This window comes from Arthrobacter sp. KNU-44 (assembly GCF_051843155.1).
Classification (GTDB): Bacteria; Actinomycetota; Actinomycetes; order Actinomycetales; family Micrococcaceae; genus Arthrobacter.
Map to the genome: position 1 here is coordinate 4543722 of NZ_JBPXNG010000002.1, position 54094 is coordinate 4597815.

Genomic DNA, 54094 nt, shown 5'->3' on the forward strand with positions numbered 1-54094 from the left:
GAGCACCGCGGAATGGACAGGCGTGCCGCTGACGGAAGTGCTGGATCTGGCTGGTCTGAAGCCAAGTGCGCGGGAGGTCCTGTTCCGCGGCGCCGACAGCGGAGCCGTGGCAGGCCACATTGGTCCCGTCCGCTTCGAGCGCAGCCTCCGGCTCGATCAATGCCGCGGCGCCGAGCTTTTGCTGGCCTATGCGATGAACGGCGAACCCCTGCCGGTGCAGCACGGATATCCCCTGCGGCTGGTCGTTCCCGACTGGTATGCCGTGGCGTCGGTCAAATGGCTGACAGGCATCGAGCTCCTTGACGGGCCGTTCCGTGGCCATTACCAATACGACAAGTACTGGTATGAATGGGACCGCGACGGCGAACCTGTCCGTGAGCCCGTGACGCTCCAACGGGTAAGGGCACTGATCACCGAGCCCGCGCCCGCCCACCAGACACCGCGGGGTGACGTTGCCATCCGCGGCGTGGCCTGGTCCGGATCCTCTCCGATAGACCAGGTCGAAGTCAGCGTGGGCGGCGGAGACTGGCAGGAGGCCAACCTTCTCGGCGAACGCAGGCGGCACGGCTGGCAGCCGTGGGAGCTGATCATCAGAGTCCCGGAGCCCGGAACACTAGCTGCGCGGGCCCGCGCCACCGACCTTACCGGCCAAACTCAGCCGGAACGGGCCGAGTGGAACCGCCTGGGCTACGGCAACAACGCGATACACCAAGTGGATATCAGCATTGTCTAAACGAACCGACTCAGTACCGCGTCAGCATCCAGCACGACTACCGGCGCGGCTCTGGCAACGGCGTCCCGGCCGTCCCTATCAGGCCCGGGTCTTCCGCCCAAGGTGAGCCTCAAGAGCAGGTTCTCAGGAAGCCCGTGGCACCAGCACGTTCGTGGAAGGTCACCGTGTGGCCGCTGTCGTCATGGAAGACAGCTCTCTGTCCCTCGACAGTCATGATGCCGGGCTGGTAGGGGTTGCCCCAGCCCGTCGGAGGATTGCCGTGGCCGTCGTCCAGCGGTTCGTCCGCAACAAAGAAGGAGCCCTGCACCTGTGCCTCGTAGATGCCACAGTGCGTGAATAGAGCAAAAGGGACGCCCGAAGCAGCGGATGTCGTCGAACTTGCCGGGACGTTGCTTTGCGGCGCTGCCGGCAGCGCACATCCGGTCAGCACTGCCAGCGCCGCTCCAGCGGCGATGCCTCGGCCGCATCGAGTTGCCATAGGCCAAGCCTCCCTGGCGACAACTGCGCGGTCAAGAACCTGGGATCAGGACGTGGACCTTCGCGAAGCTCTCGTAGGAACTGCTGATTCTGGCGCAGTCTTTCAGATGTAGCTGCAGATCCGGGCGGCGTCGCACGCCTCCGGGTCCGCAGCAGCCGCGACGGCGTGGAAATCGGCGACGGTGGCGCGCAGCGCGACGAGTTCGGCGATTTGTGCGTCGAGGTCGGCCAACTGACCGGCTAGGAGGTCGCGCACATCGGTGCAAGGGGCGCGGCCCGCATCCCGGAGAAGCAGGATTTCGCGGATCTGTGCCAAGGCCAGTCCGGCGGCGCGCCCGCGGCGAATGAAGTCGAGCCTGTTGATGGTTTCGCTTGCGTAGTCGCGATACCCGTTGGCGGAGCGTTTCGCAGCCGGCAACAGCCCATGCTCTTCGTAGAACCTCAAGGCCTTACTGGTCATACCCGCCGCTTGGGCGGCTTCACCGATTCGCACCATGCACCCCGTCATCCCCCATTGACCTCCCACTGTAGGGGAAGGCGCCCATGGGGTGAAGCAGGACTAGCGCAAGTATTCAGCGAATTCCATTTCGAAGTACCGCTTCGCCCCGACGCCGATCACGGAGATTCTTCGTTCGCCGTCCTTGAACAGGAACACCGACGGAACAGAGCTAATCCCGAAGGCACCCGCGGTTTCGGGATTCTCATCGACATTGACTTTGACGACGTCGATTTTGTCGGCGTATTCGACCGCGAGCTGTTCCAGGACCGGGGTAAGCCTGGTGCAAGGTCCAGACCAAACCGCCCAGAATTCCACGACGACGGGTTTGGCCGACTTCAGCACTTGGGCGTCGAAGGACGCGTCAGTCACTTCTCTGGTTCTTGCCATGCCTTTCAACTCCTTGAGTTGCCGGATTTGTGGTGCCGGGTTATTCCCCGCCCCATCCCCCTTCGCGGCCGGGCGACTGGCAGCGCGCCACCCTGTGTTCAACCCTCGCACCCTCCCCTAAGGGAAATGTCAAGGGGCAGAATCTTGTGATGGGTACGGTGTCCGGGCTGGCGACTTGCGCGATAAGCCATCAAGCTAGGTAGGGGGGAACGAGGGAAGGAAAAACTCCCTCCGCACAGGAAGGCCCCGCAATTCCTAGCCCGAAACGACCACTCACTCCATGGATCCGCACGTATCTCAAGGGCGGCGACGCAAGCAGCGCGAACGCCAAAGGCTTCGGCCCTCTCAAACCTGTCGAGCCTGCCGCCCGGCGGGAGGGCAAGCCCCTCCTCGGCGAGGATCAGGTCTATGTAATGAAGAACGGCAAGGAGTACCACCCCGCGTGGTGCCACGTTGTGGCCGACAAATGGAGCAGCGCCCCGCGAGGGCTGCTTGTGACCCTCTTGGCCGACGTCGGCACACGGGCCAGGTGCCAGGAATGCGATCGCTCGTTGAAGGCAGCCACGGACCCCTTAACCGGGGAACACGAAAGGCAACCCGGGCCCACCCGGCAGCCTGACACAGTAATCCCTTTGCGAGTCGTGGGGTTCTCGCATGGAGTCCTGTTCCTGGCGGCTGGACCGAAATATCAGCATCTCCTCAAGCAGACCGCGGTCGAGCCGGCGACCCCGCTGCTCGTCGATGGTCTTCGGCACGGAATACTGCTGCGGGTGGACGCCTCCCGCCAAGAGCCACTCCTGGTTATCCAGATGGATCCCCGCGCGAAGTTCCGGAGCGGAGCTTATCAGGTGCGATTGCGTCATCCGCTGCAGCGCTCGGCCACCAAACCCTATGCTGTTGACTGCATTGAGCCGGCGGCGCGGGCCAGGCACGCCGCACTGCACCCGCCGGTCGTTGACGATTCGAGAAGTTGAGCCTGAACCGGTGGCGTCATCTGCGGACAGCTCCGGGAACGCGCTCTGCGAGGAACTCCTCCCAGGTCTTCCGGCCGTCGGCCCTGTCCTCGGACAGGTCCACCGGCTGGAACTGGAAGCTCTTCGGCACTGGAACGACCGGAAGCTTGGCCATGGCCCGCGCGGTCAGCAGCGTCATCGGCTTAGAGCCCGTCTCCGGTGTCGAGGTCACACTGTGCAAATTCGATGCCTTGCTCCGGTGGAGGTGCATGACGGCCCGCCACGCGCACCGCATGGCCCCCGTCCTGCAGGCGCGCGATGCCACGAGCCGCCCAAGGGTACCGGCCCCGCCTGTCACCAAAATCATCGATTTCATGACCGTTTCCCTTCGGATTGATTTATGCCGGGCCGTTGCCCGGCGGACCGCTGAGCACCGTCGGTATGTATTCGAGCAGCTGGAGTCGACCGTCGAAGGTCCTGTTCTCCACCATCTCAAGTGAAACGTCCGGATAGCCGTCGTAGATCCGCTCGCGCCCGGTGCTGCCCGTAATCACCGGGAAAACGACCACCCGGAATCTATCCACGAGTCCAGCGGTCAGCAACGACCGGCACAGGCTTAGACTCCCGAGAGTGCTCAACGGCCCGGTCTTGGTCCGTTTCATCTCCGCCACGGCCTGGACCGCGTCCCCCGTGACCAGCTCCGAGTTCGGCCACGTCAAGGGTGCCTGCAGCGTGGACGAAAAGACGACCTTCGGCGCGGCAGCAAGGCCGGTCAGGGTGGCGCCCTCATCCTCGGAGAATCCCGAGCCTTGGGCCGCCGCCTCCTCCGACATCCTGGACATCAGCCGGTAGGTGTTCGCGCCGAGAAGGAAGGTGTAGCCCTTCTGCCCCTCCTGATCGAGCCACGCCAGGTATTCCGGCCCCTCCAGACCCCACCAGCCGGGCCATCCCACTGCCGAGGCGTACCCGTCCAACGAGATGATCAGGTCGACCATCAGGTCCGCCGAAGTCGCCCCCGCCGCTGTCTCGCCCATGACCGTCTCCTCGAGTTTGATCGACGTCAGTGACTGCCTGGTCTTGGGCCAATGACAGCCGGGTCCCGTGGCGGCAATGCTAGCCCCGGAGCAATCAGCCGTTCAAGGGGCCGCTGCCCGACCTCTGCATCAAGAGCTTCGGTTCCCCGCGCCGCCCTCTCCATGCGGCAGGTACTGAACAAACCAGTCCACGGCGAGAATCGCCGCCGCCTCCAATGTTCCGGGTTCTTCGAACAGGTGGGAGGCCCCCGGGACAAGCTCCAGCCGGTTGGGGCAGCCCATCATGGCTTGTGCCCGGCGGTTGAGTTCGAGCACCCTGTGATCCGCGCTGCCGACAATCAAGAGTGTCGGGGCGCGGACAAAGGCAAGCCTCGCGCCAGCCAGATCCGGACGGCCTCCCCTTGAGACGACTGCGCCGATCTTCTCTCCGAGTTCGGCTGCCGCCCACAACGCGGCGCCGGCGCCTGTACTCGCGCCGAAGTATCCCACGTTGCGTGAGGCCGTATCCGGCCTTCTGCCAAGCCATCCGGTTGCCGCAATCAGCCTGCGCGCAAGCAGTTCGATGTTGAACACATTGGCACGATTGAGCTCCTCCCCTGGGCTGAGCAGGTCAAGGAGCAAGGTCCCGAAGCCCGCCCGCTGAAGCGTTTTCGCGACGAATCTATTTCTCGGGCTATGGCGGCCGCTACCGCTTCCATGAGCAAACACCACCACGCCGGCAGCCGATCCGGGCAAGTGAAGGTGTCCTTGAAGCCACAGCCCGTCAGAGGGGATCCGGACCTCCTCATCGAGGCCGCGGTCTCCTGCCGTTGAAGAGGCGTTTTGCAGGCGCTCGGCGGCAGCGGTGAGCAGCCACACCACCTCGTCGTCGCCCGTCGGTGAGAAGTCACGGTAGTGGTAACCGACGGCCGTAAGCCGCGGAGGCGTAGCAAGGCACACCACCTCGTCCGGTTCAGTCAATCCCGCGAGAACATCCGCCGAGGCGACAGGAACGGCCAGAATCACCTTGGCGGCCCCCAAGTTCCGTGCAATGCGGCATGCCACCCTGGCGGTTGAGCCCGTAGCGATCCCGTCATCGACGACGACGGCGATGCGGCCCCTCAGATCGACGCGTTCCCGGCCAGTACGGAAACGCGCAACCCGGTCCTCGAGGATAGCCCGCTCGCGTGCTTCGACAGACCGCAGTTCTTCCCGTTTGACCCTAGTGGCAGAGAGAACGCCTCGCTCGAGCGCATATGCGCCATCCTCCCCGATGGCTCCCATCGCGAGTTCGGGCTGGGACGGGACTCCCAGCTTCCGCACGACGATCACATCCAGCGGCGCGTCCAAGGCCACTGCAACCTCAAAAGCAACCGGAACGCCGCCCCGTGGCACTCCTAGGATGACTGCCTCTTGGCCACGCAGATGCGCCAGCCGCTGTCCCAACTGCCGCCCTGCGTCAGCCCTGTCGTGAAAAATTCCCATCCCTGCGACGTTCCCATCAAGCTGCCGCGCCACGCAGCAAGAAATGCACGCGGGGCGGCCTCCTGATTCAACTATTCCCCACGAATCCGGACCACGCGAGGCCTTTGCGGGAAGAACCGCTGAATCCACACCCCTTCGGGTTCGGCGGCGGATATCGCCTTTGTCGCTTGACTGGCACCGGGCGACGAACCGGCCCATCCTGATAGCAAAGACCTGCGACGTTGGAGGTGGAGAATGCGGATTGCGCTCCTCGGGGATGTCATGCTCGGTCGGCTGGTTAACGACCAGCTCAAGGTGGCGGCTCCCGAATATCCTTGGGGCGACACCCTCCCGGTCCTCCGGCAGGCCGACATCAGATTCGCAAATTTGGAATGCGTTCTGGCGGACGACGGAACGCCTGCGGCCGGCAATACGTATCACTTCCGCTCGGATGCCAAGAACGTGGAGAGCCTGCGCTCCGCGGCGATTGATGTGGTCTCGCTGGCCAACAACCATGTGCTCGACTACGGAGTCGATGCGCTATTGGAAATGCTGCCGACGCTCGATGAGCACGGGATCCTGCACGCGGGGGCAGGTATAGACCTGGAATCTGCACGTCGACCGGCGGTCCGGCGGCTCAGGTCAACTGCGGTCGGCTTTATCGCTTTCACCGATAATGAACCGGGCTGGGAGGCAACCGCCCGAGCTCCGGGAATCCACTATGTCCCTGTGGACACCGGTGACCGCCGGGTGAAGGAATTGCTGGACTTGGTCCGTTGGACGAAAGACCACAACCAGCTACTAGTCGTTTCGGCACACTGGGGCGCCAATTGGGGGTCCAAGGTCCCGCCCGCGCACCAGAGTTTGGCCCGGGCGTTGATTGACGCGGGGTCCGACGTCGTGTTCGGGCATTCGGCCCACATTTTCCGCGGCATCGAAATCTACCGGGGCCGGCCCATCGTCTACAGCGCCGGCGACTTTATGGATGATTACGCGGTTGACCCGGATGAAAGAAACGATCAGTCGTTCGTCTTCGTCGTGGAAACAGATGGAAACATACCCCGCACTTTGCGCCTGTATCCGACGAACATCACCCACCTGCAAACTCTGCTGGCGAGCGGGAGCGCGGGGAAAATCGCTGAGCGGATGCGACGGTTGAGCAGGCAGTTCGGCACCCGGAGCACGTGGATCGAGGGCGACGGAGTCTTGGAAGTACCGATCGACGTGGTCTCATAACCATGGAAGTCCCGCTGGCACGGGAATCATGCCGGGTTCCCGTCCGTTCTCTCCGTTGATGACCTGCTTTCGTTGGCGGGAACAGACACGACAGAAAGTTTGGGGACTGACCATGACGTTGAACGAAACCATTGCCCGTCTCCGGGCCGGCCACCTTATGGTCCGCGACGCCCAGGAGTGGGACAAGCTGTCCACTGACTTGGGGCGCGCTTACGACAGCAACGACGACGAACTCATTGCACAGCTGCAGCCACAGTTCCTGCAGTCATGGAGGACAGTCACAAGATACGTCCTCCGCGACACTTTCGACGCAGCGGGCATCGCCGTCGCCGAACCCAGCCATCCTTGGGGAATCGCAAGACTCACCGCAAACGGAACAAGTTGCGAACCACTCCTCTGCCAAGCCGACGAAACAGGCGCGGGAAGGGCAGGGGCCTTCACCAAGAGTGGAGTCCAACTTCTCACTTTCGCGGACACCATGACCAGCTACACGGACTGCCTGTCGCGCCTGTTCGATGAGCTGGACTGAGCAACGATTTCCAACTCGAGGGGACAAGCACCACTTAATCCATTGATTTCGTGACTTCCCTACAGGCTCTTGCCTTCCCGTTGCGCTCGCCGAAAAATGGGGCGTGTGGATGTCGATTCCGCGATATCCTGCTCGCCGTCATGAAAGGGAGCGCACCATGGGAATCATCGTGGTCGACTTGCTCAGCACCCTTGACGGTGTCTACCAGGCGCCCGGCGGACCAGACGAAGATCGCGGGGGCGGCTTCGAGTTCGGCGGCTGGCAGGCACCATACTTCGATAAGGAGTCCGGCGAGGCGATCGGCGCGGGCATCGAACGCATCGACGCGCTTCTCCTCGGCCGGAAAACGTACGACATCTTCGCCGGGTTCTGGCCAACCGCACCGGCCGATGACCCGATCGCGGCCCGCTTCAACACCGTGCCGAAATATGTCGCATCACACACACTGACCGGCACGGGCAAGCGGATCTTCCAGGAAGGTACCATTCCAAGCGCCTTCGCCGTCGCCCAGCCGCCTCGGGCCTTCCCGAAGGGTGCGGTCTGGCTTGTCTACGAGCGCGCGGGCGATCCGGTCACGGGCGTCGACATCGAGGCGGAGCGCGCACAGACATGACAACCGGTGGCGTGGGCGGAAACCCGTGGGTGCTGCACGTTGATCTCGACCAGTTCATCGCAGCGGTCGAAGTGCTCCGGCGGCCGGAGCTTGCGGGCAAACCGGTCATTGTCGGGGGCCGGGGCGACCCCACGGAACGGGCCGTGGTGTCGACCGCGTCATACGAAGCCCGGGCGTTCGGTGTGGGTTCGGGAATGCCCTTACGCATTGCCGCGCGGAAAGTGCCCGACGCCGTGATCCTGCCCGTCGATCAGGAGGCCTACCTCGCGGCGTCTGAAGCGGTGATGGCCACCCTGCGCGCGCAGCCCGGCGCCACAGTGCAGCTGCTGGGTTGGGATGAAGCCTTTGTAGGGGTTGAGACAGAGGATCCGGAAGCCTATGCCCACCAGGTGCAGGCCGCCGTCCTGGCGCGAACACAGCTGCATTGCAGCGTGGGCATTGGCGACACCCTCGTCCGGGCCAAGGTCGCCACCGGGTTCGGAAAACCGGCCGGCGTCTTCCGCCTCACCGCGGGGAATTGGCTTGATGTCATGGGCGGCCGGCCCACCAAGGAGCTGTGGGGCGTCGGCGGCAGGGTGTCGGCCCGGCTGGCCAAACTCGGCATCAACACCGTCGCCGAACTCGCCGCTTCCGACCCCCAGGATCTGGTCCCGGAGTTCGGCCCCAGGATGGGTCCGTGGTATGCACAGCTCGGACGGGGCGACGGGACCAGCGTTGTGGACGACACCCCGTGGGTTGCCCGCGGGCATAGCCGCGAGACCACCTTCCAGCAGGACCTGACCGATCCGGCCCAAGTCGAGGACGCCGTGCGGGAGCTGACAGCCCATGTCCTTGAGGATGTTGTGGCCGAAGGACGGCCCGTCATCGGGCTGACCCTGAAGGTCCGCTACGCGCCGTTCTTGACCACCACCCTGGGGAAGAAGGTTCCGGAGACCTTCGACCGGAACGAAATCCTCTCGCGGGCCTTGGACCTCGCAACCGGAATCGAGGCGGGCCGCCCGATCCGGCTCCTGGGCCTGCGTGCCGAAATGGCAATGCCCCACGATGCGCGAAAGGGGCACACGCCCACGCGCGGCGGTTGGTGACGGCGTCGTTCCCCTCCTACGCAGTCCGCGGATGCCAGCCCAGCCCGATCCACTCAAGGCAGGCGGCAGCCGTCCACGCCTGGTTCAGGCTTCCCAGCGGTTCTCCGGTGAAGGGTTCGTAGTATTCGCCGAATTGGAGGTCGGCCAACTGATCGAGAGATGCGGTCTTGAGGGTTTCGTAGATCTCCTCTTGCCCGTCGCGGTGCAATGCCCACCCAAAAAGGAGATTCAGGAAGGGCCAGACGGGGCCGCGCCAATATGTCCGGGGGCGGAAGGCTGCGCTGGACGGGGACGTCGACGGTGGGAGCGAAAACCGCAGCCCGGGATGCCCCATCCAGTCCGGCCCAAGAAGTATTTTCCTCTGTGCCGCGAGCAACTCCCCGTCGCCTCCGGACACCAGCGGGGCAAATCCGGAGACAGCGTCGGTGGAGATCCACTGCTTGGCCAGGATGTCGTAGTCACGGGCAAGACCGCTGACCGGATCAATCGTTGATGCCACACCATCGCGGAAGCGCCGGGCTAGCCCCCGCAGCTCCTCGGCGTCGGAACTGCGCCCGATTTCTTCACCAAGATCGGCCAGGACATCGCTGGAGGCGGCCATGATCGCGGAAAAGAATGCGTCGCGCACCCGGAAGCCGACGACGTTCCGTACCGCAGCGTCGTCGTAATCCACGGAGCCCATCTGTTGGACGAGCCACAGATACTTTGTGTATTCGCTGTCGTCGGGCCGCTCGCTGGAGTCTGCAACGTGCAGCGTGTCACGCCGGGTGAAGGCCGGGACGGTGCCGGGTTGGACACGCGCGTAGGGCCCGTCCCACCGCGGAGAATTATCGAATCCGGACTCCCAACCGTGGTGGATTTCAATCAGCCCTATTGCGTCCGGGTCACGCACGGTGGCAAGCCACCGATGCCACGCCAGCCAGCCGTCGAAGGATTCGGCGAGGAAAGACTCTGCAGCTTCCTTGTCAGCGCCGCCGTTCTCCCTGCCCCGGTCGAGGATGTGCCGCAAGGCGATCGCGTGGACGGGAGGCTGGCAAATGCCGCTGCTCTTGACGACGGACGGTCGGGCTTGTGCGGACCCGGTGCCCCAACGGTCAAAACCGGGAAAGTAGTCGGTACTGTTCTCGCTGAAGACAATGTGCGGGATCATTCCCGTCGACCACTGGGCAGCCAGCAAGGTCCGGAGTTCCGTAATGGCGCGCGGAACATTGGCCCGCGCCAGCCCCATAGCCACGAAGGCTGCGTCCCAGCTCCACATATGGGGATACAGGTTGGGCGCCGCGGTGGTCATGGTGCCCAGATCGTTGAGCCGGAGGACCTCGGCCGCCGCCCTGTGAAGGTCCTGCATGCTGACGCGTGGAGCGGTGTTCATTTGGCCTCCTATGCCAACGACTTCGCGCGAGTCAGCGCCGGCGCGAGCGAGCACGACACCTACCAAGCTACTGCAGCGAGCGTGACCCGGTCAGGCTTTGCTTAGTGTCTAGACCCCGCCCGGCCGTTGCCCTATCGTGGGGGAACCGGGCACAGCCGGCTTGAGTCTCCGCATCGGAGGTACACGGTGGGCATCATCTCTTCTGGATTTCATGGAAGACGGCAGAGCGGCAATCCGGCGTTGCCACCGGGCCAATACGAGACCGGCAGCTTCCCGGTCCTTACCGCCGGCCCCGCTCCACGGATCCCCACTGACGACTGGGAATTCTTCATCACTACTGAGGCAGGGCAGCGCCACGCCTGGTCCTGGGCCGCCTTCATGGCGTTGCCCCAAACAGAAATCCATACGGACATCCACTGCGTGACCAGCTGGTCCAAGCTGGGCCGCTCGTGGCGCGGAGTCTCCCTGGATACTCTGTTTGAGAACGTGGAAACAAGCTTCAGTTTCACGACTGCCCACTCTTACGGCGGATACACGACCAACGTGCCGCTCGAGGACCTCCTTGGCGGCCGGGCGTGGGTGGCTTGGGAGTTCGACGGAGAGCCCCTTGAACGCGCCCACGGCGGACCTGCCCGTCTCCTTGTGCCGCATTTGTACTTCTGGAAGAGCGCAAAGTGGATCAACGGCATCGAGCTGACGCAGGATGACGTTCCTGGCTTCTGGGAGTCCAACGGCTACCACCTCCACGGCGACCCGTGGCGGGAGGAGCGCTACTCATGAGGTACGCCCGATGAGCACACTATGGCGCGTGGCCGACGTCGTCAGCAGCATGCCCGAGACGGAAACCGCCAGAACCATAGGGCTGCGGGTGAACGGCCTGAACGGCAACCTCGCCGGACAGCACATCGACATCCGCCTCACAGCCCACGACGGGTACTCGGCCGTGCGCTCGTACTCCGTGGCGAGGGCAGGCATGGACGAAACCTTGGAGATCACCGTTGACGAATTGGCCAACGGAGAAGTCTCCCCCTATCTGGTCCGGGACCTGGCTGTCGGGGACCAGTTGGAAATCCGGGGACCAGTCGGCGGCTGGTTCGTCTGGAAGCCGACCGACAAGAACCCCGTTCAGCTGATTGCCGGAGGATCCGGCATTGTGCCGCTCATGTCCATGATCCGCGCACACCATGCATCGGAAAATCCTGCGCAGTTCCGGTTGCTCTATTCGCTCAAGTCGCCCGAATCGGGGTTCTATCGGGAAGAACTCCAAAGCTTGGGCCAGGAATCCCGCAAGCTCGTCATCGACTACGTCTACACACGCAAGGCGCCGAAGGATTGGCCGACTGCTCCGCAAAGGCTCACGGCGGAAACCCTGCTTGCCAACATCTTGCCGAACGACCCCGCCCCAGATGTCTTCATCTGTGGCCAGACCGTCTTCGTGGAAACAGTCGCGGAATGGCTCGTGCGAGCGGATTACCCCGCCGCCGCGATCAAGACCGAGCGCTTCGGCGGAACAGGAGGAACCCGGTGAGTGGCAGCAACGGCTCCGATTCTCCCGGTGCCAACGATCAGGGCCTCGAGGATCAGGACATCGCCGGACTCGCAGGCAACGCGATACCCCACCTGGACGGAAACGCGGTGGCAGGACCGCTCTGGGAACTGTTCCGCTTCGATATCGTCGCAGCGATCGGACGGTGCAAGCACTGCGGCGCGGTCCGCGTCTTCGGGGAGACGATGGTGTACGTTGACGCGCCTGGGATCGTCGTGCGCTGCGCTTCATGCGAGGGCGTGCTGCTGCGCCTCGTGGAGACGCCCACACGGTACTGGCTCGATGTGAGCGGACTCAGTTATCTGCAAATCCAGCGAGACGGTTAGGGTTGCGGTCCCCGTGTCCCAGCGTCCGCGTTCGGGATCCGTAAGGATTCGCCGGCGACGGCGAGGGCCGGCGTTGGGATGATGGGGTCATGTCACTGCTCCCCGAGAACCACGCAGCACCCCGTGCACGGATTGCAATAATAGGCGGCACCGGCCTGTACAAGCTGCCCGGGGCCGTCGTGCTCGACACACTGGACGTACCGACGCCGTTCGGGCCACCCTCGAGCGCCGTCACAGTCGCCCGGCTGCCCGCACCGGACGTCCCCGACGCCGAGGGACCCGGCGGCGACGGCGGCCCGGTGGTCGCATTCCTGAGCCGGCACGGCCGCGGGCATAGTGTTGCCCCGCAGCAGATCAATTACCGCGCCAACCTCTGGGCCCTCAAGAGCCTAGGCGTAGAGGCCGTTATCTCCTCCGCGGCGGTGGGCGGGCTGGTTTCCAGCCACGGAACCGGCACTTTCGCGGTACCGGATCAGGTCCTGGACAATACCTGGGGCCGCCCGGACACCTTCTACGACGGCTCGCTGCCCACCGGGGTCCAGCACTTGCCCGCCGCCGAGCCCTACAGCGCCCCCTTGCGGGCGGCACTCATCGCCGCCCTCGAGCGCCGGAGCGAAGACTTCGCCGGGGCGGGAACCGTGGCGGTCATCAATGGTCCGCGTTTCTCCACCAAGGCCGAGTCCGCGGCCCTGGTTCAGTCCGGCGCGCAGCTGATCAGCATGACCCAGTACCCGGAGCCGATGCTCGCGGCGGAGTTGAACATGCACTTCGCCGCACTGGCATTCATTACTGATGCCGACACGGGGCACGACGGTTCCGAACCCGTGACGGCGGAACTGGTTCTGGGCCGGCTGGCGGCCGCGCAGCCGCGGATCCTCTCGGTGTTGTCCGACGCAGTGCGGACAGTGTCCGCGGGGTTGGCCGGCGCTGAGCCAGCGAACGACGGCGGAATGTGGCGGATGGCGCTCATGCCGCCCGCCGCGGTGGCCACCGTGATGGGAGCCGCCGGCCCGGCCAGCCATGGTACGAAACGAACAGGGCCATGAGGATTCTAGTCACCGGCGGAGCCGGTTTCATCGGCAGCCATATCGTCGACGCCGCCGTGGCGCGCGGCTGGGAGGTCCGGATCCTGGACTCCTTGGATCCGGGTGTGCACCCGGATCCACCGCCGGGAATTCGCGGCGTGCCCTTGCAGATAGGCGACGTCGGAGACCCTTCCGCCGTGGCAGAAGCGCTCGCGGGAGTCGACGTCGTGGTGCACCAGAGCGCCAAAGTGGGCCTCGGTGTGGACTTCTCCGATGCTCCGGACTACATCCGCAACAATGACCTGGCCACGGCCGTCCTTCTGGCAGGCATGGCAGCCTCAGGCATCGGCAAACTTGTCATGGCTTCCTCCATGGTGGTCTACGGCGAGGGCGCTTATACCGACTCGGCCGGCAGGCCGGTCCGCCCGGGCCCTCGCCGCGTGGAGGATCTTGAGCACGGAATCTTCGACCCCCGCGACCCTGCCACCGGCGAGCTGTTGCTCCCGGCACTGGTCAGCGAAGACGCGGTCATGGATCCACGGAACGTCTATGCTGCCTCCAAATTGGCCCAGGAGAACCTGGCTTCCGCGTGGGCGCGCTCAACCGGAGGCACCGCCGTCGCACTCCGTTACCACAATGTGTACGGCCCTCGGATGCCCAAAAACACCCCCTACGCGGGCGTGGCCAGCCTGTTCCGCTCTGCACTTGCACGTGGAGAGGCCGTGCGGGTGTTCGAGGATGGCGGGCAGCGGCGCAGTTTCGTCCATGTCCGGGACGTTGCCGAGGCGAATCTGTTGTCCATTGACGCGTTGGCGGGAGGCCGGATTGCTCCTGGCAGCCTGAGGGCGTACAACATCGGCGCCTCGGAGGTCCACACCGTAGGGCAGATGGCCGCAGTATTGAGTTCTATTGCCGGCGGGCCTGATCCGGTGGTCACAGGTGACTTCCGGCTGGGCGACGTCCGGCACATCACCGCCAGCTCGGCACGGGCCCGGGCCGAGCTGGGTTGGATCCCCAAGCAGGGTTTCGAGGACGGAATGCGCGAGTTCGCCACGGCACCGCTGCGCGGCGATCAAAGCTAGGCGTCCGGAGGGCAAACGTCCCCGTTCCGTAAGGATTTCCGCCTGTCGCGCCGGGCTTGGGGATTCTACGGTCAAAGGGTGGAGAAAGAGCAAAGCGGTTCACGCGGTCCGCACGATGGAATCGGCATGGCCGGTATCCCCAACGGACCGGGTGACGACGACGGCGGTCAACCCACAACGCTCGTGGACGTGGTGCTGCCGTGCCTCAACGAGCGTTCGGCCCTTCCCAAGGTGCTCGGGGCTTTGCCGCCCGGATACCGCGCGATCGTCGTGGACAACGGATCAACCGACGGTTCCGGTGCCCTGGCCGCCAGCCTGGGGGCCACCGTCGTCGACGAACCGAGGCGCGGCTTTGGCGCAGCAGCACATGCCGGACTGCTCGCCGCCACGGCGGAGTTCGTCGCTTTCTGCGATTGCGATGGTTCACTGGACCCCGCCCAACTGGCCCCGATGCTGGACCTTGTCCGCACTGGTCGTGCCGACCTGGTGTTGGGTGCGCGGCGACCTGCCCGCGGTGCCTGGCCGATCCACGCCCGCTTGGCCAACATGGCCCTGAGCCGGCAATTGCGTCGGCTAACCGGCATCCCTGTCACGGATCTTGGCCCCCTCCGCCTTGCCCGCCGCAGCGCTCTCCTGGGACTGGACCTCGAGGACCGACGCAGCGGCTACCCGCTGGAGATGTTCCTCAAGGCCCACCGCGACGGATGGCGTGTGGCCGAGATCCCGGTCAACTATGCGCCCCGCTTGGGGAAGTCCAAGGTCACGGGGACACTCCGCGGAACTGTCACGGCCCTCAAAGACATGGCGACCCAATTGGCCGCCGCTTCGAGGCGGACACCCGAGACGAAGGACGGCAGACCGGCGGATCGGCCACCGGCCGATGCCCAAGGAGCGACGCCGTGAACTTCACCATCGCCGTCATTGCCAAAGAATGCGTCCCCGGCAGGGTAAAGACCCGGCTCACTCCCCCGCTCACCCCGGAGCAGGCCGCAGCCCTGGCCCAGACCAGCCTGAGCCAGACGCTGGAAACAGTGCGGTCCCTTCCCGCAGCCAGGCGATTGCTGGTGTTCGCCGGCACTCCGCAGCATGCGGACGCTGCGGGTTTTGAAGTAATCGCCCAAGGCGCCGGAGGCTTGGACGAACGGCTGGCGGCGATCTGCGGCCTCACGGACGGACCGTTGCTGATCCTGGGCATGGACACGCCCCAGCTATGCCGGGACCAGTTGGCCCCAGTGCTGGCCGACTGGGCAACCTCCGCTCCGGCACCGCATCGCGGCGCGTGGTTCGGCCCGGCGTCGGACGGCGGCTTCTGGGCGTTGGGCCTGTGTAGGCCCGACGGCGGCCTGCTCCGCGGAGTGGAAATGTCCACACCGCAGACCGGGGCGCAGCAATTGGACCGGCTGGCCGCCGCTGGCGTGGACGTGGGGCTGTTGCCCGTCTTGACGGATGTGGACTACTTCGCCGACGCCCTGGCTGCCGCGCAACAATGCATCGGGACTCCCTTTGCCCGCGCTGTCGAGCGCCTGGGCATGGGACTGCCGACGGCGGCCATGCCGCTTGTGGTGCCGTCCGGCGTCGTGCCCACGTGGGGTGCCCTGCGATGAGCATCCAGGCAGTCCCCAAGGGATCCGGCACCCGGGCTGACTCTTTTGCTGCGGGCACCGGCCCGCTTGCCCTCTCTGGACAGGCCCTGTTTGGCCAAGCTCTATTTGGACAGGCTCTATTTGGACAGGGAGGACACGAACCGTACGCCCGTAGCCTGCCCCACGGCCTGGGCTGCCTGACGCTGCGTCCGGAACCTGCCTGGAGCGAAACCATCGGGCCGGTCCACTTCAACATGCTCGGTTGGTCTGGCCCGGCCACGGCGGGCGAGCGCGAGCTGCTTCGCACCCTCCGCGGGCCCGTTCTCGATGTGGGCTGCGGCCCTGGCCGGATGCTGGAGGCCGCCCGGGAACTGGGGCTAGCGTCCATGGGCGTCGATTCGAGCCCCGCCGCCGTGCGGCTGGCAACCGACCGTGGGGGCGCGGCCATCCTTGGCTCCATCTTTGACCCCGTCCCGCACGAAGGAAGTTGGGGTTCGGCCCTGTTGCTGGACGGGAACATCGGCATCGGCGGGAACATCCGGTTGCTTCTGGAGCGTGTTGCCTCACTGCTGGCGCCGGGCGGGCAAGTGCTGGCAGAGGCCGAAGCCTCGGATTTTCTCGATGTGGCCTATCCGGCGGTGCTGGAAGATTCAGATGGACGCGCCAGCGCGGCCTTTCCCTGGGCCCGCGCCGGGTCGAAAGCGCTGGCTTCCCATGCGGCCCGGGCGGGGCTGGATGCCGTGGCAACCCGGACGGTTCAGGACCGGTTCTTTCTGACCTTGGAACGGCGGCCGTAGAGCCCGACGGCGGCCACAACCGCAGCCGCGGCCACCACCAGGACCACCCAGAAAACGCCCAAGGCCAGCCCATAGTCCCCCTGCAGGACGGTGCCGTTGGCGCCGCTGCCCGGACCGCTTGGCTGGAGCACCTGCTGGGCGCGGATCACCGGGCCTCCCACCAAGGTCACGAGCGCCCCCACCAGCAGTGCGCCGCGCACTATCCCTTGTTGAACGGTGCCTAGCCCATACGTCAGCCGCGACAATCCGCCGCCAGCCAACGTTGTCAGCGGGACCAGCACGCCGTCGTGCACCAACAACGCCACGGCAAGCCAGGCCGCCACGCCGATCAGCTGGACGAGTGGCACATTGGCCAGGAATCCGAAGAGCGCATAACCGAGGGCCGCAAGGCCCAGGGCGCCCAATGCCGCCCTCACCCACCAGACGGTCCTGCGACCCGCCGGCGCCGGCGGACGCACCAACGGTAGCCGCATCAGATCACCTCCACTTTATGCACCCATTTGGTCTGCAGGACCCCCGGGCGTCCAGGTGCGATGATCCGCGCCGGATAGCCATGGTCGAGGTCCAGGGGTTCGCCGTTCAGCTCTAGTGCCAGCAGTGTCTGCTCGTCCTGGCTGTATGCGGCAGGCATGAAGGAGCGCCCATAGACGCCGCCCTTCTCCATGCTGGAAATCTGCAATTCGGCATCAGGCGGTGCGCCCACCGTTGCCATGAGGTCACGGATCCGGACACCGCGCCATTGTGCCCCTTGGCTCCAGCCCTCCACGCAGGCGATGGGCAATCCGTAACTGTACTGCGGCATGGCTGCCAGCTGTGCCAGCGTGAATTTCTTCTGCACCAATCCCGAAGACACGGTCAGCACCCAGTCAGGGGCCAGCGCAGCATCCGCCACACCGGCCTGGGCCGCGGTCCTGTTGATGGGTACTCCCTGCGGTCCGGTATCCATTCGGCGCGGCGCGAAGAGGTTCAGGCCCGACAGCCAGGCGAAGGACTGGCCCGCCGTCGTCAAGACGACGACGCCGGTCCCGGCGGTCAGCGCCGCCAGGAAACCCCTGCGGCTCCAGCCGTGCCCGGTTCCCGGCCTTACGGCCGGAACCGTTTTACTGTCCGGCACTCCGCCCTCAGTGGTGGCGGCGATGGCGGACGCGTCCGATCGACGGCTCCAATGGGCCAGGATGAGGGGCATCTTCACAGCGATGTGGAGCGCCAAAGATCCGATGATGACCCAGGCCAGCCAATAGTGGACATCCCTGAAGGAAAACGGCCAGGGGTACCACTGGAAAGTGTTGAGCAAGCCGATGGTGACTTCCACCAGTGAAGCGGCCACGAAGAGCGCAATCGATGCCCGTTCGAGTGCATGGAGCAAGGATTTCAGCGGAGGCCAGCGCAAGAGTTCGGGATACACGGACCATAGCTTGGCCGCCAGGAGCGGGATGGACGCTATCCCGGTTGTGACGTGGATGCCCTGCGTAGCCACGTACAGCCACGCGGGACGGGTGAGGAAAAGCATCCAAGGCGGCGGATCCTGCAGAAGGTGGCTGAACAGCCCGGTCAAGAAACACACAGTGAAGGCAAGGCCGAGCCAACGGCCCAGCACCACCGTCAGCCGCCTGCTGCGCAAGGGCGACGAGAACCGTCCGTTCACCGCTTCCATCCGCTGTTGGAGGAAAGTGGTCAATCTGTCCATACCTTGATCACACCACCACGACCCTTCCGTCGTCCCGGTCCAGACCTTACGAAACGCAAACGGTCCCTTGGGTTCATGGCCTACCGGCCCGCGAGTGATGCAGGATCAAAGGGTGAGCGAATCAACACCCCGGCGGGCGTCTGGGACTTCGGCTGCGGTGGCGGCGCTCGCCCTGGTGGCTTTGCTAGCCGTCGTCGTCTGGTGGACCGTCACCACCGATCCGTCAGCGGAATGGGTGTCGCCCCTTGGCACGCTGGCGGCGTGGACCGTCTTCGTCCCGGCGGCACTGGTGGCACGCCGGATCCCGGCGCGCCACGCGGCCGCCGTCGTACTCCTGGGCTCCCTGCTGGTGGGAGCCGCGGCCATCACCGCACCGCCGGCCACCAGCAACGATTCCGCACGCTATGCGTGGGACGGCATCGTCCAGAAAGCCGGAATCTCTCCATATGCCCACGTTCCGGCGGACGAGGCGCTGCGGCCGCTGCGGCCGGCCTGGCTGTTCCAGGACGCCGGACCGGACGGAACATGCCATAGCAATCCCTTCCCCACGGGTACCGAGACCACCACCAACATTCCCGGCGGCAGCACCCTGTGCACGGCCATCAACAGGCCTGCCGTGCCCACCGTCTATCCCGCGGTCGCAGAGTTGTATTTTCTGGCAGTGCGGCTCAGTACTGGTTCCGAGGTGGGGTTCATCGCCTTCCAGCTGGCCGGGCTCCTGCTCAGCCTCGCCATCACGGCGGCGTTGCTGGCGTTCCTCCGCCGCACCGGACGGCCCGCGCATCAAGCCGTGTGGTGGGCTTGGTCTCCGCTGGTCGCCTTTGAAGCCATCAACGGTGCACACGTGGACGCGTTGGGCACCGCGCTGGCCTTGGCGGCGGCGCTGCTTCTGGTGGGCGGGCGCACCCTGGGTTCCGGGGTGGCCTTCGGTGCGGCGGTGGCCACCAAACTCATCCCGGCCATCAGCGCCCCCGCCCTGTTGTACCGGCGGCCAGTGCGTTTCGTCGCCGTGGCCGTGGCCACGTTTGCCGTGGCGTACGTGCCGTATGTCCTCGCCAGCGGCTGGGCAGTACTGGGCTATCTGCCCGAATACCTTCGCTCGGAGGGGTACGACGGGCAGGACAGCCCGCGCTTCACCTTGTTGAAGCTGGTGCTCCCTGCCAGTTGGGCGGGGCCGGCCGCACTCGTGTTGCTGCTTGCTCTCGCCATTTACGTGTGGCGGACCACCGACGTCTCCCGGCCGTGGGACGGGCAGGTCTTGATGGTCGGAGGGATGCTGCTGATCGTTTCGCCCAGCTACCCCTGGTACGCGCTGTTGCTTCTGCCGTTCGTCGTGCTGAGCCGTCGCTACGAGTTCACCGCCATCGCTCCCGTGCTGGCCCTGATGTATTTCAGCGGCGCCGAACCCTACGGCCCGTTGGCGGCGCGACTCGGGCTAGGGGCCGTCGTCGTGCTCGTGGTGTTTGCCACGGTGGTGAGGCGACGGCAGCAGCATGCAATCGCGTAGCCGGGCCCCTCGCCATCCGCTTTGAGTGCAGATCGGCAAGGGGCCCTTTCGAAGCTTAGGTGAGCGTCGGGACGCGGGTCAGACCATGGCCTGGTTGATCTGCAGCGTTCCGCCGCGAGTGACGAACGGGTGGGAAGCGAGCAGTTCGCTCACGGCCTCGGCCGAGTCGGCTTCCAGGATGGAATAGCCGAGGATGTCGGCAACCGCCTCCGGTTCCCCGGTAGATACCTGACCCGCGAAGCCCACCGGCGCACCGGGATCTGCGACCGCCGGACCGGCATTGCCAAGCCACGCCATGAAGTCCTTCCGGGCAGCTTCCATTTCGGCCGGATCCGGATGTCCGGCGCCGTGATAGGTGATCAGAAATTTAGCCAAGATGACTCCTAAAAGAGGGATCTTCCGCTGCAGGGTTTCCCGCAGCACCGCCAGTGTACCGGGCCTCCCTGACCGCAGAACCCCAGGCTGGTCCGCTATCCCTGCTCCGACTGCTTTTTGTTTGTTGGCGTCGACGCGGCCTCCGGCACCTCTTCGCCCCAGCGGGCAGACCCGAGCCGGCGGATAACGGCCACCAGCTTTTCGCGCAGGTCCTCCACGCCCATTTCGACGCCGGGAGCCAGATTCCAGGCAAGCGTCCGAGCCTGGGCAAGGGCCGTTTTGCCCAACTCGGAAACAGCCACCCTTTGCGAGCGCCCGTCCACGCGACTTCGTTCCCGGGTAATGTGCCCGTGCGCCTCGAGCCTCGAAAGTGTCTGTCCCATGGTTTGCGCCTGCACCCGGACTTTGGCTGAAAGCCGGGCCTGCACCATGGACCCTTCCGCATCGAGAACTTCCAGCGCTATGACCCCCGCATGGGTCAGGCCCAGGACGGCAAGCTCCTCATTCCAGGCATGCTCGACCAATCGCGCTGCAGTTGAGAGCAACCGTGGAGTCGTCCAGTCGTTTAAGTCCGGCATACTCCCACCATAGTAAGCCTACTTCCTAATCGCGCGATGCCTCTGTGCAATGGGTGGACCCATGACCATGTGCGGCTCGCACACTATGCTCGGGATATGTCGGCGGATCGCTACCTTACCGAGCTGGCCAGCAGCCTGGACCACCTACGTGTCCTGGCACGCCAGCCCGAGGACATTCTGACTCGTCCTGTGCCGGCCTGTCCGGGCTGGACGCTCGAGGATCTCTTCGGGCATCTTGGGTCAATCGAACGCTGGGCAGCCGAAGTAGTCGTTTCGGGCAAGTTCGTCGAGGAACCCGCACCGCCGGCCACCGGAGCCGCAACATGGTTCCTCGAAGGCTCGGACGCCTTTCTCGGGACAATGTCGGCTCTCGATCCCGAAGAGCCGTGCTGGAACTTTGGCCCACCGCCGCGCAAAGCCGGGTTCTGGCGCCGGCGCCAGGCACATGAACACGCCGTCCACCTCATCGACGCGTGCCAAGCTTCAGGGTTGGCGGTCCCCTCATTCGCAGCAGATTTCACGCTCGACGGAATCGACGAAATCCTGACAATGTTCACCCCGCGCCAACTTCGGCTGGGACGGATGCCGGAGCCGGAAGGGGCAGTGACCTTCCGCGTACCCGGGGCCGGCACCTGGAAACTCGGCCTGGGGGTAGCCGAGGCCTCCATTTCCGCCCCGCTGCACGCGATGTACGTGGGTCTCTGGGGCCGCTCCGATCTCGCAGAAACAGCATTCATCGAAGGCGAGAAAGCCCTTGCGGTCCGCGTTCTGCAAGGCCCGCTCACTCCCTGAACTGTCCCGCCTGCTGCCTCTATGGATTCCGACGCCGGAACGGGCACATCCCATCCGGCACCTCTGTGGCTACGAACCAGTCTCAGAGAGTAGGAGCAAAGGTGACCATGAGTGTTCAGCAGGACAGCGCCGCCGCGCTGCAGCGGCATGTCGTTCCCACGGAGTTGGGTCCCTGCATGGTCCGTGTCCAGCAGGGTACCCGGGGACGGCGTGCCGCTTCCGGCACGCCGGAGGTCTACCTCCACGGCGCCGCGGGATCCTGGACGACCTTCCAGGTACTGCTTTCCGGGATGCCGCTTTCGGGGGCACCGGCCAACGACCGTGTCCTGATTGATCTGCCGGGCTGGGGCGAATCCACAAGAGGTGCCCGGCTGGAACGGTTCAGCATCGAAGCGATGGCACACGCCGTCAACGGGGTACTAAGTGCTCTCGGTTACCGGCGGTGGAACCTGGTGGGCCATTCCATGGGAGGTTTCCTGGCCTTGCACATGGCAGCGGCATGGCCGGAACAGACCGCGAGCGTGGCCGCCATTTCGGCCACCACCTTCAGTGTGTCCGACGCATGCCGCGCCCCACTCCAAGGCCTTTACAGATTCCCGTCATTCGCGGGCATGCTACTGGCTATGCGCTCCATGGCGGCGCTCGGTCCGGCAGGGACGGCACTGGTCCGCACCATCGCCAGCACACGCCTGATGCGACCGTTGATGTCCCCGTTCTTCGAAGACCCCGCAGCCATTCCACCGGCGGTGTTCCGCGGCCTCGGCGAGGATGCCCGGCCGGCCAGTTTCTCCGCTGCAGCCAGGGCCGCGGCGGACTACGATTTCAGCCGGTGGCGCAGCATCCCCTGCCCGGTGCTGGCGATCCGCGGCGGCAGCGATGTGTTCACGCCTCAGTCTGATCTGGACCGGTTGGCAGTTATGGTCCCCCACACCCGGCTGGCGATAATCCCGCACTGCGGCCACTTTGCCCACATCGAGCAGCCCGATCAAGTGCACGAGCTGCTCGACGAACTGTGGTCGCGGTGAAGCGTTGCCCTACTTCAGCAGGTGCACGATCGTCGTTTCGGTGTCGGCTGGATCGGGTGTCGGATCTCCATAGATCTCCCAGGAGTGACCGGCAGACTCCCGATGATTCGCCGCCATCCACTCCTCAATCGCCTTGTATGCCGCGTCCATGCGGTGGTAAGGCCCACGATGGACGGCTATGGCAGCCTGGCCCGCGGGGGTTTCGGTTGCGTAGACCTCGCCCGCCGTTTGAAAGGTGCGCGTGACTTCGACGCCGAAGTCGCACAAAAGGGGCGCGTCGGGCGTGTTCGGGTGGTGGTACACGAAGATGTTGTGGCCGTGCGTCCACAGGCCCGGCTGACTCCGAATGAAGTCCCAGACCTTGCCCACCGCAGGCCCCCATGCCGAGCCGACTTCGTCCGGCGCGACCTCGCGCCGGACGGCGGCCAGCATGCGCGGGCGAACAATCTGTACGTTGACGGGGACCGACATGCCGGGAAGGGCCCTGATCTTGAGCTAGTACTTGTCCGCGGAGTCGACGGATTCCCCGACCGTGACTTCGGGGGCCACGTTCGGGTCGCCGCCGACCGAGCCGATGAACGCCTGGATCTCGGGGTCACCGAAGAATTTCTGGAATGCTTCTGTCGATTCCCATTCATCGACCACGAGGACAAACCCGTCGCCGACCGCGAACTGATGGTGGATCGCGCCCGCCGCCCGGCCGCGCTCGCCCCACTGGCGGTACTCGTCCGCCCGCTCCTCGAGGGACTTGGCGAAAACGCTCGTGTCACCGGAAACCTTGGTGGCAATGATGACTGACATGATTTGACCTCCTATGGCCTGGACTCAGCTCGTGGCAGCCGGCCACACAACCCTGCGCATGAACGGTCCGACACGTGAAAGACCATACTCACTCCGCCCGGCAACCGCCCGAGTGGCCACTACTTGTCATTCGCCGCGATCTGTCCAAGGTTCTCTAGTTACTGAACCCGGGTAGGATCTCCGGGTACCGAGCTTCCGAACGATCCCGAAAGAACCGCACCGCATGCCGCACCTTGACGCCGCCCTCCCGCTCCACACCTTGCCGCAGATGCTCCTCGACGTTGCCGCCGTGGAGCGCAATATCGGCATCAAAGAGGCCTGGACACGGGAGCGCGGCATGGTGCTGGCCCCGCACATCAAGACCACCATGACGGGTGAAATTGTCCGCCGGCAGTTGCCCGGTTCCTGGGGCGTGACCGTGGCGACCACGGCGCAGGCCGCCCAAGCCATCGAGTGGGGCGCCATCCGGATCCTCATCGCGAACGAGGTGCTGTTCCGCGGCCACCTCGAGCAGTTGCGTGCCTGGCTGGCGGCCTCGCCTGAGCTGGAGATCTATTGCCTGGCCGATTCGGCGGCGGGTGTCCGGGCCTTGGCCGAGGTGTTCGAAGACTCGCCCCGCCCGCTGAATGTTCTGCTCGACGTCGGGACCCCCGGCGGCCGCACCGGAATCCGCAGCGAGTCCGAGGCCGGGCCGTTGGCAGCTGAGATTCGTGCCGCCAGCGGCCTGCTCCTGGCCGGCGTCAGCGCCTACGAGGGCGTGGCACCGAACGCCCGGACGGAGGAAAACCTGGCCGGGATCGATTCGCACTGCCGCTTGGCCCGCGATATTTTCGATGAACTGCACCCCGATTTCGAGGTGGAGCTTCCGGTCTTCAGCAACGGCGGCTCGGCGTTCCAGGACCGTGCGGCCGCGTTCCTGCCGCGCAGCTCCTCCGTCAACGTGCTCCGTTCAGGCTGCTACGTGGTGCACGATCACGGCACCTACCAGGGCGTCTCGCCAGTCCCCGGCCTCACCGCGGCCGTCGTGGTTCGGGCGCTGGTCATTTCTGCCCCGGAAGCCGGGCGTGTGGTCCTGAACGCGGGCAAGCGCGAGTTGGCATACGACGCCGGTATGCCCGTGATCGTTTCCCGGTACCGTAATGGAGCCCCCCTGTCTGCCGGCGCCGGTGCCACGCTGACCCGCCTCTTCGACCACCATGCCATTGTGGACTACGCCGAAGGCCTGCAGGTCGGCGACGTCGTGGACCTTGGCATCTCCCACCCCTGCTCGGTGTTCGACCGCTGGCGCGAGGTTGTCGCAGTCAGTGACGACGCCGTCGAGACATGGCGTCCCGTGTTCTAACCGTTTGAACGGCAGAAACCGTTTCGGCCTGCAAACGTCGATTACAACGGGTGTCTGCGCTGTGCACGAAGGAGCAGGAGCCGGGACTGCAGTGTCGCAACTTAGCGTTCATCATCCCGCCAGCGGGCGTTAATTACCGCCAAGTAACTTTGAGAGCTCTTGTAAGGCCCCAACCCTTTGAGAGGCTCCACCATGAGTAAGAACCGCACCCGAAGCATCCTCACGGCCACCGCTGCCGTCATCTTGGCAGCGTCCGCGATCGGCGGCACGGCGGCCGCCCAGGCCGCCGGCAACAATGACCAGCAACAGGGCAACAACGCCGACTCCGGCAGCCACAATGAAGCGAACACGGCCCTGGCCGACGACTTCAACGGTGTTGACCGCAGCACCAACTGGCAGCAGACCTCGAAGCTGAAGCTGAACTTCCCGACCTTCCATACCGAGGGAATCGCCTACAGCCAGGACCACATCTTTCTCTCAGCCGTCCAGATCATCGAGCCGACCAAGAAATTCCCGACTCCGCAGAACGGGTTCGACCGTACCCCTGGAAAGGGCATTGGCCACCTTTTCGTCATGGACAAGGCCGGCAACCTGCAAAAGGACATAGTGCTGGGCGAGGGCGACATGTACCACCCGGGCGGCATCGACTTCGACGGCACCAACGTCTGGGTCCCTGTGGCCCAGTACCGGCCCAGCAGCAGCGCCATCGTCTACCGAGTCGATGCGAACACCCTCGACGTCCACAAGCAGTTCGAGGTCAAAGACCATTTCGGTGGCATCGTGATGGACAAGCAGACGGGCCACTTGGTAGGCAATACATGGGGGTCGCGCCGTTTCGCCGAATGGGATCTCCAAGGCAAGCAGCTCTCGACGTGGCAGAACCCGAACTACTTCATCGACTATCAGGACTGCCAGTACGTGCCCAGCTCCAAGATGCTGTGCGCAGGGATCACCAATCTCCCGCAGACTCCGGGGGCCGGGGGCACCGGAGCCACCTATGAACTTGGCGGCATGGCGATGATTGACCTCAAATCCCGCAGCGTGATCCGCGATGTTCCGTTCCAGCAGTGGTCCACGGCCGGGCACGTGGCCACCCGCAACCCGTTCAAGTTGACCGCCGACGGGAACCACCTCACCATGAAGGTCGCACCCGACAACGGCGACGAAGGCAACGGCACCGAAATCCTCACCTACGAAGCCACCGTCACGCCCGCTAAGTAGCGCAACCAGGCGATAGCCGGACAATGCCGGGGTCTCAGCCGGGCGCCGGCATTGTTCCCTCACCGATCGGCCACCGCCCAGTGCCACGCTCCCTGGTCTCCCAGGGAAAGCCTTCAACACGCTTCGGCGCCTTCTGAATATCCTCTGCATGCGATTCAAGCCTGAGATCCGCAACCATTTCATCGCCTCCCAGGAAGCACCCGTAACGGGGACCCGCAGGCCGGCAATCAAAGGGGGACTGCGAAATGTCAGTGGAGACTTTTCAAACGAGCGTACCTATTCCGTGGACACAAACGATTAAAAGAGTGAGGACAATACCGAGCTAACCCTCGCGAAGGCTGCATGACAACGGTGCGCCGTACAACCCGGGAAAGAACACATCGATGACACTCACTGCCGAGGCCATTCACACGCTGGAAGAGATCGCCGTCCGCTTCAGCCCCGACGGGGCCCCGTTGGCGGTCCGATATGACGGCAGCATCTGGGCCGTGGATCCCGACGCCGGCGCCGCGCACTGGTTCGGGCGCAGAAGCGGGCGGGATGGCAGCGACTCGGCCGCCACCGACAGCGAACACCTCGCATCCGTTGAAAACTGGCGGATACAGGTCCGCCTCAACTCCGACTCCGCATTGCGTACTTTCCATGTACAGCGGAATCTACGCTCGCCGGACTGGTTTCTGGCCGGCATCACCGACGCATCCTAGAAGCCGACGGCTGAACGTCAGCGTCCGCGTCCGCGGCGACCTTGCGCGCCTGTCAGTGCAGTCGCTGCTGCCAGTCAGCCGGGACACGTGAGGCTGGGCCCGGAACAGTTTGGTCGAGCGGGTGGTGCGCCGGGGGCTCAAGTTCCGGACCGGCGAAAAATGCGGAGTCGGGATAGTTGAAGAACCAATCCTCGCCGGGTTCGAAGCTGCGGATGACCGGGTGGCCGCTGTAGTGCGCGTGGGCTGTGGCGTGTTGCCCCGGCGAGTTGTCGCAACAGCCGATGTGGCCGCACTCGGCGCACCGCCGCAGATGCAGCCACCAGCCCCCGTTGGCCTCGCATTCAACGCAACCCGGTCCGCTGGGTGGAATCGAAACGTCGATTCCTTGATTTGCATTCATCGTGGCTTTCCCTCGTATTCGAGTGCCTTTAGACCACCCACTACTTTACGCCCCGGCTTTTTCACGCCGGAGGAATGGTGACCTCATCCTCCGCGCCGCCAACGCGCCGGATCCGCCTCCAGCGCTGCGCGGTCCCACTGTCCCGTCTCCGCGGCCGCCTCATAGGTGGATTGCAGAAACCGAAGGAGCATCTTGTCAGGGTCCGACGCCGTGCGGACGTTTTCATACGGGAGGACGTAGAGCCTGCCGTCTTTGTTGTAGGCGGCCCCGTCTACGTCGTTCACATATTCGGCGTAGCCGGCGGGCCCGGGATAGGAGTAGGCATAGAAGGCCCCTTCGTCCCCTCCCCCGGCCCAAAACCCACAGCTGCTCAGCTCGTGAGAGTAACCCTCCACCATCACCCAGTCGGCGCAGTTCGGGACTCCTCCGGGGTGGGTAGGCGCGTCCCGTCCGGAGAAACGGGAGTACGCCAGGTCCATGCCTCCCCAGAAGAAGTGCACGGGACTCGTCTTCCCCCTGAAACGGGACCTGAATTCGTTCAGGACGCGGTCCGCCTGGACCAATTGCCTCCAGAAAAACTGGATAGCCTCCGGGTCGTAGGAGGCGTGCTGATGGTCCTCGGCGAAGGGTATGGCCGGTTCCACCTCATTCGGAATGCCGCGGATTGACGCCTCGATACCGAGCCGGCCCAAGGCTTCGAATACCTCGGAGTGGAATTCGGCCACCGACTTGGCTCCGAGAACGACGAATGCTGAAGTTCCGTTGCTGGAGCGTATGTGCAGCCGGTGTTCAAGGAAATCGAATTCGATGTCGTAGGCACCGCGGGCATACGGGATCATTGATGTCGTCAGCCCGCGCGGCGTGACGTATAGCGTCACCTGCCACCAGTGATTAAGCATCGGGGCGTGCGCCATGCGGACTTTTCCGATGATCTGGGTCCACATGTGCACGGTCTCCCGCGTCGGGGTCCAATCATCGACGCGAAGCCGGGGCCACTCAAGGTGAGTCATCTGGCCTCCAAAATGGACCATCGCGGGTCGTTCCGTCTCCGTGGCGACAATTCTGCCATCATTGCCGCCGGAACCGGCCTGGTGTCTTCGACCAGTTCGCTCTCACCGCTATCCCCCAGCCGCAGGATCCGAACGCGCCCCTCGTGCGGGTCCGGTCGAAGCTGGCGACCGCTAAGTCCTGAGGTCGACGGCTGGTGGGAAATAGCTAAGGCGTGCCCGGATGGGCTTTGGGTGGAGTTTCCGAAGTCGTGCGATGGAGCAGGGTCCACGCCCGCGCGAGCGATATGTCCACGCGGGCGACGAGGAGCGCTGTCAGCAACGCTGCGGCAACGTGGGTGTCCAGCATCAAATCCGGCGAGTGTCCGGCAAGGGACGGCGTCGCGATCAGCTGCCCAGGCTGCAATCCCCTCGCTCCATGCTGATGTTGAGCGGGCGCGCCAACCGAGAAGGTCCCGGAGAGCCGGTCGAAGGCCAGATGCAGGACCTGTTGGGCGACACCGCAGAGAACAAGCAATAACCAACTCGGTAGGTTTATCCGGGCGAGCAGCGAAGCGCACATACTCAGCAGAGCCGTCAGCGCGATCAGCACCGGTACCCCGGGGGGCACGCCACCCGAGACCAGGTGGGCGACCAGGCCCAGTCCGACCGCCGCCGGTCCGACTTCCCAGCCCGGAAACCTCGGACGTCGACGGGATCTTCGCTCATCCACGCTGCTCTCTCTTCCATCGGTGGACGGGTTCTGCTCTCCTTCATGGTGCCGCCGTTTCGCACCTGAAGGAAGACTTTCGGGCCGTTCCACGCGTGGGCAAGGGGTCAAGAACCCCTACCTGTGGCGCTAGGAGATCAGGAATCCGGGCTTCTTCTGACGAGACGGCGTACGGTTGCCACAAGCGAGCGGCTCAACCAGCGCTCACCGCTGAAATCCGCGGGACCCATCCCGCCGCACGAGGAGGAATTATGAGTGACTTCGAAGGCAAGACCGCGATCGTCACGGGCGGAGGCTCCGGACTTGGGGAAGCGATCAGCAAAGACCTCGCGAAGAACGGTGGCAACGTCGTCGTCGTCGACATCAACCTGGACGCTGCCACGCGTGTGAGCAACGAAATCACCGCCACTGGCGGCACCGCCGTTCCCTTCCAGGGCAACACTGCGGTCGCCGAGGACAGTAAGAAGGCAGTCGACTTCGCGGTCGCGAGCTACGGCGCCCTCAACTATGCCGTCAACAACGCAGGCATCGGGGGCGCCAACGCTCCCGTTGGAGACATCGACGTTGAGGACTGGGACCGGGTCATCGCCATCAACCTGAGCGGAGTCCTCTACGGAATGCGCTACCAGGTCCCGGCCATCCTTGCCGCGGGCGCCTCCGAAGGTGCCATAGTGAACATGGCGTCGATCCACGGCGCCGTCGCCGCTCCCGGCAACGCCGCTTACACCGCGGCCAAGCACGGCGTCGTGGGCCTGACCAAGAATGCTGCGGCTGAATATGGGGCCCAGGGATTGCGCGTCAATGCGATCGGCCCCGGCTATATCGATACGCCGCTGCTGGCCGCCGCGCCGAAAGAAGTCCTCAGTGGGCTCGAGGCGAAGCATCCGCTCGGCCGCCTGGGACAGCCCGAAGAGATCGCGAACGTCACCACGTTCCTACTTTCCGACAAGGCCAGTTTCATGACCGGCTCTTACGTACTCGTCGATGGCGGCTACACCGCCGTCTGAGCCAACGGGTCAAGTGGGCTCCCGGCGCACCGTCCTAACGACATGGTCGTCGAACACGTCAATGAGACCGACGGCTAGTGGACAGTTCATGGGTGATTTTCGACGCCGTGGACAACTACTCCACCTCCGTTGTCGGCCTCACGTACCAACTCGAAGAGGGCCGGGCGCAGCTCGTCTCCACAGCCGGCGCCCTCTAGAGCTGGCGACGAGTCCCCCGGCTGCTCTCCCACCCGGCAAAATGTGACACCATGTGCTCCATGGTTCGTAAAGTTGCATATCAAGGAGAGCCCGGCGCCAACTCCAACATCGCCTGTCTTCAGATGTTCCCCGACATGGAGCCAGTACCGTGCCCCAGCTTCGAAGATGCTTTCGAACTGGTGAAATCCGGCGATGCGGACCTCGCCATGATTCCGATTGAGAACTCCATCGCCGGACGGGTTGCAGATATCCATGTGCTCCTGCCTGAATCCGGATTGCAGATTGTGGGCGAACATTTTCTCAGGATCCGATTCCACTTGCTGGGCATACCCGGAAGCACCCTCGAACAGGCGCGAGAAGTGCACAGCCACGTTCATGCCCTCGGCCAGTGCAGGAAGCTGATCCGGTCAATGGGGCTGAAACCAGTTGTTGCCGGCGACACGGCAGGTTCCGCACGGGAGGTCCGCGACTGGAATGACGCTTCCAAGGTCTCCCTGGCGCCTCCGCTCGCCGCCCAGATGTACGGGCTGGACATCTTGGCAGAAGACGTCGAGGACGACGCCACCAACACGACCCGGTTTGTCGCCCTGTCCAGGGAGCCACGGCACCAGACCCGCGACGAGTTGCCCGGTCCCGTGATCACCAGCTTCGTCTTCCGGGTCAGGAACGTACCCTCGGCGCTGTACAAAGCCCTGGGTGGTTTTGCGACGAACAGTGTGAACATGACGCGCCTGGAAAGCTACATGGTGGGTAACGAGTTTACTGCCACCACCTTCATGGCCGACGTTGAAGGGCACCCATCCGACACACCCGTGCGACTTGCGCTCGAGGAACTGGAGTTTTTCACTGATGAGGTCAGGGTTCTTGGCGTTTATGCTGCTGCTCCATTCCGAAGCCTGGGCTTCACCGATTCCGGCAATCCAGGCACAACGCCTGCTGGCAATCCAAAGCCCACCTTGTCGCTATAGTGGCTATCCCGCGTGCGTGAGCATCGGCAAGACCCACGCGATAATCACCGGAAGTTTGAAAACAGCGATGACGAAACACGCCGCGACGGCAAGCGCCCATACCGCCCGCCGTCGTCGGGCCCCCAAGACTTCCGTCCTGAGGGCGGCAAAACCCCGTTGAAGAGCGACGGCGTCCCCGGGCGCCGCAGGCTGGCGGCGCCAGGTTCCCGGCAACGCAGCAACGGCGACAATGCGGGCGAGCTGCTCCGGAGTGAGGACGGGTTTGCGCCGGTTCAGCCAGCGCAACAGCTGACCGTCTGTCAGCACAGTTATGGTCTCGGGCCGTTCCCGGACCGTGATGCCCTTGGGCTCCACGAACACCAGGACACCGGTAACCTCGACCGCCAGACCTGCTGCTGCAGAGAGGAGCTTGCCGGCTCGGGCCGCTTCGTGCATGGCGTTGGGAAGATAGCGCTGTCTCGTGCCGGCCACCATCAGTGTGCGGCCAGCCACCCAGATTCTCTGGTTTGAATGATTCTTGGTGTTCACTGTGCACACCCCTGCCGGCCCGATCAACACATGATCGATGTCCGACGTGCCATTTCACTCGCCTTGTTGTCCCCGTTGCGACGTCCAGTCATCGTTGCTCGTCAACCGAGCCGACAACGTCGGCACGGCAGGTCACACCAGCCGCGATATTCCCCGCCCTGATCCCGTTCCTCTGGACTGGTGGGGCCCATCGCGCCTAGGCTGGTGGTGTTGCCCCGGACCCCGGCAGCGCGTCATCTGCGCATCCGAGGAGGCAACCAGTTGCCGTTGACCAACCAGCCTTCACCGTCCGTGCCCGCGTTCGCGATGCCGCCCCGACCCGCCTCGCCAAGAACCCGGATCAACAAGGTCACCAGCAGTTATGCGGGCCTGCTGAAAACCGTCCGCGACGCCGGCATGCTCCAGCGGTGCCAAGGCTACTACCTCGTCCTGCTGACGGTCCTGGCCGTGATGGGGACCGGGATCTGGGTGGTGTTCTTCGTCTTGGGCGACTCCTGGCTTCAGCTGGCCGTGGCAGGCGCCTCCGGCGTCGTCTTTACGCAGTTCGCCTTCCTCGGCCACGAAGCAGCCCATCAGCAAGTGTTTGCGTCCCGGTCCGCGAACGATTGGACTGCACGGCTCATTGCCACCCTCGTTGTAGGCATGAGTTACGCGTACTGGACCGAAAAGCACTCACGGCACCACGCCCGACCGAATGTGGTCAATCAAGACCCGGACATCGCACAGGGTGCCGTCATCTTCCACAACGAGATGCCAAGCAGACGCGGAAGACTCGGCCTGGCGCTTGGCAAGCACCAGGGCTACCTGCTCTTCCCTTTGCTCCTGTTCCTCGGATGGACGCTGCATATTGACTCGTTGAAGTACTTGCTCCGGCGTGGGCCGGTGAAGTACCGATGGCTTGAAATGGCACTGCTGGTTCTGCGCTTCGGTGCCTACGCCGGCCTGCTTTTCCTCGTCCTCTCCCCCGCCATCGCCGTCGCATTCATCGTCGTGCAGATCACCGTGTTCGGGCTGTACATGGGCGCTAGTTTCGCGCCGAATCACAAGGGGATGCCGATCTTGCCCGAAAACAGCCGTGTGGACTTCCTGACGCGGCAGGTGGTCACCTCCCGCAACATCGCTGGGGGACGATTCGTCACCGTGCTCATGGGCGGCCTTAACCACCAGATCGAACACCACTTGTTCCCGGATATGCCCCGCCCACACCTGCGAGAAGTCCGCCAGCTGGTCAAGGCCCACTGTGACGCGGAGGGGATTGCCTACACCGAAACGGGGCTGCTGCACTCGTACGCAATAGTGATCCGCTACCTTAACAAGGTCGGACTCAGGGCAGCGGACCCGTTCGCCTGTCCCCTCGCGGGCCAGTACCGGCGGTAACCGGCGCACACACGGACCGGATCACCCTCTGACACGGAGCCGTCAGGAAGACCACGATGATTGCCTCTCGCCGCCGAAGGCGGCGAGACTTACTGTGGAGTTATGGACGCGACAGCAGCCCACGCCTTTGCGACTCCGCCGGTATCACTCGACCGCCCCGCCACTGCCGTTGAAGACATCATCACCCTCGCGGCCGGGGTCTGGCTCCTCACCGGAACCTATGTTGACGGCTGGGCGCACAACAACCTCCGCGACCTCGAAACGTTCTTCACTCCGTGGCACGCGATCCTCTACTCGGGCTTCGCGGCCTGTGCCGTCTGGATCGCCGCCCTGACCTGGCGCCGGCACGCCCCCGGCGCGCGGTGGTCCGCAGCGATCCCCGCCGGATATGGGGCCGCAGCAGCCGGGGTCCTCCTCTTCCTCATCTCCGGAGCGGCCGACTTCGCCTGGCATTCGGTTTTCGGCATTGAGCAGGGCCTCAAGGCGCTATTCAGCCCGTCCCATCTGGGGCTCGCTACCGGCGGTTTCCTCATCCTCAGCGCGCCCTTCTCCTCTGCGTGGCACTCACCCCGGCGGTCATGGCCGCGGCTGATGCCCGCCGTCGTGAGCGCCATGCTCTCCGGCATGGTTGCGGCGTTCATCCTGCAGGAGTTCGCGGTCTTCGCCCGCCATGGACTCATCCAGACATACGGCGGCGCTGCCGGGGCGCAGCCTACTGTGGCGGTTCCGACATCATCGAGCATCATGGTCTCGTTGGCGTCGTTCTTCGTCTCGACTGCCGTGATCTTCGTGCCCGTCCTCTTGCTGTCGCTGCGTTGGCGGCTGCACGCCGCGGTGCCCGCGGCCATGGCGCTGCTCCCCGCCGTTGCCCTGCAGATCATGGTCGCGCTGCGGGACGCCTGGCTCGTGCCGGCGGCCGTTGTCGGTGCCGTCCTCGTCGGAGTGGCGTGGGCGGTGGTGCGACCCAAGCCGGACCGTCACACAAGGCTCATGACCGCGATAGGCCTCTGCCCCGTCGTGTTCTGGGCCCCGTACTTCGCCGGTGTAGCGCTCCACGATGGGGCACTCAGCTTCTCCCCTGAAGTCTGGGGCGGGACGCTCGCATGGACCGGACTCGAAATGCTCGCCCTAACCGCGCTCACCCTCAAAGTGCGAACCACGGCCGGCACCATCCCGGTTTCACCAGCCGGTTGACTTGTCAGCAGCGCCGATCATGGCGCGGGGCTCGTATCCCCTCCATGACGGAGTTCGAGAGCGTCGAGCAATCGCTTCACCGAGCCGCCGAGGTTCCAGTCGGCAGCGAGACGCTCGAGTTCAATGCGTGATTCTCCGACGACGGGATGCAAAAGCGCTCCCGCCTCTTCGAGAGTGGGCAGCGCGAGGTCGCGCACGACGTTCACAACAACGGGCGCAACCGCCAGGTACTCGGCGGCAGCGGCGAGTTTCGACCTCACGGGCGCAGACAGTCCGCTGTCTGGATCGACCGCGGCCGCGAGCAACGCGTCGAGTGTGCCGTACTCAGCGAGCAACGAAGCCGCCGTCTTTTCGCCGATCCCCGCTACCCCCGGCAGCCCGTCGGAGGCATCGCCGCGCAGCGTCGCAAAGTCGGCGTACTGCTCGGGCAGAACACGATACTTGCCGACGACGACGGCGTCGGTCACGATCTCGAGGTTCTTCATGCCTCGCGCCGTGTAGATGACCCGCACCTGGCGGGCGTCGTCGACCACCTGGAACAGATCGCGGTCGCCCGTCACGACGTCGACAGGAAGCTTCGCGTGGCTGGCGTAGCTGCCGATGACGTCGTCGGCTTCATGGGCGGCAGCCCCGACGACGGCGATCCCCGCAAGGCGGAGGACCTGCCGGATCAGGGGAACCTGCACCTGCAGCGCATCCGGCACCACTTCGACGTCGGGAGCACCCTCTACCGTCTCCGCGACCCGCTGCGACTTGTACGACGGGATGAGGTCCACCCGCCATTGCGGACGCCAGTCCTCGTCCCAGCACGCCACGAGATGCGTCGCCCCATAGTCGGTAGTGAGCCGTGCGATCATGTCCAGCAGTCCGCGAACGGCGTTCACCGGAGTGCCGTCGGCGCTGCGGATCGAATCGGGCACGCCGAAGAAGGCGCGAAAGTACAGTGAGGCCGTATCGAGGAGCATCAGGCGGTGAGTCATAACCGATCCTTACATCCACACCCCCACAAAGGGCAGGTGCTTTCCGGTTTTCCGGAGAAGCACCTGCCCCCCTGTGAAGACGCGTTACTTCTTGGCGCGGCGGCGAATGACCGCTGTCGATGCTGCGCTGGCGGCCAGAGCGCCTGCGCCGACAATCGACCACAGGACCAGGTTGGACTCGGCATTCGTGTTGGCGCCGCCGCTTGCGGTGCCGGCGGCGGTGACGCTGGAAACAGCAGCAAGGCCGGAATTGCCCTTGCCATTGCCGCCGCCATGGTTGCCGCCCCCGTTATTGTTGCCTCCGCCGTTGCCGGAATTCACAACCACGGCTGCCCAGCGCTTGTTGCCGGACGTGGCGCCGACGGCGCCGATCATGTAGTTACCACCGTCCATGAAGGTAATGGAGGTGGAGAAAGCGCCGGTGCCGTCAGCAATAACGCTGAAGTTGGACGGAGCGGGCCTCCCACCGTCCGAAGCCTTCTTGCCGCCGGTCCGCTGGAACGTGATGTTGATGGTTCCGTACTCATTGCCCGGCGCCGGGTAGGTGGTGGATGCTACGGCCGGCGCGGTGCCGGCCTCATTCACGGCTGCTTAGGTCGACAACGTGGTGCGGCAGTCGTTCATTTCTTCTCCTTGACCCCCATTTGTGACGTGTCGCGCTGGGTGGCGGCCCAGCTGGCGAGGACTTTCAGGGCGTCCTCGGAGGGGGTCCCGGGATCTGCCGTGTAGACGTTGATGCGCAGTCCCGGATCCGCGGGGAGTTCCAACGCTTCGAAGCTCAGATCCAGGTCGCCGACGATCGGGTGATGAAGGTGTTTGCGGCCCGCGCGGTGGTACTTCACGTCGTGACGGGCCCACCGGGTGCGGAACTCCTCGCTGCGGGTGGAGAGTTCACCGATCAGGTCCGTGAGGTCCTTGTCGTACGGGTTCCTTCCTGCGGTGGAGCGCAGGACTGCGACGATGTCATCCGCTGCGCGTTCCCAGTCGGCGAAGAACTCCCGCGCTTTCGGGTTCAGGAAGGTGAAGCGTGCGCTGTTCGGCGGGGCGGTCACCTCCGCCATCATGTCCAGATAGAGGGCACGGCCTAGTGCGTTGGAGGCGAGGACATCGCCGCGGTCGTTGCGGACCCAGGCCGGTGCGGCCGTGATCGCATCGATGACGCGTTGCACGCTCGGCCGCACGGTCTGCGGGCTGTGCCTGCGCCGGACCCGAGGGGAAGCGGTGGCGGCACGGGCCAGGTCAAAAAGGTGGGCCGTCTCGGCGTCGTCGAGCTTCAACGCACGCCCGAGGGCTTCGAGGACACTGTCAGAGGCGCCGGAGAGGTTTCCGCGCTCAAGGCGTATGTAGTAGTCGATGCTCATCCCGGCGAGCATCGCGACTTCCTCCCGGCGCAGCCCGGTGACGCGCCGGTTACCGCCGTAGACGGGAAGCCCGGCCTCATCCGGCGTGATCCTTGCCCGGCGGGAGGTCAGGAACTTCCGCACGTCCTCGCTGTGTGTCATGGCGTCCACGCTACGCCGGGTCGATGGGACGAGGGAGGCACTGGCGTTACCCTGAACGGCCGTGACTCCCGGCCCGTAAGGAATCACGGTTGCATGGACAGCATGAAACCTGAACCCGCAACAGCTTCCCGCCCGGGAGCGATCCTGGCGATCATCCTCCTCAGCTACTTCATGATCCTGTTGGACAACTCGGTCATCTTCACTGCCCTGCCGAGCCTGCAGGCGGACCTGCGGCTGAGCACCCGTGAGCTCTCCTGGGTCCAGGATGCCTACACGCTGGTCTTCGGCGGCCTGCTGCTCCTCGGAGCCCGGGCAGGAGACCTGCTCGGCCGCCGGCGGGTGTTCGTGTTCGGACTGGTGGTGTTCTCGATCGCGTCCCTGCTGATCGGCGTCGCACCGGCGGGCTGGTGGGCGATCGCCGGCCGCGCTGTCCAGGGTATCGGGGCAGCGATCGTCGCGCCGGCCTCACTCTCCCTGCTCACCGCGAGCTTCCCGGAAGGCCGCGAACGCACCCGGGCAGTTGCCTTGTACGGCGCCACCGCAGGCATCGGCGCCAGCCTGGGGCTGGTCATCGGCGGGGCGCTGGCCCACTGGATCTCCTGGCGGGCAGGGTTCTTCGTCAACGTACCCATCGGCGCCGCGATGATCGCACTCGCGCCGCGTTTCATCCCGGAATCAGGCCGGGCCCGCGGCCGCTTCGACGCATTCGGCGCGCTCAGCGCGACCCTCGGTGTCGGCGCTCTCGTGTTCGGCATCATCAACACCGTCGACGCCGGCTGGAACTCGCCGGTCACGGTCACAGCCGTCAGCGCCGGCGTCGTGCTCCTGGTCGTGTTCGTGCTGATCGAACGCACGGCGGCCCAGCCGATCATGCCGCTGCGGCTGTTCGCGAGCCGCCGCCGAACCGGCGCCTACCTCGCCCGCTTCCTTTACCTGGGCGCGATGATCGGGTTCTTCTTCTTCACCACCCAGTTCCTGCAGGAAGTGCTCGCCTTCGACCCCCTGCAGGCCGGTATTGGATTCCTGCCCATGACCGCAGTGAACTTCGCCGTCGCGATGAGCATCCCCCGGCTGGTCAAGCGGATGCCGGGTTCCATCCCACTCGTGGCCGGCATCCTGATCACACTTGCCGGGATGTTCTGGCTCAGCCGGGCCGGCGTCGACTCCGCATACCTGACCGGAGTGGCCCTGCCGATGGTCCTCATCGGCGCGGGACAGGGTCTCGCGTTTGCGCCCCTGACGTCGTTCGGCATCATCGGGGCTCCGGCGTTCGACGCCGGCGCGGCATCCGGCCTGGTGAACACCTTCCATCAAGTCGGCACCTGCCTCGGGCTTGGCATCGCAGTCGCTGCCGCAGCGACCGTCCCGACCACGGGTTCCGCCGTCGCGCACCTGGCCGCCCAGGTCAGCGCCGCCCTCACGACGGGCAGCATCCTCCTGCTCCTCGCCCTGGCCGTCACAGCGGCCCTCATCCTTCCCGCGGACCTGGCCGCCCGCCGCGCCGGGGCACCCCGGGAAGTTGCGCCGGCCCCGCAGCTCGAAACCGCCCGCTGAATCTCCGGACCACCTATTTCAAAGGGGGTACTGACGTGCACTCCCACATCCCCGCACATCTGAATACCGTGAAAGGCATGAACATGGAACTTACTCTCAACAGCGGCGTCACAATGCCGGCCCTGGGCCTGGGCGTCTTGCAAAGCGCCCCGGAGCAAACGACGGCCGCCGTCGAGGCCGCGCTGGCCACCGGCTACCGGCACATCGACACTGCCGCCGCGTACGGCAACGAGCGGGAAGTCGGCGAAGGCATCCGCCGCTCGGGCCTGGATCGTCCGGAGGTCTTCATCGAGACCAAGGTCTGGGTCAGTGACTATGGCTACGACCAGGCCCTGCATGCCTGGGACAAAGCGACGGGCAAGCTCGGCGTCGACTACCTGGACCTGCTCATCCTGCACCAGCCAGCACCCGACCGGTTCGAGAGAACCATCGCCGCATACAAAGCACTGGAAACCCTGCTCGCCGACGGGAGCGTGCGGGCGATCGGCGTCAGCAACTTCATGCCGCACCACCTGGAGCAGTTGCTCGACTCGACCGACGTCGTCCCGGCCGTAAACCAGATCGAACTTCACCCGTATTTCACCCAGCAGGCCGTCCAAGCCGCCGACGCCGAACACGGCATCCTCACCCAGGCTTGGTCGCCCATCGGAGGGATCACCTTCTACCCAGGATGGGGCGGCCAGGAGCGGCGGAACGTCATGCAAGACCCGGCAATCGCCACCATCGCGCGGACTCACGGCAAGAGTCCGGCCCAGGTCATGCTCCGGTGGCACCTCCAGCAAGGCCGCTCAGCCATCCCGAAATCGACCAACCCGGCACGCATAGCCGAAAACTTCGACGTCTTTGACTTCGAACTCAGTGCCGCCGAACTCGCCGTCATCGACGCGCTCGACACAGGCAACCGCAGCGGTCCGGACCCGGACGAAGCCCGCGAGGAACGCTTCGCCATGGTCATCCCCGAAGCCTAAAACAGAGAGAAGGAACACCATGGAATACCGTCCCCTCGGCCGCACAGGTGTGCAAGTCAGCCCTTTGTGTCTCGGTGCGATGATGTTCGGCCCCTGGGGCAACAACGACACCGCCGATTCAATCCGAATCATCCACCGCGCCCTCGACGCGGGCATCAACTTCATCGACACCGCCGACGTCTACTCGGGCGGGGCATCCGAGGAAATCGTCGGGCAGGCACTGGACGCGCGCCGCGACGAGGTGTTCCTGGCCACGAAGTTCTTCATGCCCATGAGCGAGGACCCCAACCAGCGCGGCGGCTCCCGTCGCTGGATCATCCACGAGGTCGAGAACTCCCTCCGCCGCTTGAACACCGACTACATCGACCTCTACCAGGTCCACCGGCCCAGCCCGGACACCGACGTCGAGGAGACCCTCGGCGCGCTCACCGACCTCGTCCGCCAAGGCAAAGTCCGTTACATCGGCTCCTCGTCGAACTCCGGATCCCAGATCGTCGAAGCCCAGTGGGCATCCCGGGAACGGAACCTGGAACGCTTCGTCACCGAGCAGCCGCCGTATTCGATCCTGGTCCGCGGCATCGAAGAAGACGTTCTTCCGACGGTCCAGCGCCACGGCATGGGCACCCTCACCTACAGCCCGCTCAGCGGCGGCTGGCTTTCAGGGCGCTGGCGCAAAGACTCCGCCTCCACACCCACCTCTTCCGCACGCCCGAACGCCCGATTCGATATGAGCAGTCCGGCGAACCAGCGCAAGCTCGACATCGTCGAAGAACTCGCCCAGCTCGCCGAACAAACCGGACTGACGCTCATCGAGCTGGCCATCGCGTTCGTGATCAACCACCCCGGCGTCACGGCCGCCATCGTCGGACCGCGCACCATGGAACAGCTCGAGTGCTACCTGCCTGCCGCGGACATCACCCTGAGCACCGACGTGCTGAACCGCATCGACAAGCTCGTCGCACCCGGTGTGACAGTCAACCCCGAGGACAACAGCTACGGAGCCCACGAACTGACATCACTGGCACGACGACGGTGACTCGGCCGCTTTCGGCCCGTCGTCAAGACCATGCTGTCGATGACCCAGCACGATCGTAGAAACGGCTGCTTCCGAGGCCGCCGAGAAGGGGCCGAACTGCCCTTCAACGGCCCACCGGGTTTCCTCTTCAATGAGATCGGCGTTGATCCGTGCGCCGGTCATGACGCCCTCGGCCGCCGCGGTGATCACTTGGGCCATCAAATTGGAGACGTTGCCCGCTGCATACACACCCTGGACGGCCGTCGCACCCGCAGCGTCGGTCTCGATAAACCGCCCCACCCCCATGGGGTGCACCTGGTTACTTAGCCCGAGTGATTCCAGAAGCTCGGACCTGGCCTCCATCCGTGTACCGAGAGCCAGGGCCTGTATTTCGAACGAGGAGCCCTGGCGGAGCGTGAGGCCCGTGAGGACGCCGTCGACAGCGTCAACAGAGGCCACGGCGCCGTCGACGACTGCTATCGACCGGGCGCCGAGCTTGTCCCACTCTTCGTCTGTGGGTTCCACGGTGTCATTGAGGAAAAGGGTGATATTCGGGGACCACTGCCTGAACAACAGTGCCTGATGGAAGGACATTGGGCCAGTGCCCAGCACCCCGATCCGTTTCCCGCGGATTTCCCAGCCATGGCAGTAGGGGCAATGCACGACACCCTTTCCCCATTGCTCCCGCAGGCCGTCGATGGAAGGCAGCCCGTCAGTCAAACCAGTGGTGACCAGGAGGCGCCTGCCGGAGAACCGGCGTGCATCACCGAGGATCACCTCGAATCCATCGGTAGTGCGCCGTGCCGAAACGGTTTCGCCGTCAATGACCGTTCCTCCGTAGGAGAGCACTTCGCTGCGTCCGATGGACAGGAGTTCCCAGGGGTTCATCCCGTCCCTCGAAAGAAACCCGTGCACACCCGCCGCGGGTGCGTTGCGTGGCGCTCCGGAATCGATGACCAGGACCGAGCGCAGCGCGCGGCTCAGCGTCGTGGCCGCGCTGAGCCCCGCGGCGCCGCCCCCGATAATCACAACGTCGTACTGTGTGGTGTCCATAATGATTTGCCCTCCATCGTGTCCTGAAAGTCCGCCGCGAGCGTCCCTGCGTGGCAACACCAGCTTTCATCTCATGCACGGAAACTGGCAAACTCTGTTGCTGTTATGGCAAACTACGCGTATGGCAAACGAGCTTGACGACGTTCTCGGGGCTGTCGGGTCCCGGCTTCGGGCACTCCGCACGGAACGGGACCTCACCCTCGGAGAGGTGTCCTCCGCAGCCGGAGTATCGGTGAGCACCCTGTCCCGCCTGGAATCCGGCCAACGCAGACCAAACCTCGAAATTCTGCTGCCCCTGGCGAGGTTGTACGGCGTTCCCCTTGATGACCTGGTCGGCGCCCCGCCCACCGGGGATCCGAGAATTCACCTGCGGCCCATCACCCATGGCGGCATGACGGCTGTTCCCCTCACGCGCCGGCCGGGCGGTTTGCAGGCCTTCAAGATGGTCCTCGCTGGTGATGCCCGTGGGTCAGAGCCCGATCCGCGTGTTCACGAAGGCTACGAATGGCTTTACATCCTCAACGGACGGCTGCGCCTGGTGCTGGGCGACAAAGACTTCGAACTCCGGGCTGGCGAAGCCGCGGAATTCGACACCCGCACACCCCACTGGTTCGCCAGCGCCGACGGAAAAACCGTCGAATTCATCAGCCTGTTTGGACAGCAGGGCGAGCGGATGCACGTACGCGCCCGCCCCAAGCCCGCATAGCGACTTAGCAACGACCCTTCTGAACGCCCGCAATGTAGGTGGCCCTGATGTTCCGGGCCGGTTTGGGGGTGTCTGGTGGACACTGCCACCGGCCGGCGCGGCTGCGTAGCGTGGTGGATGTGGACAGAAGAGACGAAATCCGTGAATTCCTGATCTCGCGTCGGGCGAAGATCAGCCCGGAACAGGCCGGCATCCCCAGCTACAGGGCACTGCGCCGGGTGCCGGGGCTGCGCCGTGAGGAAGTGGCGCATCTCGCCGGGGTGAGCACGGATTACTACACCCGCCTGGAACGCGGCAGTATCCGCGGCGTCTCCGAGGCCGTGCTCGAGGCCGTGTCATCGGCCCTTCAGTTGGACGAGGCCGAGCGGGCGCACCTGATGGATCTGGCAAGGACGGCCAACGCGCCGTCGCCGCGTGCTCCCCGCCGGCCACCGCAGCAGAGAGTCCGTCCCGGCGTGCTCCGTCTGCTGGACGGGATGACCGGAGCGGTCGCCATCGTCCAGAACGGCCGCTCGGACGTGCTGGCCGCGAACCTGCTGGGCCGGGCGCTGTACGGGCCCGTGCTCAGCTCCGCCGCACAGTTGAACTCAGCAGCACAGCTCAGCCCCGCCGGACAGTCGGGACCGGGGACCCCAGCCCGGTTGCCGAACCAGGCCCGCTATCTCTTCCTCGATCCTGGCGCGGGAGACTTCTATCCTGATTGGCGCGCTATCGCGGCCACCACGGTCGCGATGCTGCGCTCCGAATCCGGCCGGAACCCCGACGACCGGGCCCTGAACGAGCTGGTCGGGGAACTGACCACCCGCAGCGGACTGTTCGCGGCCCTGTGGGCCGGGCACGATGTACGGATCCACACCGCGGGCACCAAGCGTTTCCACCACCCGATCGCCGGGGACATATCCCTGCAGTTCGAGACGCTGGACCTTCCCGGAGACGAGGGTCAGACCCTGTTCACCTTCACCGCGGAGCCCGGCTCCGCGTCCGAAAACGCGCTGGCCTTCCTCGCCAGCTGGGCGGCATCGCCTCCCGGAACCACCACCGGCACCCCCGCCGGCGGATCCACCTTCCCCGAGCTGCGCTCCCCCGCGGAACCGGGAACACCCAACCCAGGAAAGACAGAACCATGAATGAGCAGAAGGAAAACATGACCGGGAAAAAAGTCTGGTTCATCACCGGCGCCGGCCGCGGCATGGGCACCGACATCGCGAAGGCGGCCCTGGCCGCCGGCCACGCGGTCGTCGCCACCGGCCGCAACCCCGAAAAAGTCGCCCAGGCCATCGGCGAAAACAAGGACCTGCTCGCCGTGAAACTGGACGTCACCGATCCCGCCGACGCAACAGCGGCCGTGCAGGCCGCCGTCGACCGCTTCGGCCGGATCGACGTTCTCGTCAACAATGCGGGCAACTTCTACGCCGGATTCTTCGAAGAAATCACCCCCGAAGACTTCCGGGCACAAATCGAAACCACGATGTTCGGGCCCATGAACGTCACCCGCGCGGCCCTGCCGATCCTGCGCGCCCAACGCTCGGGCCTGGTCGTCACGATCTCCTCGACCGCCGGCATCGCCGGCGGGGAGTTCCTGAGCGCCTACGCCGCGTCCAAGTTCGGCGTCGAAGGCTGGGCCGAGTCCTTGGCCCCCGAAATCGCACCCTTCGGGATCCGTACCATGCTCGTCGAACCGGGGTTCTTCCGCACCGAACTGCTCACCCCCGAATCCACACGCTACGCCGAATCCATCATCGAGGACTACGCCCAACGCACCGAACAGACCGTCACGTCATGGAAGAGCATGAACGGGCTGCAGGGCGGAGACCCCGCCAAACTCGCCGACGCCCTGATCCAACTCGCCGAACTGGAGCAGCCACCCCTGCGCTTCGCCGCCGGCGCCGACGCCGTCGGGCTATTCGACTCCCGGGCCAAGGAACTCCAGGACCAAGCCAACGCCCACCGCGAACTCTCCAGCAACCTCGCCCACAGCGACGCCTGACATCATCAATCGGCATAAGTCTTACGTCGGCGTTGAACTTGCCGAGGCTCATTCCTCCGGTATTGAACTTCGGACTGGCCGGCGTCCTGCAACGCGATGGGTCCCGCGGCCAGTCTGGCCGCGGGACTCATTACGTGGAGTTTGTAGGCCCTCAGGCTGCGCGCACTTGCCCGGTGGTGATGGGCGACGGCTTGAAGCCCTTGACCGCCATCCACACGCCCAGCGACAACTCCCAGACAAAGATCGGCAAGGTTGCGAGTCCCGACCACACCGAGATCCCCTGGTTGATACCGAACATCGTTGAGATCGTCGACAAAAGCAGCAGCGGGCCGCCGATCAGTCCAAGCAGGGGAATGACGCGCGGCACGAGCCCCGAACGATACATCAGGTATCCGAGCAGCAGCCCGCTCACCCCCGGAACCAGGCTCGGCCCAAGAATGAACGTCCAGTCACGGACTGCCACGAGCGCCTGGCCCACGGGAACCAAGGCCGGGTCCGCTCCGCCCTTCTGGCGCAGAGTGACCACAGCCAGGAGACTGACGACGCCGATCATAATGACCGCGGCTTCAAACATCCGTGCGGTGACGAAGCCGAGCGCGATGCCCTCGTTCTGCCGTTTGACGACAGGAAACAGTGCGACGGCGGTGCCCACGGCGGAAACCGCGTTGACGAGATCGAGGAGGCAGCCGAAGATGACGGTTGAGTCGGCACCGGAGCCCGTGATGTAGTGCGGATCGTTCAGGACGGGGGAAATCAGGAACAGTGCCGGGATCGAACTGACGAAGGTGACCAGGTACAGGATTCCTGCGACCATCGCGGTCTTCCGCAGCGGGTCCATCCGGACACGATCAGTTGTCGGGGTTTGGGTTGTGGTTTTCATGGTGTGGTCCTTCTGGGAGATGAAGATACGGGTGTTCGACGCCGGCTGGCTGGGTTGCGTGGCTCCGGCTTGGTTGACTGCCAAGAGCGGTAGCGCCAAGTCGCGGAGCTTTTGCAGCAGACCGTGGAGCGCGGCTTGGTCGACGTTCCGGGTGCGAATGATGGTGGTTCCGTCGCGTTCGTTGGTGAGGCTCAGTCCTTCGAACCAAGCGGCCCAGCGGGAATCAAGACGGCCTTCGACGCGGACCTCGTACTCGACCGGTGTCTCGTCCCGGCCTACCGATCTCACGTTCATCGTCCCTCCTTCTGCCTTAGTGGATTTCAGCCGCCTTTGCGGATGACTTCCTTTAGCCTTGAAGGTAGAAGGAGATGTGGTGAGCAGGGATCACCACATCTGGTGATTGTTGTGGTGATCTTTTCGGAAGAAGTGCCGGGCGAACCGCCCGTCTGGGTTAGCGCTCGTCGCGGCTTCGCGACAAGAGACCCAGCTCTTCGGCCCGGCGCACGGCCGAGCGGCGGTTGTTCGCGCCGAGCTTGGCATAGATGTTCTTGGTGTGTGTCCGGAGGGTGTTGAGGGAAACGAGCAACTCGCGCGCGATGTCCGGGCCGTCCAGCTCCGAGGAAAGAAGCCGAAGCACTTGAAGTTCGCGTTCACTCAGGGGCTCGACTAAGCGTTGCGGTGCTGGGGTGATCTGGTCCCGGGTTCTGCGCGTCTTTGTCCCGAACGACTCCAAGAGCCGGTTTACGTAGTTCGAGGCGCTCCCCTGCTTCGCGAGCGCTTCCAGCAAGTTCGCCATGGCCTCACCCTCATCGACGAACACTTGAACGTAGCCCTCTGGTTCCGCGAGCGCTACCGCGCGTTGCAGCGCTGCCTGTGCCCCGCCGTCGTCCGCTTCTTTTTGGTGGGCAAGTGCCATAAGAACCAGAAGTTCGACGACGGTCCCCATCCGGCCGCTTTCTTCTGCTGCCCGAAGCAGGCGGTCAAGCAGCGCGATGGCCCGTCCGACATAGTCCTCCGACTGCCCTGCCTCGTGCTGTGCGAAGAGTGCCCTGGCCAAGGTGATGTGCTCGAACTCTTTCAGGTAGGAGAGCTCATCTTCGGCCGAAACGCCGCGCTCACGCGCCCAGCGGAGAGCGTCGGACGTCCTTCCGTGCGAGATCCAAACCCGCGCCCGCACGGCCGCGACCGGATGTACCTCGGGAAAGAAGTCGCCGACGTAGAGGCGCTCCGCTTCCTTGAGTTGCTCAAGCGCGCCGCCCACTTCCCCTTCTGCTTGGAGGACCCGGGCCATCGCGACCCGCGCGCGGTACGGGTTTTGCGGCAACGCGGCATCCTCGCCGAACTTCTGGCTGGCCAGCAGGTGCTGCCTTGCGGCTTCAAGTTCGCCGCGTTCAAGAAGGAGCATGCTCATTCCTACGTGCATGTCGGCCGTTCCACGGAGCGTTTGCGCCGGGTGCCTTCCCGCGACCTCAAGGCCTCGCTCATAGATGGCCATTGCGTCATGGAGCCGGCCTTGGGTAATCCGGATGTCGGCCAGTGCGATGGAGCAACCGAGCATGTCCGAGTTGTGCCCGGCCTTTTCAAGGTTGGAATAGGAATCGGACCACAGTTCGTACGCTACGCCCAGTTCGCCGTTCGTCCAGTGGCCGATCGCCAACAGCCCTGATGCCGCTCCGCGCTCGAGATGATCGTCCTTCCCGACAAGGCCGAGCGCGGTAGTCGCGTGCATTATTGCCCCGGCGGTGTCCCCGCCTGCGAGCGCATGCGCTGCACGGTAGATCGCGATCGAACTGGTGAGGTTCCCGTCGTCGCCGCCTTGCGCCGTCGTACTTACCCACTGCTCTGCCTCCTTGAGGCGGGCGTCGACGCCGGTGAGCTCGCCGCTTGCGAGGAGCGCCCCGGCGTAGGCAACGCCCAGCCCAGGGCGCGCGTGAATCACTTCGCCGGGGAGCGCTTGGAGCCAGCGGCTCAGCGTGGCTTCCTGGCGGTCCTTGCGCATGGCGGGGATGGCGAGCTCGATCAGGTCCGCGGCCCGTTCAAAGTCCCTGCCGGCCATTGAGTGGTGGATAGCTTCCGGGATGTCGCCGTCTTGTTCGTGCCAGAGGCTTGCGCGCCCATGCAGTTCGCTAATGCGGCCCGGCTGCTCGTCCATGAGTCGTGCCCGTAGCACGTCGGCGAAGAGGTGGTGATAGCGGTACCACCAGCGGCGGTCGTCGAGCGGCACCATGAACAGGTTCCCTCGATCGAGCCACTCGAGCGTTGCTTTTCCGGTGTTTTGCCCGGTCACGGCGTCGCAAAGCGGACCGTTGAGCCGGTTCAGGATGGAGGTCTGCAGCAGGAAGTTCCGGACGTCGTCGTTCTGGCGCTGAAGTACCTCTTCCGCGAGGTAATCGACGATGTAGCGGTCATCGCCTGCGAAGCCCGCGATGAAGCCGGCGACGTCCTCCCGTCCCTGCATCGAGAGCGCCGCCAATTGGAGCGCAGCGATCCAACCCTCGGCCCGACCTTCGAGGGCGGCGATATCCTGCGCGGTGAGACTCAGTCCCATCACGCCGTTGAAGTAGACGCCAGCTTCCTCCGGGGTGAAGCGGAGATCGGCGGCACGGATCTCAAGGAGCCTGCCGCGTGCCCTGAGTCGCGGGAGTGGCAAAGCCGGATCGGCACGGCCCGCGATGACCAGCTGCAGCTGCGCGGGCAGGTTCTCGACGAGAAAGGCAAGCCCCTCCTGCACGTCCTGATTCTCGATGACGTGGTAATCGTCGAGCACCAAAATGAATCTGTCCGTGGCGGCCTGTAACTCGTTGATCAGGGTGGTCAAGAAGGCATCAGTGCTCGGTTGCGGGGATCGGAGCGTTGCGAGCGCCTTGGCGCCCAGACCGTTCGATGCCTTGTCCAGCGCAGCTACAAGGTAGGTCCAGAAAAGCGTGGGATCGTTGTCCCGCTGGTCGAGCGAGAGCCAGGAGACCGATCGGCCATGGGCGGTTGCTTTTGCCAACCACTCGGTCAGCACGGTCGTTTTCCCGAAGCCGGCGGGCGCTGAGACGAGGATCAGCGTTTGCTCGTCGGCGTGGCTCAGACGGTCGCTGAGCCTCGGGCGCCTCACGAGACCGCGGCGTGGCCCGGGGGCATGCAGTTTGGTCTCAAGCAACGGACCTGCCATCACGGACCTCCCTCGACAGCCGGTCACCTTGCCTTTGCCCGGGTGATCCCAGTGTAGTGGGGGTGAGGGCCCGGACTTCTGCGCCAAGGTTCTGCTAGGAGGCTGCATTTGCCACGAGGCTCACCACACAAGCGGAGCTTAGCCGATCTGCTCCTACCAGGTGTCAGGTGCCGCACCAAAGGGCACAACGGCCGGCCTGTCGACCGTGCTGTCGACGTCAATGACCCGATGCTCCCGACTCGCGCGGGTGATGGCATCCATGACCTCGAGGATGTGGAACGCCACCCGCCCGGAGGCACGATGGGGGCGGTTTGTCTCGATAGCCCTGGCCATGTCTGCGAGACCGTAGCCTCGCCCGGCATCCTCATAGCCAGCAGAGAATGGCACTTCGCGCCGTTCCGGTTCTTCCCGGGTCACCAGTTCGACAGGGTCGGAGAATCGGTTCGGGTCCGGGACTGTGATGGTGCCATCGGTGCCATAGATCTCGAAGAGCGGTGTCCGGGTAGCCCAGACTTCGAAGCTGACCGTAATCGTGGTTGTCACCCCGTTCGCATGCTCAAGGATGGCGCTGACATGGGTGTCGATCTCCACGGGAATCGGCGTGCCTGCCAGGGGGCCGGGCTCGACGGTTCGCGCACGCTCGGACCTTGTGGCCACTCCCGATACGCGGACGACGGGTCCAAAGAACATGACGAGGCTGGTCAGGTAGTAGGGACCCATATCGAATAGCGGGCCGCCGCCCGGTTGGTAGTAGAAGTGTGGTGACGGGTGCCAGCGTTCGTGTCCGGGCGCGGACCAGTGAACTTGCGCCGCTACTGGAGCGCCGATGGTACCTGCGTTGAGCAACTCCAGTGCAGTTTGGACGCCGGTGCCGAGGACGGTATCGGGGGCGCTCCCGACTCGAAGTCCCAAAGAGTCAGCCAGCTCCAGCATGGGGAGGGCTTCTTCCGGGGACAGCGCAAGGGGCTTCTCGGCAAAGACGTGCTTGAGGCGACATAGTTCGTTGATGCGTTCTTGCGGGCGTCGCTCAGCGACTGGAAAGCGATCCGCCGATTCCGCCGACCGAGAAGTGCTTGTTGAGGAACGCGAACAGGATGATCGGCGGGAGCATCATTACGACGGCGACCGCCATGACGAGGCCCCAGTTCGTGGCGTTCTGCTGGAAGAAGGACTCCAACCCGACCGGAAGGGTGTAATTCGGATCTGACCGGAGGAACACGACGGCGATGAGGTAGTCGTTCCAGGCTAGGAGAAATGAGAAGATCGCGGTTGAGAGGATTCCAGGCAGGGAGTTCCGGAGGACGATGCGGGTGAACGAACCGAAGATCGAGGCACCGTCTATCCAGGCGGCTTCTTCAAGAGCGATGGGGATGGAATCGTAGTAGGCGGCCATCATCCAGATGGCGACCGACATCGTGGCACCTACGTAGATGATAACGACGCCAAAGAGGCTGTCGACCAACCCGAGGTTTGCGAACAAGATGAAGAGCGGGATCGCCGAGGTGACGACAGGCAGGGATTGCACGACGAACAGGATGAGCGAATATCCCGACACGAGCCGGTTGCGGGCCCTGGACAGAACGTAACCGGCCGGAGCCGCAACCGCGACGGCGACAACGACCGTGAAGGCGGTGATGACAAGGCTGTTGCCGAGCCAGGTCAGGACGGCCGTCTGCGTGAAGATGTTCCCGAAGTTCTCGAGGGTGAAGCCTTCTGCGTTCGAGCCGAGTGACGGTGTCAGCGACAGTCCGAAGACGGCGACGATCGGGACCAGGACCACGGCGGTCATGAGCAGGATCAAGACGAAGCGAGGCCATTTGCCTCTCTCACGGATGTCCTGTGAGGTCTGGCGGCCGGCAGGAGTATCGGCCCTGTCCCTGGCTCCCGTTCGGACTTCTTCTTGAGGAGCACTGGTCGTTATCATTCGACGTTGACCTTTCGGATCTGGCGGTAAAGAACAACCGAGATCACCACGAGGACGAACGTCATCAAGAACGCGATGGCGACGCCGGGGCCGGTCTGGAAGTTCTGGAAGACAGTGAGGTAGGCGAGGAGGACCAGCGACGTCGTCGCATGTGCCGGGCCGCCACCGGTGAGCAGGAAGATCGTCGGGAAGTCGTTGACGCAGAAGATCGTCATCAGAATCCACGACACAAACGTCGTGCGCGCAATCAGCGGGAGCGTTATCAGCCGGAACGACTGCCACGCTGTCGCCCCGTCGACCTTCGCCGCCTCGTAGACGTTCGTGTCGACTGAGGCGAGAGCGGACGACATCATCATCATCATGAACGGGAACGAAATCCACACTTTGAAGAGACAGACAACCACCTGCGCAAGCATCGGGTCTGCCAGGAAGAGCACGTTTCCGAAGCCTAGATGCTCCGCGATCACCGGAAGCGGGCTCTGGGGTGTTGCCACCAGCCAGTTCCACGACGTCGCGGAGACCACCGTGGGAACGATCCACGGCAGGAGAAGCAGTACCTTGAACAGTCCGCCCGCAGGGATGTGGGTGCGAAGCAGCAGGCTCAGCGCGAGTCCGACGAGCCAGGAGCCGAACACGCCGACGACCGTGAAGACGACGGTGAAGGACGTCGCTGACCAGAACGAGGGCTGGGCGAGTACGTCGCCGAAATTCTTCAATCCGACGAAGGGGCCGGTTTCGAGAAGGGTGCCGTCATGGAGTGCTTGAACCAAGGCATAGACGAGCGGGTAGACGTTGAGGAGCAGAAGGAGAATGAGGGACGGTGCTGCGAACACTATGAGGGTCCAGGTCCGAGATGTAAACCGCCTCTTGGCCCGACCGGCGGTCGCCAGCCCGGGCTGGCGACCCGCCCCGGCCGGTCCGACGCCGCGGCGTGCACGTTTGACGCTCTCGGCGATGCTCGTGGAGGTCATGGATCAGTCCTTGATGAGCGAAGTGAGCGTCGTCTGGAATGTCGCCAGTGCGTCCTTCGAAGACTTGCCTGAGAGAACGTTCTGGCCGAAGTCGGAGATGGCGGGTGTGCTGTCGACGTAAGAGATGTTCGAGAAAAGGGCGGTTCCGCCAGGCGCGGCCCAGGTCCTGGCGATGGGCTGCCACATCTTGACGATCTTGACTGCGTTTGGGTCCGACTGGAATTCCGGGGTAGCCGCGATTGATTTCAGCACCGGGAGCCCGATGCCGGTGTTCTGGGTCCACAGGGCCTTCATGTTCTGGTAGTAATAGGTCATGAACGCCTCCGAGCCCTTCTGGCTGGGCGTGTTCTTGTACATCATGATGTTGTTCGGGAAATACAGGGCACCCTTTTTCCCGCTGGCGCTAGTGAGCGGATCGCTTACGACCAGCTGGGATGCTGCCGCTCCCCCGACGTTGGCCGCGAGGTTGGGGACGTCGAAACCCATGCCGAACTTCTCGGCCTTCCACTGCGAATTCGCGTTCGTCGCCGTGTAGCTGATGGCTGCGGGGTCCATGTAGCCCTTGCTGACGTTCTCGCGCACGAACTCGAGCGCTTCGATGTTCGCAGCGGTCACTAGATTCGGCTTGTGCTCCTCGTCAAAGATGCCGCCACCGTTGTTGATCATCAGGCCCACGATCATCTGGAAGGCGTTCCCGCCACTGGCGTTGCCGTTCGCCGCGAACCCGTACACGTCGATCTTCTTGAGGGCGGCTGCGGCGTCGAGGTAGGACTGCCAGTCGGTTGGAGGAGTAGCGCCCGCCTTTTCGAGGAGCTCTTTGTTGTACCAATTCACCCGCATGTCAAGGTTGTACGGAACGGCGACGTATCCAGCGTCGGTCTTCATCGTGTCCAGGACTCCAGGGAGAAAGTCATCGTAGATGCCATTGGATTTCCAGCTGTCGATAAGGCCGTCCGCGGGAGCGATGAAGCCTTGCTTAGCAAACAGGAAAGCCTGGGTTCCGCCTCCCGAGGAGATGGCCGGCCCGGTCTTCGATGCGAGGGCAGACGAGAAAGTCTGGTTGAAGTTTGCCCATTGGATCGCCTGATAAGTCGCCGCAGGAAGCCCCGACTCCGGCTTGAAGCCAAGGGTGATCTTGCTGTCGAGCGTGTTGAACGCGGGAGTACCCCAAGGCATGTTCCAGAACTTCAAGCTGGCACTTGCCCCAGCGCCACCGCCCCCGGTCGAGCAAGCCGCAAGAGCGGCGACGGCCGCGCCGGTTCCGACAAGGCCCAAGAAGCCCCGCCTCGATGTAGTAAGACGTGAAGTCTCCATCGACTTTCCTCCTCGACCCGCTACCGGGTCATCGCAATTTGAAAAGTTGCGCAATTTTCGATTATCGTTTTGCGCAGAGTGAGTATACAGATCGACATTCAGAGATCAAAGGATAATTTTTTTGCGCAAAAACACCAGTCCAGCGGCGGATGGGAAGAACCCGACCTTGGCCGACGTGGCAGCCGCGGCTGGCGTCAGCACACCGACAGTGTCAAAGGTTCTCCGCGGAGCAACAGACGTGTCCTTCGTAACGCGTGAGCGCGTGGTCCGGATCGCACAGGAGATGGGTTACGCGAAGACCAAGCGATCACAACCTGTGGGGCGGCTGCCCGCGAACGCGCCCCGCCTCGTCGACCTTGTGGTGAGCAACATCGGAGGCTCCTGGCCCAACAGCATCCTCACCGGCGTCGAAGAAGCCGCGGCGGTAGCGGACTGCGACGTGGTCCTCACGATCGCCCGCGCGGGCCGCGACTGGGTGGGCCGCCTCCTGCGCCGCCCCTCAACCGGCGCCATCGTGGTCCTGGTCGATCCGACGTCGACGCAGCTGAGTGCACTCGACGCGGCCGGCATACCCGTCGTCCTCATCGACCCGATGAGCCCTGCTCCGCGCAGTGCCGCCAGCGTGGGCGTGGCGAACTGGGAAGGTGGACGGATTGCGGCGGAGCACCTCCTGAGCCTCGGGCACACGCATTTTGCCCTCATCGGAGGCGTGAAGAATCACCTCTACAGTCGAGCCCGCCTCGACGGTTTTCGTTCCGCCCTGTCGGCCATGGACCTGCAAGTCGAGCCTCGGTTGGTCGGTGCTGCCGATTGGAACCGCGACGAGGCGCGCGATTTCGCCGTCGACATCCTTGACCGGGAGGATAGGCCCACGGCCATCTTCGCAGCATCGGACATGATGGCTCTCGGGGTCTACGACGCGGTGCGCTACCTCGGGCTCGACATCCCCAGGGACGTCAGCGTCGTCGGATTCGATGACGTTCCCGAAGCGACTTGGGCGACACCACAACTGACCACGGTCAGGCAGCCTATTCAGGAAATGGGAGCGACCGCCTTTCGCATGCTCCTGCGCTTGACGAATCAGCGAGAAGGCATCGGCCCAAACACGGACGGGCCCAGGATTGAGCTCGCTACACGGCTCATCACACGGGGTTCGACCAGCTTCCCCACAGAGCACAAGCGCACACATAACTGACTGATGCAGGGGGTCAGCCGACGATACCATCGGCTCGCTCGGCATCGACCGATCATGGGGTGCTTCAGTATCCGGTTCCGGGGACTTATTCCTCTATTTCCGTGTGGACCGTCTCAGTAGGCTCAGCCCTATGGAGAATTCAGAGTCGAGGCCCGACACCGAAGTACTCAGTGTCCATGAGTGCTGGAAGTACCTCCGTTCCTCCTCCGTCGGCAGGGTTGCTGTCGCTCGTGGCGACAATGCGGAGATCTTTCCCGTCAATTACCTGCCTGACGAGGGAACAGTAATATTCCGGACCGGACCTGGCACCAAATTGGACGCCGTCCTGGCCGGGCAAAAGATCACGTTGGAGGCCGACGGCTTCAACACCTATGGCACCATCGCTTGGAGCGTAATCGTCAAAGGATATGGCGAGATTGTCACGAAAGCTGACGAACTTCAGGAGTCCGCAGCAATGGAACTCTCTCCGTGGGAACCCGGCACAAAAACCCATCTGGTCCGGGTCACGCCTGCGGAACTGAGTGGCCGAAGGTTCGTGATCAGCGCAACCTCCCAATGACGGGCCACAGGATTCTGACCCCTGATCCAGCCGCCCCGTCCCCTCCTTGACCGCAATGCGAACTTCGAAGCGGGGCGTAAGGGACCAAAGACTCTGGGATCCATTCCCCGTGCTTCGCATTCTGGAAGGGTCAGGCCGGTTCTGGCCTGGCCGGATTCCAGGACAAGGAGGTCAGGAATGTCGGAC

General features: G+C 64.5%; 60 protein-coding genes (2 of these 60 only partly in view). 33 read left to right on the forward strand and 27 right to left on the reverse strand.

Features of this window, described 5'->3' with window-relative positions:
* A protein-coding gene (locus tag ACSVHC_RS22290; protein ID WP_439181317.1) for a sulfite oxidase crosses the window boundary here: on the forward strand, nt 1-733 show its 3' portion. It extends 665 nt beyond the left edge of the window; only the last 733 of its 1398 coding nucleotides appear in the window; the start codon falls outside the window, past its left edge; it ends in the stop codon at nt 731-733.
* A 109-nt stretch (nt 734-842) separates the two neighbouring features.
* On the opposite strand, the gene ACSVHC_RS22295 is transcribed toward ACSVHC_RS22290, so the two are convergent.
* The 3 genes from ACSVHC_RS22295 to trxA all read right to left on the reverse strand — a co-directional run bounded on the left by ACSVHC_RS22295 (nt 843) and on the right by trxA (nt 2096).
* Nucleotides 843-1211, reverse strand: a complete 369-nt coding sequence (locus ACSVHC_RS22295; protein WP_437773895.1) for a hypothetical protein — start codon at nt 1209-1211, stop codon at nt 843-845.
* 102 nt (nt 1212-1313) lie between these two features.
* The gene (locus ACSVHC_RS22300) at nt 1314-1703 is read right to left on the reverse strand and encodes a heavy metal-responsive transcriptional regulator (protein ID WP_437774016.1); all 390 of its coding nucleotides are present in this window, start codon (nt 1701-1703) and stop codon (nt 1314-1316) included.
* A gap of 66 nt (nt 1704-1769) precedes the next feature.
* A complete protein-coding gene (gene trxA / locus ACSVHC_RS22305) occupies nt 1770-2096 on the reverse strand; it encodes a thioredoxin (protein WP_437773894.1) in 327 nt (108 codons plus the stop codon).
* Nucleotides 2097-2509: 413 nt separating this feature from the next.
* Here trxA and ACSVHC_RS22310 point away from each other — a divergent pair, with 413 nt between their 5' ends.
* Nucleotides 2510-3070, forward strand: a complete 561-nt coding sequence (locus tag ACSVHC_RS22310) for a hypothetical protein (RefSeq protein ID WP_439181318.1) — start codon at nt 2510-2512, stop codon at nt 3068-3070.
* A 16-nt stretch (nt 3071-3086) separates the two neighbouring features.
* Here ACSVHC_RS22310 and ACSVHC_RS22315 read toward each other — a convergent pair whose 3' ends face one another.
* The 3 genes from ACSVHC_RS22315 to ACSVHC_RS22325 all read right to left on the reverse strand — a co-directional run bounded on the left by ACSVHC_RS22315 (nt 3087) and on the right by ACSVHC_RS22325 (nt 5547).
* Nucleotides 3087-3425 (reverse strand): hypothetical protein, encoded by a 339-nt coding sequence (locus ACSVHC_RS22315; RefSeq protein ID WP_437773892.1) that lies wholly within the window; start codon nt 3423-3425, stop codon nt 3087-3089.
* Nucleotides 3426-3447: 22 nt separating this feature from the next.
* Nucleotides 3448-4083 carry a dihydrofolate reductase family protein gene (locus ACSVHC_RS22320; RefSeq protein ID WP_437773891.1) on the reverse strand — a complete coding sequence of 212 codons (636 nt, stop codon included), beginning with the start codon at nt 4081-4083 and terminating at the stop codon, nt 3448-3450.
* A 129-nt stretch (nt 4084-4212) separates the two neighbouring features.
* Nucleotides 4213-5547 carry a phosphoribosyltransferase family protein gene (locus ACSVHC_RS22325; protein ID WP_437773890.1) on the reverse strand — a complete coding sequence of 445 codons (1335 nt, stop codon included), beginning with the start codon at nt 5545-5547 and terminating at the stop codon, nt 4213-4215.
* A 234-nt stretch (nt 5548-5781) separates the two neighbouring features.
* Here ACSVHC_RS22325 and ACSVHC_RS22330 point away from each other — a divergent pair, with 234 nt between their 5' ends.
* From ACSVHC_RS22330 to ACSVHC_RS22345, 4 genes are all read left to right on the forward strand, one after another.
* Nucleotides 5782-6762, forward strand: a complete 981-nt coding sequence (locus ACSVHC_RS22330; RefSeq protein ID WP_437773889.1) for a CapA family protein — start codon at nt 5782-5784, stop codon at nt 6760-6762.
* A gap of 112 nt (nt 6763-6874) precedes the next feature.
* Nucleotides 6875-7291, forward strand: coding sequence for a hypothetical protein (locus tag ACSVHC_RS22335; protein ID WP_439181319.1), 417 nt, complete (start codon nt 6875-6877; stop codon nt 7289-7291).
* A gap of 157 nt (nt 7292-7448) precedes the next feature.
* A complete protein-coding gene (locus ACSVHC_RS22340; protein WP_437773887.1) occupies nt 7449-7904 on the forward strand; it encodes a dihydrofolate reductase family protein in 456 nt (151 codons plus the stop codon).
* Nucleotides 7901-8989 carry a DNA polymerase IV gene (locus ACSVHC_RS22345; RefSeq protein ID WP_437773886.1) on the forward strand — a complete coding sequence of 363 codons (1089 nt, stop codon included), beginning with the start codon at nt 7901-7903 and terminating at the stop codon, nt 8987-8989. The genes ACSVHC_RS22340 and ACSVHC_RS22345 overlap by 4 nt, the downstream gene beginning before the upstream one ends.
* Before the next feature lie 16 nt (nt 8990-9005).
* Here the strand turns inward: ACSVHC_RS22345 and ggh are convergent, their stop codons facing one another.
* The gene (gene ggh / locus ACSVHC_RS22350) at nt 9006-10361 is read right to left on the reverse strand and encodes a glucosylglycerate hydrolase (RefSeq protein ID WP_437773885.1); all 1356 of its coding nucleotides are present in this window, start codon (nt 10359-10361) and stop codon (nt 9006-9008) included.
* 186 nt (nt 10362-10547) lie between these two features.
* Here ggh and ACSVHC_RS22355 point away from each other — a divergent pair, with 186 nt between their 5' ends.
* The 8 genes from ACSVHC_RS22355 (at nt 10548) to ACSVHC_RS22390 (ending at nt 16720) form a co-directional block, all read left to right on the forward strand.
* Entirely contained in the window at nt 10548-11141 is a 594-nt protein-coding gene (locus ACSVHC_RS22355; RefSeq protein ID WP_439181320.1) for a sulfite oxidase-like oxidoreductase, read from the forward strand.
* Between the two features lie 10 nt (nt 11142-11151).
* Nucleotides 11152-11889 carry an FAD-binding oxidoreductase gene (locus ACSVHC_RS22360; protein ID WP_437773883.1) on the forward strand — a complete coding sequence of 246 codons (738 nt, stop codon included), beginning with the start codon at nt 11152-11154 and terminating at the stop codon, nt 11887-11889.
* Nucleotides 11886-12233: a DUF6510 family protein gene (locus tag ACSVHC_RS22365; RefSeq protein ID WP_437773882.1), complete on the forward strand. Its 348-nt coding sequence runs from the start codon at nt 11886-11888 to the stop codon at nt 12231-12233. The genes ACSVHC_RS22360 and ACSVHC_RS22365 overlap by 4 nt, the downstream gene beginning before the upstream one ends.
* 89 nt (nt 12234-12322) lie before the next feature.
* Entirely contained in the window at nt 12323-13279 is a 957-nt protein-coding gene (locus tag ACSVHC_RS22370; protein ID WP_437773881.1) for an MTAP family purine nucleoside phosphorylase, read from the forward strand.
* On the forward strand, nt 13276-14340 hold the full coding sequence (locus ACSVHC_RS22375; protein ID WP_437773880.1) for an NAD-dependent epimerase/dehydratase family protein: 1065 nt from the start codon (nt 13276-13278) through the stop codon (nt 14338-14340). Before ACSVHC_RS22370 ends, ACSVHC_RS22375 begins: the two co-directional genes overlap by 4 nt.
* A 78-nt stretch (nt 14341-14418) precedes the next feature.
* Nucleotides 14419-15243 (forward strand): glycosyltransferase family 2 protein, encoded by an 825-nt coding sequence (locus tag ACSVHC_RS22380; RefSeq protein WP_437773879.1) that lies wholly within the window; start codon nt 14419-14421, stop codon nt 15241-15243.
* Nucleotides 15240-15944: a TIGR04282 family arsenosugar biosynthesis glycosyltransferase gene (locus ACSVHC_RS22385; protein WP_437773878.1), complete on the forward strand. Its 705-nt coding sequence runs from the start codon at nt 15240-15242 to the stop codon at nt 15942-15944. Before ACSVHC_RS22380 ends, ACSVHC_RS22385 begins: the two co-directional genes overlap by 4 nt.
* A complete protein-coding gene (locus ACSVHC_RS22390; protein WP_437773877.1) occupies nt 15941-16720 on the forward strand; it encodes a methyltransferase domain-containing protein in 780 nt (259 codons plus the stop codon). The genes ACSVHC_RS22385 and ACSVHC_RS22390 overlap by 4 nt, the downstream gene beginning before the upstream one ends.
* On the opposite strand, the gene ACSVHC_RS22395 is transcribed toward ACSVHC_RS22390, so the two are convergent.
* Complete coding sequence (locus tag ACSVHC_RS22395) at nt 16681-17193, reverse strand: hypothetical protein (RefSeq protein WP_437773876.1); 513 nt, start codon at nt 17191-17193, stop codon at nt 16681-16683. The genes ACSVHC_RS22390 and ACSVHC_RS22395 overlap by 40 nt on opposite strands.
* A complete protein-coding gene (locus ACSVHC_RS22400; protein ID WP_437773875.1) occupies nt 17193-18398 on the reverse strand; it encodes a molybdopterin-dependent oxidoreductase in 1206 nt (401 codons plus the stop codon). Before ACSVHC_RS22400 ends, ACSVHC_RS22395 begins: the two co-directional genes overlap by 1 nt.
* Nucleotides 18399-18519: 121 nt before the next feature.
* Here ACSVHC_RS22400 and ACSVHC_RS22405 point away from each other — a divergent pair, with 121 nt between their 5' ends.
* Entirely contained in the window at nt 18520-19914 is a 1395-nt protein-coding gene (locus ACSVHC_RS22405) for a glycosyltransferase 87 family protein (protein WP_437773874.1), read from the forward strand.
* 78 nt (nt 19915-19992) lie between these two features.
* On the opposite strand, the gene ACSVHC_RS22410 is transcribed toward ACSVHC_RS22405, so the two are convergent.
* Nucleotides 19993-20289: a hypothetical protein gene (locus tag ACSVHC_RS22410; protein WP_437773873.1), complete on the reverse strand. Its 297-nt coding sequence runs from the start codon at nt 20287-20289 to the stop codon at nt 19993-19995.
* A 95-nt stretch (nt 20290-20384) separates the two neighbouring features.
* Nucleotides 20385-20867, reverse strand: a complete 483-nt coding sequence (locus ACSVHC_RS22415; RefSeq protein ID WP_437773872.1) for a MarR family winged helix-turn-helix transcriptional regulator — start codon at nt 20865-20867, stop codon at nt 20385-20387.
* 96 nt (nt 20868-20963) lie between these two features.
* On the opposite strand from ACSVHC_RS22415, the gene ACSVHC_RS22420 reads away from it, so the two are divergent.
* Complete coding sequence (locus tag ACSVHC_RS22420) at nt 20964-21659, forward strand: maleylpyruvate isomerase family mycothiol-dependent enzyme (protein WP_439181321.1); 696 nt, start codon at nt 20964-20966, stop codon at nt 21657-21659.
* A gap of 107 nt (nt 21660-21766) precedes the next feature.
* Nucleotides 21767-22684, forward strand: a complete 918-nt coding sequence (locus ACSVHC_RS22425) for an alpha/beta fold hydrolase (RefSeq protein ID WP_437773870.1) — start codon at nt 21767-21769, stop codon at nt 22682-22684.
* Between the two features lie 9 nt (nt 22685-22693).
* Here the strand turns inward: ACSVHC_RS22425 and ACSVHC_RS22430 are convergent, their stop codons facing one another.
* Together ACSVHC_RS22430 and ACSVHC_RS22435 are read right to left on the reverse strand one after the other, a co-directional pair.
* The gene (locus ACSVHC_RS22430) at nt 22694-23155 is read right to left on the reverse strand and encodes a GyrI-like domain-containing protein (RefSeq protein ID WP_437773869.1); all 462 of its coding nucleotides are present in this window, start codon (nt 23153-23155) and stop codon (nt 22694-22696) included.
* Between the two features lie 24 nt (nt 23156-23179).
* On the reverse strand, nt 23180-23485 hold the full coding sequence (locus ACSVHC_RS22435; protein ID WP_059388952.1) for a hypothetical protein: 306 nt from the start codon (nt 23483-23485) through the stop codon (nt 23180-23182).
* A gap of 223 nt (nt 23486-23708) precedes the next feature.
* On the opposite strand from ACSVHC_RS22435, the gene ACSVHC_RS22440 reads away from it, so the two are divergent.
* The 3 genes from ACSVHC_RS22440 (at nt 23709) to ACSVHC_RS22450 (ending at nt 26752) form a co-directional block, all read left to right on the forward strand.
* On the forward strand, nt 23709-24827 hold the full coding sequence (locus ACSVHC_RS22440) for an alanine racemase (RefSeq protein ID WP_437773868.1): 1119 nt from the start codon (nt 23709-23711) through the stop codon (nt 24825-24827).
* Nucleotides 24828-25019: 192 nt separating this feature from the next.
* Nucleotides 25020-26048 carry a DUF6454 family protein gene (locus ACSVHC_RS22445; RefSeq protein ID WP_437773867.1) on the forward strand — a complete coding sequence of 343 codons (1029 nt, stop codon included), beginning with the start codon at nt 25020-25022 and terminating at the stop codon, nt 26046-26048.
* A gap of 383 nt (nt 26049-26431) precedes the next feature.
* Nucleotides 26432-26752: a hypothetical protein gene (locus ACSVHC_RS22450; RefSeq protein WP_437773866.1), complete on the forward strand. Its 321-nt coding sequence runs from the start codon at nt 26432-26434 to the stop codon at nt 26750-26752.
* A gap of 52 nt (nt 26753-26804) precedes the next feature.
* On the opposite strand, the gene ACSVHC_RS22455 is transcribed toward ACSVHC_RS22450, so the two are convergent.
* The 3 genes from ACSVHC_RS22455 to ACSVHC_RS22465 all read right to left on the reverse strand — a co-directional run bounded on the left by ACSVHC_RS22455 (nt 26805) and on the right by ACSVHC_RS22465 (nt 28871).
* Complete coding sequence (locus ACSVHC_RS22455; RefSeq protein ID WP_437773865.1) at nt 26805-27152, reverse strand: UBP-type zinc finger domain-containing protein; 348 nt, start codon at nt 27150-27152, stop codon at nt 26805-26807.
* A gap of 83 nt (nt 27153-27235) precedes the next feature.
* On the reverse strand, nt 27236-28162 hold the full coding sequence (locus ACSVHC_RS22460; RefSeq protein ID WP_437773864.1) for a DUF5996 family protein: 927 nt from the start codon (nt 28160-28162) through the stop codon (nt 27236-27238).
* Between the two features lie 205 nt (nt 28163-28367).
* On the reverse strand, nt 28368-28871 hold the full coding sequence (locus ACSVHC_RS22465) for a hypothetical protein (protein ID WP_437773863.1): 504 nt from the start codon (nt 28869-28871) through the stop codon (nt 28368-28370).
* 248 nt (nt 28872-29119) lie between these two features.
* On the opposite strand from ACSVHC_RS22465, the gene ACSVHC_RS22470 reads away from it, so the two are divergent.
* Together ACSVHC_RS22470 and ACSVHC_RS22475 are read left to right on the forward strand one after the other, a co-directional pair.
* Nucleotides 29120-29875, forward strand: coding sequence for an SDR family NAD(P)-dependent oxidoreductase (locus ACSVHC_RS22470; RefSeq protein ID WP_437773862.1), 756 nt, complete (start codon nt 29120-29122; stop codon nt 29873-29875).
* A gap of 257 nt (nt 29876-30132) precedes the next feature.
* Nucleotides 30133-31041 carry a prephenate dehydratase gene (locus ACSVHC_RS22475; protein WP_437773861.1) on the forward strand — a complete coding sequence of 303 codons (909 nt, stop codon included), beginning with the start codon at nt 30133-30135 and terminating at the stop codon, nt 31039-31041.
* Between the two features lie 3 nt (nt 31042-31044).
* On the opposite strand, the gene ACSVHC_RS22480 is transcribed toward ACSVHC_RS22475, so the two are convergent.
* A complete protein-coding gene (locus ACSVHC_RS22480) occupies nt 31045-31608 on the reverse strand; it encodes a nuclease-related domain-containing protein (protein WP_439181411.1) in 564 nt (187 codons plus the stop codon).
* Nucleotides 31609-31836: 228 nt separating this feature from the next.
* Here ACSVHC_RS22480 and ACSVHC_RS22485 point away from each other — a divergent pair, with 228 nt between their 5' ends.
* Together ACSVHC_RS22485 and ACSVHC_RS22490 are read left to right on the forward strand one after the other, a co-directional pair.
* Nucleotides 31837-32946 carry a fatty acid desaturase family protein gene (locus tag ACSVHC_RS22485; RefSeq protein WP_437773859.1) on the forward strand — a complete coding sequence of 370 codons (1110 nt, stop codon included), beginning with the start codon at nt 31837-31839 and terminating at the stop codon, nt 32944-32946.
* 102 nt (nt 32947-33048) lie between these two features.
* On the forward strand, nt 33049-34140 hold the full coding sequence (locus ACSVHC_RS22490) for a hypothetical protein (protein ID WP_437773858.1): 1092 nt from the start codon (nt 33049-33051) through the stop codon (nt 34138-34140).
* 17 nt (nt 34141-34157) lie between these two features.
* On the opposite strand, the gene ACSVHC_RS22495 is transcribed toward ACSVHC_RS22490, so the two are convergent.
* The 3 genes from ACSVHC_RS22495 to ACSVHC_RS22505 form a co-directional block, all read right to left on the reverse strand.
* Nucleotides 34158-35120: a 5'-3' exonuclease gene (locus ACSVHC_RS22495; protein WP_437773857.1), complete on the reverse strand. Its 963-nt coding sequence runs from the start codon at nt 35118-35120 to the stop codon at nt 34158-34160.
* A gap of 84 nt (nt 35121-35204) precedes the next feature.
* Nucleotides 35205-35705 carry a hypothetical protein gene (locus tag ACSVHC_RS22500; protein WP_437773856.1) on the reverse strand — a complete coding sequence of 167 codons (501 nt, stop codon included), beginning with the start codon at nt 35703-35705 and terminating at the stop codon, nt 35205-35207.
* A gap of 35 nt (nt 35706-35740) precedes the next feature.
* On the reverse strand, nt 35741-36622 hold the full coding sequence (locus tag ACSVHC_RS22505; protein WP_437773855.1) for a helix-turn-helix transcriptional regulator: 882 nt from the start codon (nt 36620-36622) through the stop codon (nt 35741-35743).
* Between the two features lie 93 nt (nt 36623-36715).
* Here ACSVHC_RS22505 and ACSVHC_RS22510 point away from each other — a divergent pair, with 93 nt between their 5' ends.
* The 3 genes from ACSVHC_RS22510 to ACSVHC_RS22520 all read left to right on the forward strand — a co-directional run bounded on the left by ACSVHC_RS22510 (nt 36716) and on the right by ACSVHC_RS22520 (nt 40180).
* A complete protein-coding gene (locus tag ACSVHC_RS22510; protein ID WP_437773854.1) occupies nt 36716-38176 on the forward strand; it encodes an MFS transporter in 1461 nt (486 codons plus the stop codon).
* Nucleotides 38177-38259: 83 nt separating this feature from the next.
* On the forward strand, nt 38260-39144 hold the full coding sequence (locus ACSVHC_RS22515) for an aldo/keto reductase (protein WP_437773853.1): 885 nt from the start codon (nt 38260-38262) through the stop codon (nt 39142-39144).
* Between the two features lie 19 nt (nt 39145-39163).
* Nucleotides 39164-40180 carry an aldo/keto reductase gene (locus tag ACSVHC_RS22520; protein WP_437773852.1) on the forward strand — a complete coding sequence of 339 codons (1017 nt, stop codon included), beginning with the start codon at nt 39164-39166 and terminating at the stop codon, nt 40178-40180.
* On the opposite strand, the gene ACSVHC_RS22525 is transcribed toward ACSVHC_RS22520, so the two are convergent.
* On the reverse strand, nt 40160-41212 hold the full coding sequence (locus ACSVHC_RS22525; RefSeq protein WP_437773851.1) for an NAD(P)/FAD-dependent oxidoreductase: 1053 nt from the start codon (nt 41210-41212) through the stop codon (nt 40160-40162). The two genes, ACSVHC_RS22520 and ACSVHC_RS22525, sit on opposite strands and share 21 nt — an antisense overlap.
* 121 nt (nt 41213-41333) lie before the next feature.
* On the opposite strand from ACSVHC_RS22525, the gene ACSVHC_RS22530 reads away from it, so the two are divergent.
* From ACSVHC_RS22530 to ACSVHC_RS22540, 3 genes are all read left to right on the forward strand, one after another.
* Nucleotides 41334-41918 carry a helix-turn-helix domain-containing protein gene (locus ACSVHC_RS22530; RefSeq protein ID WP_437773850.1) on the forward strand — a complete coding sequence of 195 codons (585 nt, stop codon included), beginning with the start codon at nt 41334-41336 and terminating at the stop codon, nt 41916-41918.
* Between the two features lie 119 nt (nt 41919-42037).
* Nucleotides 42038-43045 carry a helix-turn-helix transcriptional regulator gene (locus ACSVHC_RS22535; protein WP_437773849.1) on the forward strand — a complete coding sequence of 336 codons (1008 nt, stop codon included), beginning with the start codon at nt 42038-42040 and terminating at the stop codon, nt 43043-43045.
* Nucleotides 43042-43905 (forward strand): SDR family oxidoreductase, encoded by an 864-nt coding sequence (locus ACSVHC_RS22540; RefSeq protein ID WP_437773848.1) that lies wholly within the window; start codon nt 43042-43044, stop codon nt 43903-43905. Before ACSVHC_RS22535 ends, ACSVHC_RS22540 begins: the two co-directional genes overlap by 4 nt.
* 151 nt (nt 43906-44056) lie before the next feature.
* On the opposite strand, the gene ACSVHC_RS22545 is transcribed toward ACSVHC_RS22540, so the two are convergent.
* The 6 genes from ACSVHC_RS22545 to ACSVHC_RS22570 all read right to left on the reverse strand — a co-directional run bounded on the left by ACSVHC_RS22545 (nt 44057) and on the right by ACSVHC_RS22570 (nt 52154).
* On the reverse strand, nt 44057-45079 hold the full coding sequence (locus tag ACSVHC_RS22545) for a DUF4386 domain-containing protein (RefSeq protein ID WP_437773847.1): 1023 nt from the start codon (nt 45077-45079) through the stop codon (nt 44057-44059).
* Between the two features lie 157 nt (nt 45080-45236).
* Complete coding sequence (locus tag ACSVHC_RS22550) at nt 45237-47945, reverse strand: LuxR C-terminal-related transcriptional regulator (protein ID WP_437773846.1); 2709 nt, start codon at nt 47943-47945, stop codon at nt 45237-45239.
* 153 nt (nt 47946-48098) lie between these two features.
* On the reverse strand, nt 48099-48878 hold the full coding sequence (locus ACSVHC_RS22555; RefSeq protein WP_439181324.1) for a Gfo/Idh/MocA family protein: 780 nt from the start codon (nt 48876-48878) through the stop codon (nt 48099-48101).
* Between the two features lie 94 nt (nt 48879-48972).
* Nucleotides 48973-49869, reverse strand: coding sequence for a carbohydrate ABC transporter permease (locus ACSVHC_RS22560; RefSeq protein ID WP_437773844.1), 897 nt, complete (start codon nt 49867-49869; stop codon nt 48973-48975).
* Complete coding sequence (locus ACSVHC_RS22565; RefSeq protein ID WP_437773843.1) at nt 49866-50840, reverse strand: carbohydrate ABC transporter permease; 975 nt, start codon at nt 50838-50840, stop codon at nt 49866-49868. Before ACSVHC_RS22565 ends, ACSVHC_RS22560 begins: the two co-directional genes overlap by 4 nt.
* A gap of 3 nt (nt 50841-50843) precedes the next feature.
* Nucleotides 50844-52154: an ABC transporter substrate-binding protein gene (locus ACSVHC_RS22570; RefSeq protein ID WP_439181325.1), complete on the reverse strand. Its 1311-nt coding sequence runs from the start codon at nt 52152-52154 to the stop codon at nt 50844-50846.
* Nucleotides 52155-52275: 121 nt separating this feature from the next.
* Here ACSVHC_RS22570 and ACSVHC_RS22575 point away from each other — a divergent pair, with 121 nt between their 5' ends.
* From ACSVHC_RS22575 to ACSVHC_RS22585, 3 genes are all read left to right on the forward strand, one after another.
* Nucleotides 52276-53349: a LacI family DNA-binding transcriptional regulator gene (locus ACSVHC_RS22575; RefSeq protein WP_437773841.1), complete on the forward strand. Its 1074-nt coding sequence runs from the start codon at nt 52276-52278 to the stop codon at nt 53347-53349.
* Nucleotides 53350-53479: 130 nt separating this feature from the next.
* On the forward strand, nt 53480-53908 hold the full coding sequence (locus tag ACSVHC_RS22580) for a pyridoxamine 5'-phosphate oxidase family protein (protein WP_437773840.1): 429 nt from the start codon (nt 53480-53482) through the stop codon (nt 53906-53908).
* 177 nt (nt 53909-54085) lie between these two features.
* Nucleotides 54086-54094 carry the start of an Hsp20/alpha crystallin family protein gene (locus tag ACSVHC_RS22585; RefSeq protein WP_437773839.1) on the forward strand. 414 nt of this gene lie beyond the right edge of the window, so 9 of the gene's 423 nt are visible here — the first part of the coding sequence; its start codon is at nt 54086-54088; its stop codon lies beyond the right edge, outside the window.

What these genes read in the sequence shown, in the direction of transcription:
- ACSVHC_RS22330 (WP_437773889.1), top strand. Translation starts at nt 5,782, where the DNA reads ATGCGGATTGCGCTCCTCGGGGATGTCATGCTCGGTCGGCTGGTTAAC.
- ACSVHC_RS22375 (WP_437773880.1), top strand. Translation starts at nt 13,276, where the DNA reads ATGAGGATTCTAGTCACCGGCGGAGCCGGTTTCATCGGCAGCCATATC.
- ACSVHC_RS22440 (WP_437773868.1), top strand. Translation starts at nt 23,709, where the DNA reads ATGCCGCACCTTGACGCCGCCCTCCCGCTCCACACCTTGCCGCAGATG.
- ACSVHC_RS22320 (WP_437773891.1), bottom strand. Translation starts at nt 4,083, where the DNA reads ATGGGCGAGACAGCGGCGGGGGCGACTTCGGCGGACCTGATGGTCGAC.
- ACSVHC_RS22490 (WP_437773858.1), top strand. Translation starts at nt 33,049, where the DNA reads ATGGACGCGACAGCAGCCCACGCCTTTGCGACTCCGCCGGTATCACTC.
- ACSVHC_RS22325 (WP_437773890.1), bottom strand. Translation starts at nt 5,547, where the DNA reads ATGGGAATTTTTCACGACAGGGCTGACGCAGGGCGGCAGTTGGGACAG.
- ACSVHC_RS22570 (WP_439181325.1), bottom strand. Translation starts at nt 52,154, where the DNA reads ATGGAGACTTCACGTCTTACTACATCGAGGCGGGGCTTCTTGGGCCTT.
- ACSVHC_RS22525 (WP_437773851.1), bottom strand. Translation starts at nt 41,212, where the DNA reads ATGGACACCACACAGTACGACGTTGTGATTATCGGGGGCGGCGCCGCG.
- ACSVHC_RS22435 (WP_059388952.1), bottom strand. Translation starts at nt 23,485, where the DNA reads ATGTCAGTCATCATTGCCACCAAGGTTTCCGGTGACACGAGCGTTTTC.
- ACSVHC_RS22415 (WP_437773872.1), bottom strand. Translation starts at nt 20,867, where the DNA reads ATGCCGGACTTAAACGACTGGACGACTCCACGGTTGCTCTCAACTGCA.
- ACSVHC_RS22360 (WP_437773883.1), top strand. Translation starts at nt 11,152, where the DNA reads ATGAGCACACTATGGCGCGTGGCCGACGTCGTCAGCAGCATGCCCGAG.
- ACSVHC_RS22580 (WP_437773840.1), top strand. Translation starts at nt 53,480, where the DNA reads ATGGAGAATTCAGAGTCGAGGCCCGACACCGAAGTACTCAGTGTCCAT.
- ACSVHC_RS22455 (WP_437773865.1), bottom strand. Translation starts at nt 27,152, where the DNA reads ATGAATGCAAATCAAGGAATCGACGTTTCGATTCCACCCAGCGGACCG.
- ACSVHC_RS22515 (WP_437773853.1), top strand. Translation starts at nt 38,260, where the DNA reads ATGGAACTTACTCTCAACAGCGGCGTCACAATGCCGGCCCTGGGCCTG.
- ACSVHC_RS22445 (WP_437773867.1), top strand. Translation starts at nt 25,020, where the DNA reads ATGAGTAAGAACCGCACCCGAAGCATCCTCACGGCCACCGCTGCCGTC.
- ACSVHC_RS22520 (WP_437773852.1), top strand. Translation starts at nt 39,164, where the DNA reads ATGGAATACCGTCCCCTCGGCCGCACAGGTGTGCAAGTCAGCCCTTTG.
- ACSVHC_RS22335 (WP_439181319.1), top strand. Translation starts at nt 6,875, where the DNA reads ATGACGTTGAACGAAACCATTGCCCGTCTCCGGGCCGGCCACCTTATG.
- ACSVHC_RS22495 (WP_437773857.1), bottom strand. Translation starts at nt 35,120, where the DNA reads ATGACTCACCGCCTGATGCTCCTCGATACGGCCTCACTGTACTTTCGC.
- ACSVHC_RS22425 (WP_437773870.1), top strand. Translation starts at nt 21,767, where the DNA reads ATGAGTGTTCAGCAGGACAGCGCCGCCGCGCTGCAGCGGCATGTCGTT.
- trxA (WP_437773894.1), bottom strand. Translation starts at nt 2,096, where the DNA reads ATGGCAAGAACCAGAGAAGTGACTGACGCGTCCTTCGACGCCCAAGTG.
- ACSVHC_RS22420 (WP_439181321.1), top strand. Translation starts at nt 20,964, where the DNA reads ATGTCGGCGGATCGCTACCTTACCGAGCTGGCCAGCAGCCTGGACCAC.
- ACSVHC_RS22530 (WP_437773850.1), top strand. Translation starts at nt 41,334, where the DNA reads ATGGCAAACGAGCTTGACGACGTTCTCGGGGCTGTCGGGTCCCGGCTT.
- ACSVHC_RS22470 (WP_437773862.1), top strand. Translation starts at nt 29,120, where the DNA reads ATGAGTGACTTCGAAGGCAAGACCGCGATCGTCACGGGCGGAGGCTCC.
- ACSVHC_RS22340 (WP_437773887.1), top strand. Translation starts at nt 7,449, where the DNA reads ATGGGAATCATCGTGGTCGACTTGCTCAGCACCCTTGACGGTGTCTAC.
- ACSVHC_RS22345 (WP_437773886.1), top strand. Translation starts at nt 7,901, where the DNA reads ATGACAACCGGTGGCGTGGGCGGAAACCCGTGGGTGCTGCACGTTGAT.
- ACSVHC_RS22370 (WP_437773881.1), top strand. Translation starts at nt 12,323, where the DNA reads ATGTCACTGCTCCCCGAGAACCACGCAGCACCCCGTGCACGGATTGCA.
- ACSVHC_RS22550 (WP_437773846.1), bottom strand. Translation starts at nt 47,945, where the DNA reads ATGGCAGGTCCGTTGCTTGAGACCAAACTGCATGCCCCCGGGCCACGC.
- ggh (WP_437773885.1), bottom strand. Translation starts at nt 10,361, where the DNA reads ATGAACACCGCTCCACGCGTCAGCATGCAGGACCTTCACAGGGCGGCG.
- ACSVHC_RS22310 (WP_439181318.1), top strand. Translation starts at nt 2,510, where the DNA reads ATGAAGAACGGCAAGGAGTACCACCCCGCGTGGTGCCACGTTGTGGCC.
- ACSVHC_RS22475 (WP_437773861.1), top strand. Translation starts at nt 30,133, where the DNA reads ATGGTTCGTAAAGTTGCATATCAAGGAGAGCCCGGCGCCAACTCCAAC.
- ACSVHC_RS22555 (WP_439181324.1), bottom strand. Translation starts at nt 48,878, where the DNA reads ATGCTGGAGCTGGCTGACTCTTTGGGACTTCGAGTCGGGAGCGCCCCC.
- ACSVHC_RS22460 (WP_437773864.1), bottom strand. Translation starts at nt 28,162, where the DNA reads ATGACTCACCTTGAGTGGCCCCGGCTTCGCGTCGATGATTGGACCCCG.
- ACSVHC_RS22390 (WP_437773877.1), top strand. Translation starts at nt 15,941, where the DNA reads ATGAGCATCCAGGCAGTCCCCAAGGGATCCGGCACCCGGGCTGACTCT.
- ACSVHC_RS22545 (WP_437773847.1), bottom strand. Translation starts at nt 45,079, where the DNA reads ATGAACGTGAGATCGGTAGGCCGGGACGAGACACCGGTCGAGTACGAG.
- ACSVHC_RS22450 (WP_437773866.1), top strand. Translation starts at nt 26,432, where the DNA reads ATGACACTCACTGCCGAGGCCATTCACACGCTGGAAGAGATCGCCGTC.
- ACSVHC_RS22505 (WP_437773855.1), bottom strand. Translation starts at nt 36,622, where the DNA reads ATGACACACAGCGAGGACGTGCGGAAGTTCCTGACCTCCCGCCGGGCA.
- ACSVHC_RS22315 (WP_437773892.1), bottom strand. Translation starts at nt 3,425, where the DNA reads ATGAAATCGATGATTTTGGTGACAGGCGGGGCCGGTACCCTTGGGCGG.
- ACSVHC_RS22540 (WP_437773848.1), top strand. Translation starts at nt 43,042, where the DNA reads ATGAATGAGCAGAAGGAAAACATGACCGGGAAAAAAGTCTGGTTCATC.
- ACSVHC_RS22560 (WP_437773844.1), bottom strand. Translation starts at nt 49,869, where the DNA reads ATGATAACGACCAGTGCTCCTCAAGAAGAAGTCCGAACGGGAGCCAGG.
- ACSVHC_RS22430 (WP_437773869.1), bottom strand. Translation starts at nt 23,155, where the DNA reads ATGTCGGTCCCCGTCAACGTACAGATTGTTCGCCCGCGCATGCTGGCC.
- ACSVHC_RS22295 (WP_437773895.1), bottom strand. Translation starts at nt 1,211, where the DNA reads ATGGCAACTCGATGCGGCCGAGGCATCGCCGCTGGAGCGGCGCTGGCA.
- ACSVHC_RS22395 (WP_437773876.1), bottom strand. Translation starts at nt 17,193, where the DNA reads ATGCGGCTACCGTTGGTGCGTCCGCCGGCGCCGGCGGGTCGCAGGACC.
- ACSVHC_RS22510 (WP_437773854.1), top strand. Translation starts at nt 36,716, where the DNA reads ATGGACAGCATGAAACCTGAACCCGCAACAGCTTCCCGCCCGGGAGCG.
- ACSVHC_RS22565 (WP_437773843.1), bottom strand. Translation starts at nt 50,840, where the DNA reads ATGACCTCCACGAGCATCGCCGAGAGCGTCAAACGTGCACGCCGCGGC.